Source organism: Parasutterella secunda, assembly GCF_023336895.1.
Taxonomy (GTDB): Bacteria; Pseudomonadota; Gammaproteobacteria; order Burkholderiales; family Burkholderiaceae_F; genus Aphodousia; species Aphodousia faecalis.
On record NZ_JAMBLT010000010.1, the window covers coordinates 1 to 57,671 of the forward strand.

48 protein-coding genes and 1 pseudogene (1 of these 49 running past the window's edge) are annotated in these 57,671 nt (G+C 47.6%); 32 read left to right on the forward strand and 17 right to left on the reverse strand.

Annotation, left to right across the window (positions count from 1 at the left end):
* Positions 1-112 precede the first annotated feature (112 nt).
* The 3 genes from lptF to M3080_RS07540 all read left to right on the forward strand — a co-directional run bounded on the left by lptF (position 113) and on the right by M3080_RS07540 (position 3,912).
* Positions 113-1,228, forward strand: coding sequence for an LPS export ABC transporter permease LptF (gene lptF / locus M3080_RS07530; protein WP_249092553.1), 1,116 nt, complete (start codon positions 113-115; stop codon positions 1,226-1,228).
* Between the two features lie 3 nt (positions 1,229-1,231).
* Entirely contained in the window at positions 1,232-2,359 is a 1,128-nt protein-coding gene (gene lptG / locus M3080_RS07535; RefSeq protein ID WP_249092554.1) for an LPS export ABC transporter permease LptG, read from the forward strand.
* A gap of 92 nt (positions 2,360-2,451) precedes the next feature.
* On the forward strand, positions 2,452-3,912 hold the full coding sequence (locus M3080_RS07540) for an autotransporter outer membrane beta-barrel domain-containing protein (protein WP_249092555.1): 1,461 nt from the start codon (positions 2,452-2,454) through the stop codon (positions 3,910-3,912).
* A 100-nt stretch (positions 3,913-4,012) separates the two neighbouring features.
* Here M3080_RS07540 and M3080_RS07545 read toward each other — a convergent pair whose 3' ends face one another.
* From M3080_RS07545 to uvrA, 7 genes are all read right to left on the reverse strand, one after another.
* Entirely contained in the window at positions 4,013-5,458 is a 1,446-nt protein-coding gene (locus tag M3080_RS07545; protein ID WP_249092556.1) for a purine-cytosine permease family protein, read from the reverse strand.
* Between the two features lie 14 nt (positions 5,459-5,472).
* On the reverse strand, positions 5,473-6,429 hold the full coding sequence (locus M3080_RS07550; protein ID WP_249092557.1) for a PfkB family carbohydrate kinase: 957 nt from the start codon (positions 6,427-6,429) through the stop codon (positions 5,473-5,475).
* A gap of 2 nt (positions 6,430-6,431) precedes the next feature.
* Positions 6,432-7,442 carry an ADP-ribosylglycohydrolase family protein gene (locus tag M3080_RS07555; protein ID WP_022473445.1) on the reverse strand — a complete coding sequence of 337 codons (1,011 nt, stop codon included), beginning with the start codon at positions 7,440-7,442 and terminating at the stop codon, positions 6,432-6,434.
* Positions 7,443-7,716: 274 nt separating this feature from the next.
* Complete coding sequence (locus M3080_RS07560; protein WP_022473446.1) at positions 7,717-8,808, reverse strand: ABC transporter ATP-binding protein; 1,092 nt, start codon at positions 8,806-8,808, stop codon at positions 7,717-7,719.
* Positions 8,809-8,814: 6 nt separating this feature from the next.
* On the reverse strand, positions 8,815-10,482 hold the full coding sequence (locus M3080_RS07565; protein WP_249092558.1) for an ABC transporter permease: 1,668 nt from the start codon (positions 10,480-10,482) through the stop codon (positions 8,815-8,817).
* A 96-nt stretch (positions 10,483-10,578) separates the two neighbouring features.
* The gene (locus M3080_RS07570; protein WP_249092559.1) at positions 10,579-11,568 is read right to left on the reverse strand and encodes an ABC transporter substrate-binding protein; all 990 of its coding nucleotides are present in this window, start codon (positions 11,566-11,568) and stop codon (positions 10,579-10,581) included.
* A gap of 241 nt (positions 11,569-11,809) precedes the next feature.
* The gene (gene uvrA / locus M3080_RS07575; protein WP_249092560.1) at positions 11,810-17,353 is read right to left on the reverse strand and encodes an excinuclease ABC subunit UvrA; all 5,544 of its coding nucleotides are present in this window, start codon (positions 17,351-17,353) and stop codon (positions 11,810-11,812) included.
* Positions 17,354-17,678: 325 nt separating this feature from the next.
* Between uvrA and M3080_RS07580 the strand changes: the two genes are divergently transcribed.
* From M3080_RS07580 to M3080_RS07590, 4 genes and pseudogenes are all read left to right on the forward strand, one after another.
* Positions 17,679-18,386 (forward strand): hypothetical protein, encoded by a 708-nt coding sequence (locus tag M3080_RS07580; protein ID WP_022473450.1) that lies wholly within the window; start codon positions 17,679-17,681, stop codon positions 18,384-18,386.
* 31 nt (positions 18,387-18,417) lie between these two features.
* Complete coding sequence (locus tag M3080_RS07585; RefSeq protein WP_249092561.1) at positions 18,418-18,978, forward strand: nitroreductase family protein; 561 nt, start codon at positions 18,418-18,420, stop codon at positions 18,976-18,978.
* A 437-nt stretch (positions 18,979-19,415) separates the two neighbouring features.
* Positions 19,416-19,538: pseudogene (locus tag M3080_RS09415) on the forward strand (ESPR domain-containing protein); the annotation flags it as partial.
* A 9-nt stretch (positions 19,539-19,547) separates the two neighbouring features.
* Complete coding sequence (locus M3080_RS07590; protein WP_249092562.1) at positions 19,548-23,807, forward strand: autotransporter family protein; 4,260 nt, start codon at positions 19,548-19,550, stop codon at positions 23,805-23,807.
* Between the two features lie 392 nt (positions 23,808-24,199).
* On the opposite strand, the gene arcC is transcribed toward M3080_RS07590, so the two are convergent.
* The 4 genes from arcC to M3080_RS07610 form a co-directional block, all read right to left on the reverse strand.
* Complete coding sequence (gene arcC, locus M3080_RS07595) at positions 24,200-25,105, reverse strand: carbamate kinase (RefSeq protein ID WP_249092563.1); 906 nt, start codon at positions 25,103-25,105, stop codon at positions 24,200-24,202.
* An 18-nt stretch (positions 25,106-25,123) separates the two neighbouring features.
* Positions 25,124-26,152, reverse strand: coding sequence for an aspartate/ornithine carbamoyltransferase family protein (locus M3080_RS07600; protein WP_249092564.1), 1,029 nt, complete (start codon positions 26,150-26,152; stop codon positions 25,124-25,126).
* Positions 26,153-26,282: 130 nt separating this feature from the next.
* Positions 26,283-27,467 (reverse strand): M20 metallopeptidase family protein, encoded by a 1,185-nt coding sequence (locus M3080_RS07605; RefSeq protein WP_249092565.1) that lies wholly within the window; start codon positions 27,465-27,467, stop codon positions 26,283-26,285.
* 94 nt (positions 27,468-27,561) lie between these two features.
* Positions 27,562-27,867, reverse strand: coding sequence for an HPF/RaiA family ribosome-associated protein (locus M3080_RS07610; protein WP_249092566.1), 306 nt, complete (start codon positions 27,865-27,867; stop codon positions 27,562-27,564).
* A 253-nt stretch (positions 27,868-28,120) separates the two neighbouring features.
* Here M3080_RS07610 and M3080_RS07615 point away from each other — a divergent pair, with 253 nt between their 5' ends.
* Both M3080_RS07615 and M3080_RS07620 read left to right on the forward strand, forming a co-directional pair.
* Entirely contained in the window at positions 28,121-28,726 is a 606-nt protein-coding gene (locus M3080_RS07615; protein ID WP_249092567.1) for a hypothetical protein, read from the forward strand.
* A gap of 34 nt (positions 28,727-28,760) precedes the next feature.
* Positions 28,761-30,515: a M61 family metallopeptidase gene (locus M3080_RS07620; RefSeq protein WP_249092568.1), complete on the forward strand. Its 1,755-nt coding sequence runs from the start codon at positions 28,761-28,763 to the stop codon at positions 30,513-30,515.
* Here the strand turns inward: M3080_RS07620 and M3080_RS07625 are convergent.
* Together M3080_RS07625 and M3080_RS07630 are read right to left on the reverse strand one after the other, a co-directional pair.
* Complete coding sequence (locus M3080_RS07625; protein WP_249092569.1) at positions 30,512-31,369, reverse strand: patatin-like phospholipase family protein; 858 nt, start codon at positions 31,367-31,369, stop codon at positions 30,512-30,514. The two genes, M3080_RS07620 and M3080_RS07625, sit on opposite strands and share 4 nt — an antisense overlap.
* Before the next feature lie 113 nt (positions 31,370-31,482).
* A complete protein-coding gene (locus M3080_RS07630) occupies positions 31,483-33,714 on the reverse strand; it encodes an inorganic phosphate transporter (RefSeq protein ID WP_249092570.1) in 2,232 nt (743 codons plus the stop codon).
* Positions 33,715-34,038: 324 nt separating this feature from the next.
* On the opposite strand from M3080_RS07630, the gene pyrG reads away from it, so the two are divergent.
* The 5 genes from pyrG to erpA all read left to right on the forward strand — a co-directional run bounded on the left by pyrG (position 34,039) and on the right by erpA (position 38,250).
* Positions 34,039-35,670: a CTP synthase gene (gene pyrG / locus M3080_RS07635; RefSeq protein ID WP_249092571.1), complete on the forward strand. Its 1,632-nt coding sequence runs from the start codon at positions 34,039-34,041 to the stop codon at positions 35,668-35,670.
* A 301-nt stretch (positions 35,671-35,971) separates the two neighbouring features.
* Positions 35,972-36,400, forward strand: coding sequence for a 50S ribosomal protein L13 (gene rplM / locus M3080_RS07640; protein WP_022472466.1), 429 nt, complete (start codon positions 35,972-35,974; stop codon positions 36,398-36,400).
* A gap of 12 nt (positions 36,401-36,412) precedes the next feature.
* Complete coding sequence (rpsI, locus tag M3080_RS07645; RefSeq protein ID WP_249092572.1) at positions 36,413-36,805, forward strand: 30S ribosomal protein S9; 393 nt, start codon at positions 36,413-36,415, stop codon at positions 36,803-36,805.
* A 126-nt stretch (positions 36,806-36,931) separates the two neighbouring features.
* On the forward strand, positions 36,932-37,822 hold the full coding sequence (locus M3080_RS07650) for an EamA family transporter (RefSeq protein WP_249092573.1): 891 nt from the start codon (positions 36,932-36,934) through the stop codon (positions 37,820-37,822).
* 53 nt (positions 37,823-37,875) lie between these two features.
* On the forward strand, positions 37,876-38,250 hold the full coding sequence (gene erpA / locus M3080_RS07655) for an iron-sulfur cluster insertion protein ErpA (RefSeq protein ID WP_022472469.1): 375 nt from the start codon (positions 37,876-37,878) through the stop codon (positions 38,248-38,250).
* Here erpA and M3080_RS07660 read toward each other — a convergent pair.
* On the reverse strand, positions 38,247-39,344 hold the full coding sequence (locus M3080_RS07660) for an anhydro-N-acetylmuramic acid kinase (protein WP_249092574.1): 1,098 nt from the start codon (positions 39,342-39,344) through the stop codon (positions 38,247-38,249). The two genes, erpA and M3080_RS07660, sit on opposite strands and share 4 nt — an antisense overlap.
* 11 nt (positions 39,345-39,355) lie before the next feature.
* Positions 39,356-40,822, reverse strand: coding sequence for a peptidoglycan DD-metalloendopeptidase family protein (locus M3080_RS07665; RefSeq protein ID WP_249092575.1), 1,467 nt, complete (start codon positions 40,820-40,822; stop codon positions 39,356-39,358).
* Positions 40,823-40,946: 124 nt separating this feature from the next.
* On the opposite strand from M3080_RS07665, the gene tyrS reads away from it, so the two are divergent.
* From tyrS to M3080_RS07730, 14 genes are all read left to right on the forward strand, one after another.
* Entirely contained in the window at positions 40,947-42,185 is a 1,239-nt protein-coding gene (gene tyrS / locus M3080_RS07670; protein WP_249092576.1) for a tyrosine--tRNA ligase, read from the forward strand.
* Positions 42,186-42,256: 71 nt separating this feature from the next.
* On the forward strand, positions 42,257-42,694 hold the full coding sequence (gene dtd / locus M3080_RS07675; protein WP_249092577.1) for a D-aminoacyl-tRNA deacylase: 438 nt from the start codon (positions 42,257-42,259) through the stop codon (positions 42,692-42,694).
* Positions 42,695-42,756: 62 nt separating this feature from the next.
* Complete coding sequence (locus tag M3080_RS07680; protein WP_249092578.1) at positions 42,757-43,356, forward strand: YbhB/YbcL family Raf kinase inhibitor-like protein; 600 nt, start codon at positions 42,757-42,759, stop codon at positions 43,354-43,356.
* Positions 43,357-43,780: 424 nt separating this feature from the next.
* A complete protein-coding gene (locus tag M3080_RS09315) occupies positions 43,781-43,903 on the forward strand; it encodes a hypothetical protein (protein WP_258333492.1) in 123 nt (40 codons plus the stop codon).
* A 412-nt stretch (positions 43,904-44,315) separates the two neighbouring features.
* On the forward strand, positions 44,316-44,759 hold the full coding sequence (nrdR, locus tag M3080_RS07685; RefSeq protein WP_022473149.1) for a transcriptional regulator NrdR: 444 nt from the start codon (positions 44,316-44,318) through the stop codon (positions 44,757-44,759).
* 6 nt (positions 44,760-44,765) lie between these two features.
* Positions 44,766-45,863, forward strand: a complete 1,098-nt coding sequence (gene ribD / locus M3080_RS07690; protein ID WP_283162571.1) for a bifunctional diaminohydroxyphosphoribosylaminopyrimidine deaminase/5-amino-6-(5-phosphoribosylamino)uracil reductase RibD — start codon at positions 44,766-44,768, stop codon at positions 45,861-45,863.
* 4 nt (positions 45,864-45,867) lie between these two features.
* The gene (locus M3080_RS07695) at positions 45,868-46,485 is read left to right on the forward strand and encodes a riboflavin synthase (RefSeq protein WP_249092580.1); all 618 of its coding nucleotides are present in this window, start codon (positions 45,868-45,870) and stop codon (positions 46,483-46,485) included.
* A gap of 18 nt (positions 46,486-46,503) precedes the next feature.
* Positions 46,504-47,574, forward strand: coding sequence for an NADH:flavin oxidoreductase/NADH oxidase (locus M3080_RS07700; protein WP_249092581.1), 1,071 nt, complete (start codon positions 46,504-46,506; stop codon positions 47,572-47,574).
* Positions 47,575-47,694: 120 nt separating this feature from the next.
* The gene (gene ribH, locus M3080_RS07705; protein WP_022473153.1) at positions 47,695-48,174 is read left to right on the forward strand and encodes a 6,7-dimethyl-8-ribityllumazine synthase; all 480 of its coding nucleotides are present in this window, start codon (positions 47,695-47,697) and stop codon (positions 48,172-48,174) included.
* A gap of 3 nt (positions 48,175-48,177) precedes the next feature.
* Complete coding sequence (gene nusB / locus M3080_RS07710) at positions 48,178-48,678, forward strand: transcription antitermination factor NusB (RefSeq protein WP_249092582.1); 501 nt, start codon at positions 48,178-48,180, stop codon at positions 48,676-48,678.
* 4 nt (positions 48,679-48,682) lie between these two features.
* Positions 48,683-49,684: a thiamine-phosphate kinase gene (gene thiL / locus M3080_RS07715; RefSeq protein ID WP_249092583.1), complete on the forward strand. Its 1,002-nt coding sequence runs from the start codon at positions 48,683-48,685 to the stop codon at positions 49,682-49,684.
* 37 nt (positions 49,685-49,721) lie between these two features.
* Positions 49,722-50,195: a phosphatidylglycerophosphatase A family protein gene (locus M3080_RS07720; protein ID WP_249092584.1), complete on the forward strand. Its 474-nt coding sequence runs from the start codon at positions 49,722-49,724 to the stop codon at positions 50,193-50,195.
* Position 50,196: 1 nt separating this feature from the next.
* Positions 50,197-50,685 (forward strand): CinA family protein, encoded by a 489-nt coding sequence (locus tag M3080_RS07725; RefSeq protein WP_249092585.1) that lies wholly within the window; start codon positions 50,197-50,199, stop codon positions 50,683-50,685.
* 33 nt (positions 50,686-50,718) lie between these two features.
* Complete coding sequence (locus M3080_RS07730; protein WP_249092586.1) at positions 50,719-52,053, forward strand: hemolysin family protein; 1,335 nt, start codon at positions 50,719-50,721, stop codon at positions 52,051-52,053.
* Between the two features lie 57 nt (positions 52,054-52,110).
* On the opposite strand, the gene M3080_RS07735 is transcribed toward M3080_RS07730, so the two are convergent.
* Complete coding sequence (locus M3080_RS07735) at positions 52,111-52,515, reverse strand: cupin domain-containing protein (RefSeq protein ID WP_249092587.1); 405 nt, start codon at positions 52,513-52,515, stop codon at positions 52,111-52,113.
* A gap of 275 nt (positions 52,516-52,790) precedes the next feature.
* On the opposite strand from M3080_RS07735, the gene M3080_RS07740 reads away from it, so the two are divergent.
* A complete protein-coding gene (locus M3080_RS07740) occupies positions 52,791-53,669 on the forward strand; it encodes a LysR family transcriptional regulator (protein ID WP_249092588.1) in 879 nt (292 codons plus the stop codon).
* Positions 53,670-53,894: 225 nt separating this feature from the next.
* Positions 53,895-55,196 (forward strand): anaerobic C4-dicarboxylate transporter, encoded by a 1,302-nt coding sequence (locus M3080_RS07745; protein ID WP_249092589.1) that lies wholly within the window; start codon positions 53,895-53,897, stop codon positions 55,194-55,196.
* A 126-nt stretch (positions 55,197-55,322) separates the two neighbouring features.
* Here M3080_RS07745 and pyrF read toward each other — a convergent pair whose 3' ends face one another.
* On the reverse strand, positions 55,323-56,141 hold the full coding sequence (gene pyrF / locus M3080_RS07750) for an orotidine-5'-phosphate decarboxylase (protein WP_249092590.1): 819 nt from the start codon (positions 56,139-56,141) through the stop codon (positions 55,323-55,325).
* A gap of 219 nt (positions 56,142-56,360) precedes the next feature.
* On the opposite strand from pyrF, the gene M3080_RS07755 reads away from it, so the two are divergent.
* Positions 56,361-57,026: an amino acid ABC transporter permease gene (locus tag M3080_RS07755; RefSeq protein WP_249092591.1), complete on the forward strand. Its 666-nt coding sequence runs from the start codon at positions 56,361-56,363 to the stop codon at positions 57,024-57,026.
* 15 nt (positions 57,027-57,041) lie between these two features.
* Positions 57,042-57,671, forward strand: partial view of an amino acid ABC transporter ATP-binding protein gene (locus M3080_RS07760; protein ID WP_249092592.1) — the 5' portion only. 120 nt of this gene lie beyond the right edge of the window; only the first 630 of its 750 coding nucleotides appear in the window; its start codon is at positions 57,042-57,044; its stop codon lies off the right edge, out of view.

Sequence of the window (57,671 nt, forward strand, 5' to 3'; positions counted from 1 at the left end):
CCCCGAGTCTTTATGATTTCGGGGTTTTTTATTGCATATTGCGACTAAAACTGCGATAAAATTCACGGATTGGAGCTTTGTTTGCTCCTCGCTGTTGTTATAAAGGATCCGCATGATATTCAGACGTTCGCTCGTCTCTGAACTCGCTAACACAGCCGGTGCTGTGTTTACGGTTATCTTCTCGATTGTGCTTACGATCGGGCTGGTCCGTATTTTGGGTTTGGCTGCCGGTGGCCGTATTGACAGTGGGACCGTGATGGAAATGGTAGTTTATGAGGCGCTCGTCAATTTAGCCCCTCTGTTAGCGGTTTCCCTTTTCATTGCCGTTTTAATCACGCTTACCCGAAGCTGGCTTGATAGCGAAATGGTGGTCTGGTTTTCTTCGGGTGGCATCAGTTTAGTCTCCTGGATTCGTCCGGTTCTGCGCTTTAGCATTCCTATTATTCTTCTCATTACTGCCTTGTCGCTGGTTATTTCACCATGGGCAAAAGGACAAAGTGAGATGAACCGAGAAGTCTGGTCTCAGCGTGATGATGTCGATAGACTCTCGCCCGGTCGATTCATTGAAATTTCTGGTGGCAAACAAGTTTTCTTTATCGAAGAAGTTTCCGCTGATGGTCTGTCTGTAAAAAATGTTTTTCTCACAGAGACTGATCCTAAATCCGAAATGGTTTTAATGGCAGAGACGGGGGAAGTGACAACGAATGAACAGGGTGACCGTTATGTGATTTTGCATGATGGTCGTCGCTATGAGGGTAAGGCCGGGACGCCCGAGTATCGTGTGACGGAATTTAAAACCTACGGTATTCGCTTGGATGTAAAACCGGAAAGTGCTATCCAGATGAAGGATGTAGATACGCAGCCCTTACCGCTGCTTGTCATGCAAAAGGATAATTTGGAAGCTCAAGGCGAGTTGCTGTGGCGAATTTCTTGGCCCTTGGCAGCACTTAATTTAATAATGATTGCTATTCCGCTCTCTTTTACAAATCCTCGAGCCGGTCGCAGTCTGAATATGGTTGTGGCGCTTTTGCTTTTTGTTTTGTACCTGAACGGAATTAGTGTGGGCAGAACTTGGGTGGAACACGGAACTTTCCACTTGATTCCTGCCATTATCCTTTTAAATGGTGCATTCACCGTTTTAGCAGTTGTACTCTTTTTGCGTCGTACCATTATGCAGCGTTGGGTGCCTGAGTGGTTGACACTGAGTTATTGGCGTGCAAGGAAATAAGTGATGAAAGTTATTACCAAGCACCTGACTAAAGAAATCTTGCAGGCTACGGGCTTTGTGCTCTTAGCTCTGGTGGCTTTGTTTGCCTTTTTTGACTTAGTCGGTCAGCTTGGTCGTATCGGTAGCCGCTATGGTCTTTTAGATGCCTTTGTCATCACCGGTTTAAGTTTGCCCATGCGAATTTATGAGGTGATGCCAATTGCGGCATTACTGGGTACGGTCTTTGTAATGAGTCAGTGGGCCTCTCGCTCTGAATTTACGATTTTGCGTGTGGCGGGATTGTCACCTGTGCGTTTGGCAGCCATCTTAATGGTACCAGGTATCATTCTGGTGGCCTTTACCTACGCTTTCGGTGAATTCATTGCCCCGTCTTCGGATTCTTATTCGCGTGAGTATCGCGCGACTGTTCAGCATAAAACAATGGATATCCGAGGATCGGATACTGGGGCTTGGGTTCGTGAAACGATGGACTCTCCCAATGGTCCCCAGGTTCGTTATATCAATATTCAAAAAATGACGCCGACAGAGGAGGCTCTTGATTGGCGTATTTATGACTTTGACGAAAAGCAGCGCCTGACGAGAGTGATTGCCGCTGAATCCGGTAATTATGTGGATGACCAGGGATGGATTTTACAAGGGGCCATTAATACTGCACTGCCTCTTCTGGAAAATCTTACTCAAACCCCGATTATGGATCGCGTCATGGTGAGCAGTCCCACTCGAATGATGTTCAGGTCTGCGATTGACCCGAGCATTTTCGGAGTGATGATGCTTAAACCTGAAAATATGTCGATGCGGTCGCTCTATCGCTACGTCAATCACTTGGAACAAAGTCGTCAAGAATCGGATCGTTATGAGATTGCTTTATGGAATAAGGCTTTCTATCCGATTGCTATTTTGGTCATGATCGCTTTAGCGATGCCCTTTGCTTACATGAACCGTCGCTCGGGTGGTGTGAGTATTAAGATTTTTGCGGGCGTTATGATCGGTTTGGCTTTCTACACGATCAATAATCTTTTCTCCTATATCGGTATGCTCAATACTTGGCCACCATTGGTGGTGGCGATGGTTCCGACCGCCTGTATGCTGGTCTTAGCCATGATCGGCATGTGGTTTGTCGAAAGACGCTAACATCTGGAGCTCGAGAAATCGGGCTCTTTTTCTATTGATTCCAGACAAAAGTCGCCAAAGCCTCAATTGAGGAGCTGAATGTTAATGGGGAATTGTTTATTCAGGCCTACGGTAAAGAAGCTTCGGATTTAGAAATTGGCAAATTAACTACAGAAGAAAACTCGAATATTCGAATCAACGATACTGAAGGTTGGGGGTCTGCCATTCATATCACTGATGCGGAATTTAAATCAGGGACAACTTTTTCCAATATCAATAGAGATGAAGGCTTAGAGCCGGTATTTAAGACTGTTGATTTTAAAAATATTAATGCCGCAGATTCCACGATTGTTAACCAAGCTAATGGGAAAATCAATATTGGTAAACCGACTGGTTCAAATATTTTGTCTGTTGAGGATACCGCAGAAAATCAAATAAGCATTGGGAAAAACATGAGTACCAACTTTACCTTGGTAAGTTCTGACAGCTCTCATGGTAATTCCATGTCAAGTGTTGATCAAGGCGTCGCTGATTTAGCTGCAACCGTTGATCTGAATACCAATGGAGCAGAAGATGCCGAAGGTATGAAGGTTGTGATCGGCGCCAATGACATGACCGGTCGCATTGAAGCGGTTTACGACGCCAAGGGCAATAAGATCCGCCAGACAGAAGATGTCAATGAAACCAACCGTACGCTAACCGCCATTGCTAATCTTCCTGTTGTTGCCTGGCGCGCCGAATTAAATGATCTCTACAAACGTATGGGTGATCTTCGTGCAACGCCTTATAAGAGCGGTGCATGGGTGCGCTATAACGGCGGTAAACTCAAGTGGTCCGATGGTGATTTGGAAAACGATTTCCACATGATCCAAGTCGGTATCGATACGATGCCCACCGAAAACAATATCCGCTTTGGTACCGCTTTCAGCTACACCAAGGGTGATGCCGATTTCGATGGCGGCATCGCTGATTTGGACACTTACAGCTTAGCGTTGTACGGCACTTGGTTAGGTGACAAAGGACAATACGTTGATGTGATCGGCCGCGTGGCGTCCATTAAGAATGACGCCAATGCCAGAAGCTTGACCGGACAAGGAAAGGCTTATGACGGTAAGATGGATAACACGGGCTTGTCTTTGTCGGCAGAAGCCGGCTGGCGCTTTGCTCTGCCTTATAACCTCTTCATTGAACCGCAAGTCGAAGCCACTTACAGCTACATTGATTCGGATAGCTTCCGTTATGGTGATCGTAAGTACGAGCTGCAATCAACGGATTCTTTCATTGCTCGAGCTGGCTTCATGGCGGGTATCCAATGTCCGGATAACAAGGGCAATGTCTATGTGAGAGCTTCTGTGGTGCATGACTTCTTGGGTGAAACAGACGTTAAGGTCAGCAACGCCCATATGTCTCGAACGGTTAGCAGTGACTTTGGCGGCACCTGGGGAGAATTCGGTATTGGTGCCAATGTCAGTGTGTCTGACAACACGTATGTGTACGCGGATGTGGAACACACCACCGGCGGAGAAATTGAAGAGCCGTGGCGCGTGAATTTCGGTGTCCGCTATAACTTCTAACCTAATAAAAAGAGCCCCGAGAGAGGCTCCCATCAATCAAGTCGCAGGCGGTTGGCAGGTGTCAAGAAATCTGCCAACCGTTCGCATCCAAGTGCGTCCTTTAACGCTCGGCTTTAACAACGTAGGTGAGGATTGCGTAAAGCATCGCGCCGATAATCATTGCGGCAACCACGCCGATATTGGCTTGAGCAAAAACGCTTGCCTTAGCCTCTTCACTTAATAAGAAGCTTGTAATCTTGCCAATGTAGGGGTCACTTGAGGTGATCGTTCCTAATCCGACAAGCGTTGCGACCAACAGCGACAGACAAGCGCTCCAGCGTAAATTTTTTCCACCCTGTGAAGGCGGCAAAGCCAAGTTAACATTCCAAGACAGGCGCTTTTGGCGCAAAAGGTCCACGATTTCGATCGCGCCCCAAGATCCCATAATGACGGAGATGGCCGCTAAGAACGATGTGAATGTGGATAAGAACGAGTCGGAAATAAAGGTTAAGTAGAACGCTCCCAAGGCAATGATGACGGCATTCATGATTGTTGTGGCGGCACGGCTCATGGGGACGCCCATTGCCATTAAGGCAAGCCCTGAACTATAAACCCCTGTCATGCCGGCAGACATTAAGGAGGTCACGATCACAATGGAGAACGGTACAAAGAACCAGAAAGGCAAAATTCCCGTTAAGGCCGCAAGCGGTTCACGAGAAGCACGAGCTAAAAGTTCTGGATTGCCGGCACTTAACATGACTCCCAAAATCAAAAGAACGGAAACAGGCAAGGCAATACCGACCGTGGTCCAGAAAATGACTCCGCGGCCGGGCGTGTGTCGTGGCAGATAGCGAGAGTAGTCACCGCCGTAATTTAAGAATCCCAAGCCAACCATGGTCATGGCGAGCACGATTCCACCCAAGAACGTGGCAAAAGAGCCAGAGGGCGCATCGCCCAAGGTTGCAAAGTTGATTTGCGGTATGAAGAAAAAGAGATAAACCAAAGTCATCAGGCCCGTGATCCAAGCGATGATTTTCTCAATCTTCATAATGAAAGCGTGACCGTAAACGGCGCCGATCATCGTGAAAAAGAGCACAAATGCAAAACTCACGAGCAAACACGTTGTTGTGGCTGTTCCTTGCGGCGTTGCCATCACGGGAATCAATTTAGCCACTAAGTCGGCAAAAGTGGTTGAAGCCATGGAAAGCATCGTCACTTTCCAGCCCATGTTTGCGACATAACCGAAGAAGGTGGGGACTTTGTTGCCGTGGTAGCCGAAAGCCAAGCGCGATTGCACTAATGTCGGAAGCCCGGTACGGACGCTGCCGACCGCCAAGATTCCCACCAATGAACAAGATAAGAAATAACCGATAACGCCTGCTGCCATCGCTTGGGCGACAGAAAGTCCCAAGCCGAAGACGTACATCCCGCAGGTGATGCCGAAAATAGAAATATTCCAAGAAAACCAAATCGGGAACAGATCAGCTGGTTTGCCGTAGCGCTCACTATCCGGCACGGGATTAACGCCGTTGGTTTCAATTTGTGAAATGTTATTGTCGTTAGCCATGATAAATGAAGAGATTAAAGAGAATATTGTTCAAGCTCTGAGCGAGTGGGAGCGGTTGCGGCGCCTTCGCTTGCCGTGACATGAGCTGCAACGGCGTTGGCGATAAGCGTGGCTTCGGCCATTGTTAAACCGCACATGAGGCCAGCCAAAAGGCCGCCCGTGTGAGCGTCGCCTGAGCCGATTGTGTCAACGAGATTAACTTTGAAGCTGGGGATGCGTTTAGCCGTCCATCCAGACGGTTTTTTCTCTGTATAAACCGCGCCGTTCCTGCCATCGGTGACAACAGACGGATTGCCCGAGCGAACCGAAAGGGCGATGGCGGCATCGGTCGCATTGTGCGTATTGGTCATCCACATCGCTTCACTGCAGTTAACGGTATAAAGACAGCCTAAGTCTTCGAAAGCTTTAAGCCGTTCCTTTCCCATTTCCGTAACACGAGGACCCGGATCAAAAACAATTAAAGCGTTATCAGCTTTTCGGTTAAGAACGGAGAGCAGCACTTCACCGTTTTTCCCTTCGGCTTGGTAACCCGAGACGTAGATATAGTCGTATTGGGAAAGGTTGAATCGGTCAAACCATTGAGCCTTCATTTGCCGTTCCAGGCCAAACATCGAAATGAAGGTCCGCTCTCCTGTGTGGTCTGCAATCGAGAGGCACCAACCGTTGTCGCCTGCTCCTTGCTCACGATAGACGGGAAGGTTGCGCCGAGTGAGTGTCTGCTCAACGAGATCGGCAAATTGTCCTTCACCCACAGGCATATAGGAGTCAAACGGAAGGCCTAATTTCCAGAGCACGTCGGCCACATTAAAGGAGCAACCGCCTACGACTGTTTTTTTAAATTTCCCTTCGATATCAGCGCCTGCGTGCGGCATTTCGTGGACACTTAAAATCATGTCCACAAAGGCTGAGCCTAAAATGAAGACTTTTTTCTGAGGGTTAAGGGCATTAACCAACTCTTTTACGGCTCGCATAGTCAATCCTTGTTAAACGCAGGGCGCGTTTCGATGATTTGATCAGCCAACTCCAAGAAATTAAGGTTATTGGTCTCTTCGAGTGTCTTTAACCAATCAGCAGGAATACTCTCAATGCCATTCATGGCTCCGCATATCGCTACGGCCATTGCCCCCATCGTATCGGTGTCTCCACCCATGTTGGCGCACATGATGGCGGCTTTTTTGGCGTCTCGGCAGAACCAAGCCACAGCAAGCGCAGCCGACACAGACTCGCTTGTCATAGTCCCCGTTCCGAGGACCTCATAAATCCAGCGTGAATATTCTTCGGGATCATGAATATTGCAGGCGGCGTCCAGCGCTAATTCAAAACGACGTTTAACCGAAGCTGCCCAGGTGGGTTCACCGTAAGTTTTAGCGATATCAAAAATCGCTAAAACATCATCGGCAGCCTCATCCCAAGAGCGTCCGGCAACGCCACTTGCAACGGCTTGAGCAACCATGGCAGCACCGGCGATGGCCACATCAGTTCCATGGGTGACTTTAGAGATATCGGCGACAGTTTTTGCCAGCAATTCAGGTTTATCTGCATCAATTAAGCAGCCGACAGGCGCAATACGCATGGCCGCTCCATTGGTGAGCGCCGTTTTGAGATATTGACTCGGATCGCGGCCTTCGCTGTGAGCCAAAAGACTAGCTTTGGAGCTGGGTCCCAAGAGATTAATTTCAAAGCCATTCATCGAGATGACCCAGTCGATTAAGCGCTTTGCTAATTCCTTAACAGGCGGTACGGCCTTGTATTCCAAAAGAGCTTTCAAGACAACAAAGGCTTGAGCAGAATCATCCGTGTAGTGAGCCGCCTTGAAGTAGCATGCAACGATGTTATCTTCAGGACCATCTAAAAATGTATCAATCCAGCCGAAACGTTCACGTACTTTCTCACGAGGCCAGAGTTCTCCGGGCACGCCCAGTGCGTCGCCCAACACCATGCCGGCGATAGCGCCGGCTATTTTGCTGCGAGTGCAATTTTGCATGGCAAATTTTTATCAAGAAAAAAGAAAGATTCGATGACTGCGACAGTCAGCGGTATTACAAAAACGGATTGATTTTAACGAAAACAACTCTGTACGCAATAGTCAGAGCCATTAAATGCCCATAGTTATCGCTAGCAGTTTGCTTAATTCAAGTGGGTTGATGGTTGAGTCAATGAGAACCCAATAAGATGGACTGAAAGATAACTTGAGAGTGCGAAAAAGATAACAAGAAGCGACAAGACGTTGGAAATCTTGTCGCTTCACATCAAAAGCATTAACCCTTGATAATCACACCGGCTTGCGGATTAAAGGAAACATTGACGGTCGAGCCCTCGTCAATAATTTGAGTGCCGGGCAGGAAGGGCACGGACATGCTAAAGGGCTTTTCTTGTCCGGAGCCTTCAATGACGACGTGATAATCAATGCGGTCGCCCTCGAAAAGTCGATTGACAATGCGCATCGCAATAGCGTTGTCGGATTCATTCATCGTCAGATTTTCCGGTCGGACAACAAGCAAGGCGTTTTCACCGATAGCAGGCGGATTTTGCTTTCCCATGCGGGCGAGCAATTCTTTGCCGGCCACTGCAAAATGTCCCCAACCGTTTTCGTCAACGCTCGCCAGTTTCCCTTGCAGGAGGTTGGCTTGGCCGATAAAGTCTGCCACGAAAGGCGTCGCCGGATCTTCGTAGAGGTTCATAGGCGTACCCAACTGGTCAATGTGCCCGCGGTTCATCACCATAATGCGGTCTGACATTGTCAGGGCTTCTTTTTGATCATGCGTCACATATAGACAAGTGATTTCCAACTCTTGCTGAATTCGGCGAATTTCACTTCTCATGTGAAGACGAAGCTTGGCGTCAAGGTTGGAAAGCGGTTCATCCATGAGTAAAAGCTTGGGACGCAGAACCAATACACGGGCCAAGGCAACGCGTTGCTGCTGGCCACCCGAGAGTTGATTCGGGTAACGTTTTTCTTCTTTGGTCAACCCCACCATGGCAAGCGCTTCACGCACTTTCTTAGCAGCCGCCTCTCCGGTTTCTCCACGAATTTTCAAACCGTAGGCAACATTGTCGAAAATCTTCATGTGCGGGAAAAGGGCATAGTTTTGGAACACAAAGCCCAAGCCGCGTTCATTGGCTGGAACATGGGTGATGTCAACGCCATCCATCAAAATTTGACCGCTTGTCGGTGTTTCAAAGCCGGCGATCATGCGAAGGGTCGTCGTTTTACCGCATCCGGACGGTCCAAGAAACGTTAAAAACTCACCGGGCTTGACCTCGAGGTTAACGTTATTGACCGCCATGAACTCTTCATTGTCTTTGACGTAGCGGCGAGAAATATTTTTCAAAGTAAGAGATACGGACATGATTTATCAGGCTCCAATATGGTCGCCGGTACGGCAGAGTACTTTAGCAAGCAGTGTCATCGTGGCAGAAGCCGCGAAGACGAGCAAAATCAAGATAACAGAGAAGGCGCAGGCTTGTGCGAACTGAAGTTCGGTCATGCATTCCAAAATACGCGTTGTGATCAGCGTCCAGTTTACGGAAATGAGGAAAATCGTTGCGCTGATTGCCGTCATGGAGTGAATGAAAAGGTACTTCATACCGGCAAGGATTGCCGGCAGCACAAGCGGGATCGTAATCGATATGAAGGTACGAGTCGATCCAGCACCAAGACTGCGGCTAGCCTCTTCAATGGAAGGATCAATCTGCGTTAACGCGGCGATCACATTACGGATACCGGCTGAAGAGTATCGGAAGAGGTAAGCGGCAATCAAAATATAAACCGTACCGGTGAGCACAATCGGCTTATCGTTAAAGGCAATGATGTAGGCGATACCGACAACCGTACCCGGCAGCGTGTAGTTCAATAGCGAAACCGTCTCAAGCGTCTTGTGTCCGCGAATCTTCAGACGAGTCGTGACGTAGCCGACAAGAACCGCCAAAAGGCCGCCCAACGGTGTGCCGATACAGGCGATGATGAGCGTGTCTTTGATCGCCTTCATGCCGTGTGTGAACACGTAGTTGTAGTTATCAAACGTGATGGTATTGTTGACGCCCCAAACCTTAACGAGCGAACCAACCAAAATGACGGCGTAAATGGCAATGATGAAAGCCACGACAACCGCGACAATTGAAGCCATCAAAGAGGTAAGCGCAATGCCTGGTCCCTTGATGCTACTCTTGCCGCCCGCTTTACCGCTTACGGTGACGTAACTCTTTTTGCTGACCCAGTAGTGCTGCAACGCATAGACAACCAAGGCCGGGATTAAGAGCATGAAGGATAAAGCCGCGCCACCCTTAAAGTCGTACATGCCGGTGATTTGCAAATAAGCTTGCGTCGGCAGAACAGGGAAAGAGTGACCGCCCAAAACCTGAGGTGTAGCGAAGTCCGCGAGCGAGCAGGAGAAAACCAACAAGAATGCGTTGGCAATACCGGGAGCGGCAAGCGGCAGCGTCACCGTTCTGAAGACTTCGGAGCTAGAGGCGCCCAACGAATAAGCGGCGTCTTCAAGATTGGGATCAATGCGAGCCAAAATCGTGGAGATCGTCATAAAGGCAACGGGGAAGAAAGTGAGCGTTTCTGAAATAAACGTTCCCCAGAAGCCATAGAAATTAAAGTTATCCAGCCCAAAAAACTGTAGCACCATGCCGTTGGGACCAAGCAAAAGAGTCAAGGCGATACTGCTTGTAAACGGAGGAGAAATAAGGGGCAGAATAGTAATGGCGCTTAACGCGAACTTGAGCCAGGTGGGCAGATTCAAGCGCGTTGTTACAAACGCGAAAACGAAACCTAATGCCGTACCGGCCACACCAACTGAGCAGCCCAGCAAAATACTGTTGACAGCAGAGCGTCTGTCATACCAGTTATCCAAGAAGGGGCGGAGGTTTTCAAAGGTGAAGTTGCCGTCAACCCAAAAGGTCATGGCAAACAAACGGCACAGCGGATAAAGAACAAAGACACCCAACAAGAGCCAAAGCATAACGACCGTTAGCTTGGTGGCCGTGTCTCTATTAGCAGATGATGCAGACGAACTCATGGAGAAATTAATCAGCAATGAAAAACGAACGCCAGAAACAGGATCTAGCCACGGCCGACCCTGTCTCTGGTGAGTTTAAGCGAAGACGCAGCGCACTTACTTGATCACTTCATTGATCCAGCGTTGCGTGAATTCTTTACGCTTTTCACCCTTCCACGTTACATCGACAGAAATCGTTTTGATCTTCGTGAGGTCCAAAATCGGATTACTAGTCTTCACGTCATTGCGTGTCGGCACATAGTTGATCTTGTTGGCCACAATGAATTCAGCGAACTTCTTAGAGGTTGCCCAGTCAACGAACTTCTTGGCTTCGGCGTTGTTCTTACCACCCTTGACAACACCCGTTGCTTCAATACCGAAGCTCACGCCGTCTTCAGGATAGGTAATCGTGACCGGATAACCTTGTTGTTGGATATCGAGAGCGTCCACAATGTAGAAAATGCCGGATGCGCATTGACCTGTGGCGATCGGCATGGCACCGCCCGCACCGCTCTTGGTGTACATTTGAACGTTGGCGTTCATGGCTTTTTGGAACTTGAACGCTTCATCTTCGCCCATCACCTTCACGAGCGAATAAATACGTTCGGTAGCCGTGCCGGACGTGCGGGCATCGGCCATTTGCAGATTGTTCTTATAGCGCGGATCAAGCAAATCAGCCCACTTGGTCGGGGCTTGCATCTTGTTCTTTTCCAAGAACTTGGTGTTGGTGAGGAAGCAAAGCGGAATCAAGCCGATGCCGGTCCAGTAGTTATTGGGATCACGATAGGCCGAAGAAATCGCGTCAGAGTTGGCAGGACGGTAGGCTTCCAAAATGCCTTCCGTGACACCTGCGGCATACATGTCAGCCGGGCCGCCTAACAAAACGTCAACTTGAGGATTGCCTTTTTCTGCTGTTAATCTTGCCAACGCTTCTCCCGTTGAGAAGCGAAGGAAGTTCACCTTAATACCCGTATCCTTTGTGAATTGCGCAAAGATTTGCGAGGCATACTTCTCAGGCATGATGGTATAGGCGTTGAGTTCAGCAGCGTTAGCCGAAGCGGTCAACACAACAAGCCCCGCCAAAAGTGCAGAGAGTTTCTTTGACATATCGATTTCCTCGAAGTAAGTGGTGTTTTATTTTTAGAGCAAGGCGCAGTCCTTTGGAAGAGCTCAGACCAATGCACGGCGCAAAAAGGAAGATGCTCAAGGACTATGCTTAAACTTGCATTTTAGCAATGAAATCTAATCACGTTCAGGGGGAATTCCCCTGAAACAGAGGAATAAAAAATCGATAGTTCCCTATAGAAAAATTTGATAGTGAACTATGGGATTTTCCCATTCCGGTTGATTAAGGCCTCTTAATTTTGTCGTGCGCACGCTTAAAGTCAATCAGCGCACGGGCTGTGTGTGACTGCGTATTCATCACTTCAGCGGGCGTTCCACAGGCAACCACATTGCCGCCGTCCACACCGCCCTCTGGCCCCATATCGATGATCCAGTCCGCTTGAGCCATGATATCGAGATTGTGTTCAATCACAATAACGGTGTTGCCTGCATCGACCAGCCGATGCAACACGGCAATCAATTTTTCGACATCAGCCATATGAAGACCGACCGTTGGTTCATCCAACACGTAGACCGTTCTGGGCGCTTTGTAGCCGCGTCGCTTAATGTCATCGCGGGCCTTAATGAGTTCAGTGACCAGTTTTATGCGCTGAGCTTCGCCTCCTGACAAGGTGGGTGAGGGTTGCCCCAAGCTCAAGTACCCTAACCCGACATCCTGCATCAGTTTGAGCGCATGAGCGATGGACGACTGTGTGCTGAAAAAGTCGACAGCTTCATCAACGTCCATGGCAAGGATTTGACCGATGGATTTTCCCTTCCAAAGAACCTCAAGTGTTTGAGCGTTATAACGAAGTCCGTTGCAAGCTTCGCACGGAATCTTCACGTCCGGTAGGAAATTCATTTCAATGGTGCGAACGCCTTGCCCTTCGCAAAGCTCGCAGCGTCCGCCCTTCATGTTGAAAGAAAAACGCGATATGCCGTAGCCTCTGGCCTGAGCCTCATTGGTGCCTGCGAAAACACGGCGGATGGCGTCCAAAAAGCCAATGTAGGTGGCCGGACACGAACGAGGTGTTTTCCCAATCGGCGTTTGATCCACCTCTAAAACACGATCAACATGTTCAAAGCCTTCAATGCTCTTGCAAAGTTCACCCTCGTAGGGTTTCTTTTCCGATAGTGTTTCCGTTAAAACGGGCAGGAGCACCCCTCGGGCAAAACTGCTTTTACCAGAACCCGATACGCCGGTAAGAACAGTGAGCCTGCCAAGAGGGATTCGAACCTCGTTAGCTTTAAGGTTATTGAGTCGCGGCTCTTTAATCGTGAGCCATTGCGTGTCGCTGTCAACCGGTCTTTGCGGGATAAATGTGTGCTGAATCGGTTGGCGAAGATAGCGGCCCGTCAAAGAGCGTTTGTTTTTCACGATATCGGAGACTGTGCCCGTGGCGATAATTTCACCGCCTCGCACACCGGCCCCAGGCCCAACATCAATGACATAGTCTGCTTCACGGATCGTATCTTCATCGTGTTCGACCACTAAGAGCGTGTTGCCTTTATCGACAAGCGCTTTAAGAGAATCAAGCAATAGACGATTGTCGCGCGGATGTAAGCCAATCGTCGGTTCATCAAGGATGTAGCACACCCCTTGAAGACTGCTGCCAAGCTGCGAAGCCAAACGAATGCGCTGCGCTTCTCCTCCGGACAAACTGGGAGATGAACGGTCAAGCGTCAGATAGCCCAGTCCCACTTTTTCCAAAAATTGCAGCCTTAATACGATTTCTTTTAACGCATCTTCAGCGATATTGGCCTCACGCCCTGAGAGCTTAAGTTTCTTAAAGAAGTTTGAAGCATCGCTTACGGACATGTGTGCCATTTGCGAAATGTTTAAGCCTGCAAATTTCACCGCACGAGCCACTTCGTTGAGGCGCTCGCCGTGGCAGCTGGGACAGGGTTTCGCTTGGGCATCGGCCCAGATTCTTTCTTCTCCGGTCGCGTTTTCATCGAAGCCTTCAATCAAAAGACCGGTGCCGAAACAGGTCGGGCACCACCCCATCGATGAGTTATAAGAAAATAGTCTCGGATCCAATTCCGGAAAACTTCTGCCGCAGATAGGGCATGCCCGATGGGTGGAGAAAATCGTTTCCGAGCCTTTTTTATCAAGGACCGTTAAAACACCTTTGCCAATGGTGATCGCTTCCTGAAGGGCACGCTTGAGAGTCTTTTCATCTTCAGCTTTCACGGTCACTTCCGCAACCGGTAATTCAATTGTGTGATCCTTGTAGCGGGCTAGTTTCGGAAACTTTTCCGTGCTCACGAATTTACCGTCAACATAAAGTCGCGGATAGCCCTTTTTCTGCGCCCATTTAGCCAAATCGGTGTAAATGCCTTTGCGCTTACTGACCAATGGGGCCATGATGTGAATCGCTTCATTTTTATAGCGACTCATCACGGTTGAAACAATGGCCGGGAACGATTTGGGCTCAACTTCGACCCCGCAGTCAGGACAGTATTGATGTCCGAGCTTTACAAAAAGCAGTCGCATAAAGTGGTAGAGCTCGGTCATGGTGGCAACGGTGGATTTGCGTCCCCCACGTGATGTCCTCTGCTCAATGGCAACGGTCGGCGCGATGCCGGTGATGGAATCCACATCGGGTTTGCTGGCAGGCTGCACAATGGAGCGAGCATAGGCGTTGAGTGATTCCAAGTAGCGGCGCTGACCTTCCTTAAACACAATGTCAAAAGCCAGTGTCGACTTGCCCGAACCCGATGCCCCTGTCACCACCGTAAAACGATTGTGAAGAATATCGACAGAAATATTCTTTAAATTGTGTTCTTTGGCGCCTTTTATCGCAATAACGTCCGAAGCTGCGGTCGCTGTCGTCAAAGCAGCATTTTTAGCACTTTCTTCAATGAAATAAGCCGAAGTATTTTCTTGAGTGAGCGTTTTTCTGTATGTTTGAAGCGCCTGACCTGTGTAGGACTTCTTTTCAGCGATTAAGTCATCCAAGGTGCCCTGAACAACGATTTCACCACCCGCATTCCCACCTTCGGGACCTAAGTCAATGACCCAATCGGCACAGTTGATGACATCGAGATTGTGTTCGATGACAATGGCGGTGTTGCCTCGGTCGATAAGCTCTTGAAGAGAGCGCATAAGTTTGTCGATGTCATCGAAATGAAGTCCGGTCGTCGGTTCGTCAAAGATGAACAAATCATTTTTACTGGCTTGGGAATTTTTCTGAGCCAAAAAGCCCGCAATCTTTAAGCGCTGAGCCTCACCACCGGACAAGGTTGGAACCGGCTGCCCCAGTTTGATGTAATCCAGACCGACCTTACGGAGCGGTTCTAATTTTGAGACGATGGCCGGGTCATTCTTGAAATATTCACAAGCCTGAGAGACAGACAAATCGAGAACGTCGGCGATATTGAATGACTTACCTTCCCGTTCAATCGTGACTTCCAGTATTTCCGGACGGTAGCGGGTGCCGTTACAGGCTGAACAGCGCAGGTAAACATCCGAGAGAAATTGCATCTCGATATGCTCAAAGCCGTTGCCGCCGCACACCGGACAGCGGCCATCGCCCGAATTGAAGCTAAACGTTCCGGCTTTGTAATCTCTCGCTTTGGCCGTGTCGGTTTGTGCAAAGAGATTACGGATGGCATCAAAGGCGCCAACGTAGCTAGCCGGATTAGACCTTGTGGTTTTACCGATGGGTGATTGGTCCACGTAGTGAATATTTTCAATCAAATCGGCTCCGATCAATTCCTTAAATTGACCGGGGGATTCCGTTGGCATGCCTTTGGCTTTGTAAAGAGCCGGCACTAAGATGTTTTCAATAAGAGTGGACTTGCCTGAACCCGAAACGCCGGTCACAACGGTCAGAACACCAATCGGAAAGCGAGGAGAGATGTCTTTTAAGTTATGCTGTCGGGCGCCTTTCAAAATTAAACTGGGCGTTTTGGCGTTTATTTTTCTGAGAGTTGCCGTGGCGCTGATGCGTTCTCGTCCGCTTAAATAACGGGCGGTTAATGTATCGGCTTGAATAATGTCTTTCGGCGTTCCCTTGAAAATAATCGAGCCGCCTTTTTCTCCGGGGCCGGGACCCATGTCATAAATGGTGTCGGCGGCGAGCATAACTTGGGGATCGTGTTCAACTACAACCAAAGTGTTGCCGGATTTTTTGAGTCGTTGCATCACACGGTTGATTCGGTCCATGTCGCGCGGGTGCAGGCCGATTGAGGGTTCGTCAAGTACAAAAAGGGTATTAACGAGAGAAGTTCCCAAGGCCGTGGTGAGATTGACACGTTGCACTTCGCCGCCCGATAGTGTCCGGCTTTGCCGCTCAAGCGTGAGATAACCTACGCCCACATCGACAAGGTAGCGAAGGCGTGAGAGAATCTCGTCAACAACCATGCTGCCAGCTTCATCCGTTTGCCCTTCGTCTCGAATGACTTCAAAGAATTCCAATAGTCTCGATAGCGGCAGCCGCATCAAATCATAAAGATTAAGCCCCGGAAGATGGCTAAGAATTTCTTCGGAGTAGGTACTGCCTGCAGGGCGGTGACGTTTGAAATTTAATCCTTGGCAAGCACGCTCGGCCGCCTTTTCTGACCCGACACGCCATAAAAGAGCCTCCGGTTTCAGACGCGCGCCGTGGCAGTCCGGACACTCCTGATAGTTTCGATAGCGCGAAAGCAGTACCCGGACGTGCATCTTATAAGCTTTGGATTCAAGCCACTCAAAAAAGTGCTTGACACCGTACCATTGTCGAGTCCACTTGCCGCTCCAACCGGGTTCTCCGTTAATGACCCAGTCTTTTTCTTTTTGTGTGAGCTCCCGGTACGGAACATCCAAACGAATGCCGTCACGCTTGGCGTAACGCTTCATGTCTTTGAGACATTCGGCGTTTGTTTTGGTGTTCCACGGTTTGATCGCACCGCCTTCAAGCGTGAGCGATTCATCCGGAATGACCAGGGAGTAATCCACGCCGATGACTCGTCCAAAACCTCGGCAGGTTTCGCAGGCGCCAAGAGGTGAGTTGAAACTGAAAGTCGCATCGGTGGGCTTTTGATACTCAATGCCACAGTCGGCACAAGACAGTCGGTTAGAAAAGCGACGCCGCACTTCCTCATCGTTTCCCATTTGAGCAACGACGGTTAATTCGCCTTTTCCAAACTTAAACGCATTTTCCAGTGCTTCGATTACTCGCGGTTTATCGGCTTTACTGAATCGGAATCGATCGGCGACCACCTCTAAAATTCGCGTGCCGTTATGGTCTTTTTCTCCGTAAATCTTGGTAAATCCCTGAGCGGCCAGACCGGCAGTAACCTCTTCGATAGTCATTGTTGCCGGAACCGGAACATCAAAAAGGATGTAAAGACGCGGATCATCAAGCTCTGTTGTCCACAAAGTCAGAGCTTTGTAAACGGAGAGCGGAGTGTCAGTCTGGACGAGTTTGCCGCATTGAGAGCAGTAGAGTTTGGCCTCTCTGGCAAAAAAGAGTTTCAGGTGATCATTAATTTCCGTCATGGTGCCCACGGTTGAGCGAGACGTTCTGACGGGATTGGTTTGGTCAATGGCAATGGCAGGCGGCACCCCTTCGATACGGTCGACCTGCGGTCTATCCATGCGGTCTAAGAATTGCCGAGCATAGGGGCTGAATGTTTCAACGTATCGGCGCTGTCCCTCGGCGTAGAGCGTGTCAAAAACCAAAGAGCTTTTGCCCGAACCCGACACACCCGTGACAACCGTGATTTTCCCGGTTTCAAATTCAACATTGAGGTTTTTCAGATTGTTCTGCTTGGCACCGAAAATCTTAATGTTCTTATCCATTGCTCAGTCCAGAAAAAGAAATTATCCGTATCAAAAATTGCACATCAACATCGCCATCAGATTTTAATGGTCCGCCACTGATTCTATCCAATGGTTTTTTCCTCATGGCTCAATAGAAAAAAACAATTTAAACAATCAGCAAAGATGGTTGAAATGCTTGCAGCAAGTCATAAAAGAGAGTGTGTCAAAGAAATTTTGCACACAGAGAGAAACTGGAGGACTATTATCAAAAAGGTTAATGAAGATTTGTTTTGGAACGCTTTTTCAAGCACTAATTGCGCGTTGGAAAGGTGTTGTGTTTTCACTTGACAGACAAGGAGCCAAGATGGAACAAATGAAACCGCAGTTGGCCATTGTTGCTAGGGTTGATCGAAAAGCTTTGGAAGACTCGGACCGAGTCCTCGTCATGAAGGCGCTTTTATCAGAAGGCTTTGACGTAAAAAAGGAAGCGACGGAGGACAGAGTCAAGGATTTAACCGCATTGGCTGAAGAAATCCCAAATCTTCAAATTAAAAATTTTGAAAACGATGGTGTTGTTCGTTTCAGCCGCATGGTGACTTTTGGAAAGGCCTGTGTTTGGGTTCTTATAGATGTTTGTGAAGATCTCCAAGCGTTTACTCAGAAAGCGGATAAAAAGTTCATCACCTATGATCTTCCGGTTTTTGCTTTAGTCAGAAGTGATAGCGCCATGAAGAGGGACAAGGTGCATGTGGCGGTTCGTGCGCTGGGGGCATGGGACAATGCCATGTGTGCGTTATCCCTGGAGGATGCCGCCAAACTTTTTGATTTGGACTGTGACTTCTACGAGGATTCTCCGGTTCGGGTGGCAACGGATACGGCTAGCCGCTTCTATACCTCAGCCCTGGTGGCTCCAGGTAGCGCTGCTTTTGTCAGTACGTGCGGTGCCAGTGAATCCGATCGCATCAACGCATTGGTGAAGGTATTGCAAAAAGCGTCGGATATTTTGGTCAGACGCTGGGATATCGCGATGGCTAGTGTGGCTGAAGGCAAGACCAAAGAGCCTGTTGCATGAAAAATTTCTATCTGAATAAAGGAGTGTGAAAATGAAAACCATTGAATTGAAACCGCATCTTCAATTGGACATGGCATTGGGGCAGGCCCTTCAAAAACGTCGCTCTAATCGTGATTGCCAAACCGAACAATTAAACGAAGAGGCTCTGTCAACACTTCTTTGGGCTTGTGCGGGGATTACCGATGAAGACGGCCGTCGCACGGTTCCTTCAACATTGGATTTGCGTGCGGTCACGCCTTACGTGTTGCGCGCTGATGGTGCCTGGCGTTATGACGCGGCTAAAAATTGCCTGGAACAAACGACAGATAAGGATGTGCGTGAAGTCTCTACTGCTTATCAATTTGATTATGTCAAGACTGCTCCGGTAACGATCGTTTTTGTGGCTGATAAAGAGCGCTCAAAGACAGCTCGTCCGACGGGTGTTTATGTTGATGCAGGCACAATGGGGCAGAGTTGTTATTTGGCGGCCGCAGCCATGGGATTAGCCGGTTGCATTCGTGCTTCATTTGATCATGAAGAACTTCGCAAAGCCATGAACTTGGCAGAGCACCTTGAACCGATTGTGCTCTTTACGGTTGGGTATCCGAAATAATTTGGGGACACAGTTTCCAGTAGGGGAGGACAAAGGTATCAGGCCTTGCCTCTCCTGTAATCGCAATTGCTAATCCGATATTTATTTTTATATTTTGACAGTGTCATTAATAGAACTTAAAAAGTGAAGTCATATTTTGTCCATTATTTCCCTACAGGAGACGAACAGAGGTTGGTTGCCTTTTTAAGGTCAGATGAACAGTAGTGTGTTGAAATAGCAAAAAGTGTGGCTCGGTGGCAACATTTTGATTTAATGTCAAATTTTCTGAAAAATCAAAGAGATAACAAATCTTCATTGTGATCGTTTTATGAAATAAGAAACTCCGTTGATTTCAGTCAATACGTCGGGGGGGGGGCAGAGTAGCCTATCTAACATCTGGATATTTGTTATCTCGGATGCTTTTTTACACATTTTATTTCCAATAGATAGGCTCTACTATGAATAAAGCGTTTAAAGTACTTTGGAACGATGCCCGCAGATCGTTTGTGGTGTCTTCAGAAACACAGAGATCACATGGCAAACCAAAAAAAATTACGAAAACTCTTCTTGCAACAGCTTTAACAGGGTTGATGGCTGTTAGTACGGGAGCATTTGCCTCAATAACGGTTGACCGTGATTATGTCAACGGCATTGATTCAACGAAATTTATCCACGGTAACGGTGACGAGCTCGTTATTAAAACCAATGGTGATGTACGTAAGTTTGTCGCAGACATCAAAAAAGCCATTGAAGGCTATCAAGCGAGTGCAGCAGGTGGAAATCCAAACGAACTGGGTTTGATTAATGCAATCCGAGAAGCTCTTTCACAAACAAATTATGGGGATAATGCCATTCTGACAGGAACTGTCGGTGGTAATAATTTTATTGATCAATCTACGATCTCAGAGTTAGGAGAAGCCCTAGGTCTAATTTCAGATTTTAATCAGAATTATAAAGGGTTGTGTGATGCAATACTTGATGAATTGAATAAGCAGTTTAAAAAACAGCAAAAGGATGTGACCAGTACCAAGATCACAATTGGAGGAGAAGGCACGAATCCATTTATGATTGGAACTGTTGCAGGTGATAGGGTTATCAATGCAATTAGTGGCAATTCCGAAGTCTATGCAGAAAATAAGATGGAATCTGTGATTAGTGGAAATACAGTTATTGAAGCCAATTCAGGAAATCTGTTAGGTTTAACAGGGGGTAGCTCAGCTATTAATATTTCAGGAGTAGACATTTCTGTCATCTTCCCCCTTTATAGTTTTGATGGTGGAGATGCATCTACTATTGTTGAAGGCAATAGTTTGATTGATTTAAAAGGTACCACCAGTGCTATTGGTGTTGTTGGTTCAGGTTCAGCTATTGCTTTAGGTGGAAAAGCCTCAACATCAGTTCTTGGTAGTACAACTATTAATGTAAATACAGAGACTGACAGCGCGGGTTATGAGGGTGTTACTGCCGGTATTGTCGGCGGAGGGCTTGCGGGAGCCACTTGGGGTGGTGAAGCTACGGCAATTGTAACGGACAGCACCATTAATCTTAATTCAGGTGCATCTGTTGGAATTATTGGTTCTGGGGCTGCAGTCTCTGGGGATAGTTCAGCAATTGTTGATGCCGTCAAAGATTTTATTCCCATGGGTTCCTTGATTAATGTAAAGGGGGATAACGCAGGTGGAACCGCCACGTCAACGGTTCGAGGAACGACAGCAATCAATGTTTCAGGAAAAGCATCTTCCTTCGGCTTAGTGGGAGGCGGTTTGGCGGCAGCTCACCAACGTTATGATAGTGTGACTGATTCGACTTCTACAGTTGATACCACTAACGTTGAGATTACCATTGGCGATCTTAAATCGGACATAAGACTTACCAATACTCAAAAGAGAGAAATCTTTGAGGACGTCAAGTCGGTCTTGGACGATCTACAAAATCTTGACCAGGTCGGTGAGTACAAGTTGTTAACAGATATTGTTGACGCTATTGATCATGAAGGTGTAAACGTCGGAGTTATGGGTGGTGGTATGGCTCTTGCCTACCAACAAAATAACGGTTATGACGGTAAATATGAACATTCTGCATGGGCACAGAGTACCGTAGATAGCGTTGAAATTGCAGTTAACAGTGGCTATAACGTGGGTATTTTCGGCAGCGGACTGGCTGCGGCTTCAGCTGCCTCAGTAGGTGATAAGACCACTAATGCAATCTCAGACGTAAGTACCGTTTCTATTTATTTGAACGGTGGTGATACTGTTGGTGTCATGGGCGGTGGTATTTCTTACTTTACCGGTACAAATGAGCCGAATACGGGCATTGCTGCTCAGGCACACACCAATACCGTTACTATCCAAGTTGGTGGTACTGATCAAGAAGGAAATCAATTAAATCCTATTGTTGACGGCATCGTTGGTGGCGGTTTGGCCGTAGATGATTCTAATCCTGACTCAGTGGCCACAAAGAATGTGTCTTCTGAAGTAGATGAAGTGAATATCAAAGTTCACTCCGGATACGTAGGTTATCTGTCGTTTGAGTCTTTCTTCGGTAATAACACAGATCAACCCCACAAAAACACGGGTCTCTTAGGTTATTTGGATTCGCTGACATACGCAATGATGCATAACGATGTCGCAATCATTGGCGGTGGTATGGCTGCAGGCGGTCAAGGAGCTTCAACTGAAGAAACTGGTGCTTCTCACGTAGAAACGACCAATATTTATCTAGGTGGTACGGCCACCATTGGTGAAGAAGGCCGTGAAGGTAATGTGTTTGCCGGCGGCATCGCTTCCGATGGCGCGTGGTCAAGTGTTAAAAACGCCAATGTCATTGTTGATGGTGCGACTATCACCGGTGACGTATATGGTGGCGGTATTGCACTTGACGGTGAGTACACCGATGGTGATTACTACAATCCGTCGAAAGCAACTGTTGGCAATGTCACAATGACTTTCTTGAGCGGTAAGGTCAATGGCGATATCCACGCAGGCGGTGTTGTCCAAGATGATGACAATGTCAATAAAGGATCTTCGTCAACGGTTAAGAACGCAAAGATAATGTTGGCCAATGACCAAGTTTTGGGCGATACAACTGTTGTCGATGGAGCTGGCGCTGATACTTCAGATCTCACAATAGTCAGTGAATCTGGAACCTATACATTTGCTGATGGTCAATCCGTTACAAGCTTTGATACCTTAACCGCAGAAAGTCTGGTCAAAGGTATGAAGTATAAGTTTGGTGATAGGGGAACAACGACCGTTTTAGGTAACGGTACGATTGACTTTGCTGAACTTACTTTCGAAGCTGGTGATGTTCTTGCAATTGGTAATGACACTGGCAGAGGCGTTGCTTCCTATTCCGGAGATATCAGTAATCTGACTTTAGATGTCAACAATGGTCTTATGGTTTTGAACGCTGATAGCGAAACTGGTCTCTCAGGCTTGGCAAGTGTCTCTCATCAGTACAAGGGCGCTCTGTATGTGACCGGTACTGTTGACTTCTCTGATTCCAAGGCACTTGTTGGTAAGGTCACAAGTGAGACTAACGGTTTGTATTTAGGTTCAGATGGTTTGTTAATTGCCGATGCTGGTTCTCAAACTACGGTAACCGGTACGGTTGATTCAACTAATGGCACCATTCACTTTATTGATGTTGCCCAAGATGGCGCCAAGGTGACAATTGATGCAGAGGCCGACACCGCAACAAGCGTGGATAACGTGCTCTACAAAGCCATTCGCAATGAAGATGCCGGTGTTTACTATACGTTTAATTCCCGCACTGGCAGCGAACTTGATGAAGTTGGCTTAGGCGACGTGGATGATACCGGAGCTTTGGGTGACATCTCCAAGCAAGACGATGCTTCTTCTGATTACATCAACGACTTCCTGGATCAAACTACGGGTGGCGTTACGAACAGCAATCGCTCGCAACAACTCAACGCTGCTTTGAACTTGGCTGCTGCAGCCGGTGTTCAAACGGTTGCCATCGACAGCGCCACGATGGGCATTGATGCTGCATCTCAGCGCGCTTCGTTGATCCATGACTTCGCAGAAGGTGGTGTGCTCTTTGCAGAAGCCTCCGGCAAGCGCTTTGAAATGGGCGGTTCTTCTGACTTCGGTGCCATCAAGGCTGACTTGGGCGGTTTGGTTGTCGGCGGTGAGTACAGCGCTAATGACTGGACGTTCGGTGCTTTGGCAAACTTGGGTACCGGCACGGTCCGCGGTCAAGATGACAACAGCGGCATCCGCAACGAAGTGGACTACTATGGTGTTCAAGCTTATGCGGGTAAACGCTTTGGCATGATGAACGTGATTGGTCAAGTCGGTTATGTGACGACATCCAACGATGTTTCTCACACTACTGTGGCTAATGAAAAGGCCGATATCGATGCTGATGTTTTGAGCGTTGGTGTCCGTGGTGAAATGCGCTTTGACCTCACGCAAAATAGCCGCTTGGTCCCGTACATTGGCTTTAACTACTTGCGCGTTAACACGGACGGCTACAATACCGACCAAGGTTTACGTGTTAAGGAACAAGACCAAGACGTCTTCACGGTACCGGTTGGCGTGAAGTTCGCTGGCGATATGCAAACGGCTTCCGGCTGGGTGATGACGCCCTCGATGGATATCGGTTATGTCCATGCATTCGGCGATCGTGACACACAAGCTCGCACGCAAGTCGGAGCAACGACTGCTCACACAACGATGGACGTCTGGGCTGAAAGCGTGGTTCGCACAAGCTTCGGCTTGAAAGCACAAAAAGATAACTGGGGTGTCGGTGTCCAAGCCGGTACTGCCTTGGGATCGGATGATACGAAGGAACTCTTCGGTCAAGTGCGTGTGGATTATCGCTTCTAACGGATCATCCTCCGAAATCTCACTGAATAAGTGAGGCAACGCTTGAGCCGGCTTAAAAACCGGCTCAAGTTTTAAAAGATCTTTAAAAACTTATAGGTTGTCCTATGACTGTTTGTATCGAGCAAGTAGAAATCAAAAATTAGCGTTCAAATAAAAAGATATCTTTGAAATTAAAAGGATTTAATGCTCTTATTGGTTATAACAAAGCAGGGAAGTCAAACTTCTCTGTGTCATAACAGAGATTGCCAATTTGTTATTGTTTTTTATAATTTGATGCATCTATGCATCAATTTTTATATATTTTGATGCGCCGATGCATCATTTTTTATACATTTTGATGAATTGATGTTGTGGGAACACTCTTCATCATTCAGAAATAAGTTAAAACTTGTTTAGGGATGAACCAGTGTCCCGCTGTTCCCATCAATAATCTTTTCAATTTGATCTAATGCCCCAATAATTGCTGTCTTTCCTGTTTTTTCTACAAAACGGCAAGTGGCTTCAACTTTAGGGGCCATGGAGCCTCGAGCAAAAGTCAACTTTCGTAGAGAAATGGCGTCTATTTGTCGGATAAGTGATTGAGAAGGCTTTCCCCAGTCTGTGTAGACACCGTCAACATCTGTTGCAATGACAAACAGATCTGCATTAACCGAAATAGCCAAAAGTGAAGAAGCGAGATCTTTATCAATAACTGCTTCGGCGCCGATCAGTTGCCCTTTTTGATCAAAATAAACAGGTACACCGCCTCCGCCGCAGCAAACGACAAGGTGCCCGTTTTCAATCAGAGTCTTAAGTGCTGACAATCCCAATATCCTTTGAGGATTTGGACTAGCGACAACTCGGCGGAATTTGTCGTTGTCTGACGCCATTGTCCAGCCGTTTGTTTGGCTAAGCCTTTCAGCTTCTTCTTTGGTGTAAATAGGACCGATGGGTTTAGTCGGCTGTTTAAAAGCCGGATCATTCGGATCGATTTCTGTTTGCGTTAAAACATTAGTGACAGTGATGGATCGGGGAACGACATTCGTGAGCTCACGAGCAATCATGTAACCGATCATGCCGACAGATTCAGCGCCAATTGCATCAAGCGGGTACATGGGCACATCTGTGTAAGCATTTTGTTGCAGCGCAATGAGTCCGACTTGAGGACCGTTTCCGTGAGTGATGATGAGTTCATTGCCTGGCAAAACTTTCGCAATTTGCTGGCACGCCATGCGCACATTGGCTCGCTGCACTTCGTAGTGCATTGGTTCTCCTCGTTTTAAAAGGGCGTTCCCTCCGAGTGCGATCACGATGCGCATGCTTTAAATTCCTAAAAACTAACGAACGCCTACAACTGCTGCCAATAGTGCCATACGCAACGCAACAGAAAAGCCGATGGCTCTAAAGTAGAGTTGATGTTCGGTATTGTCGATGTTGAAATCGAATTCCCCCGGGTTGCGGGGTAAAGAATGATGAAGGCCGACCGTTTTACCGGTTTTTTCTTTAATGGTTTTCAGCATTTCCAAAGAGATGTAGAAGTTCGCCATTTTTCTTTCAAAGTCCGCTCGGTTGGGATCATCTTTTTTAACCGAGCAACCGGGCAGATAAATTAAGTCAACTTTTTTATCCATGTAGAGCATTTCATTTTCTTTCTTTGTCAGATCAAAATGCTCCTCAAAATGAGCGCCCATCGCCGTCAATTTTCGGCGAACAACTTCAGGCATCGGCAAGGCACTTGTTCCGCTGTAGATGATTTTGGCGCCCATGGCGGCAAGCGTTAGAGCAAAAGAGTGGCCGGAGCGGGCCCGAGACAAGTCCGGTGTCGCAATGGCGACGGTGACTTTGGATAGATCTCCGAACGCCCGCCAACAGGTATAGGCATCCAAAAGGCCTTGAGTGGGATGGGTTACATGGCCGTAGCCTCCGGAAATAACCGGAGCGCTGTGACCTTTAATGGCATTTAATGCTTGCAGCGCCTCCTTGTCATCGGGATGGCGCATAACGATCACATCCGCGTATTCAGAGGTCACTCGCAGGCTGTCGGCTAAGGATTCATTTTTGGCAAAGGAGGCACTATGCAAGGGATCGGTTTCCGTGATAACGGAGCCGCCCAAACGGAGCATGGCGTTTTCATGCGAGCAGCGTGTGCGGGTAGAGGGTTGGAAAAACAAAGTGTAGAGCACTTTCCCGTTTAAAAGGTTTAGCCCCGTTCGCATAAAAGGCTCGAACATTTCCGCTGCTTGAAACAGACTGATGATTTCTTCAGAAGAAAAGTCATCAATAAAGGTGATGTTCCTTCCTCTCATGTGAGTGGCATCAAGCACTTCACGAATGTCACGGGTTTTAAAGTTTGTATCTAGCGCCATATTGATCACTCCAATGGGAATGATTTTAGCGAGCCTGAGTGCTGGGATTAATCAAATATCAGCTATTCGAAAGGATAAAAAAATCCCCTTGTTGAAAAACTTCAGCAAGGGGGAAGAAGAAATCAGAGAACTAACGCAAGTAGTCTTCTGTCACGCGGGCAAAAACGCTTGCCGCAATCGGTAAGCAGGCGTCGTTGTAGTCATAAGACGAGTTATGCAATAAGCATGGACCGTCTCCGTGTCCTTCTAAGCGATGCGAACCGTCGCCGGAACCCACGAAGAAGAAGGCCCCGGGCGTGGTTTGCAGGTAGTCCGCGAAGTCTTCCGAGGGCATGACCGGTTCTTGTTCGTGTAAGCGCTCTTCGCCATACAGCTCTTTTACGGCGTTTTGAACTCGGTCAACGCATTCCGGCGTATTGATGACCGGAGCATATTGACGCGTGAAAGTAAGATGGGCTTTTGCACCGAAAGCTTGTGCGACGTTGCGGCTGATTTGATCAAGTTTTTCCTCGACCATGTCAGTGACCTTATCGTCAAACGTTCTGACGGTACCTAAAATGCTAGCATGATCGGGCACCACGTTATAGGCCGTACCGGCTTCAATCTTGCAAATACTTAAAACAGCCGGGTCAATCGGGCGTTTCATACGAGTGATAATGCCCTGAATAGATTCGCAGATTTGAATAGCCGTGAACACGGGATCAATGGACAAATTGGGCATGGCGCCGTGAGAGCCGCGGCCATCAACATCAATTTTGAAGACGTTGCCGCTTGCCATCATGGCCTTTTTGTTAATGCCAATTTTCATCGCCGGTGTTTCAGGCCAGTTGTGGCAGCCAAGGTAGAAGTCAGCCGGGAACTTCTCCATAAGCCCGTCGGCAATCATGTGTTGAGCGCCGAATCCGCCTTCTTCACCGGGTTGGAAGACAAAAATGACCGTACCGTTGAAGTTTTTCGTTTCGGAAAGATAACGGGCAGCCAGCAAAAGTCCCGTGATATGACCATCGTGGCCGCAGGCGTGCATGACTCCGGTATTTTTTGAAGCATGTTCAAAATGATTGGCTTCTGTAATGGGCAGTGCATCCATATCAGCACGCAAGGCAATGCGTTTAGTGCCGTTTCCGTTTTTCAGAACACCGACAACGCCCGTTCCGCCGATTCCGGTGTGAACTTCAATACCCCATTGAGTCAGGTATTGGGCGATTTTCTTAGAAGTTTCAAATTCTTGGTTGCTTAATTCCGGGTGGGCATGGAATTCACGGCGGATGCGGGTGAATTCCTGAGCCAAATCTTCAATACGAGCGATGGAAGGCATTTTTATTTCCTTTGTTAGAAAAGGTTGATTGGCTAAGTGTAGCTCAGAAAAAAGGGGATCTTTTTAGAGATCCCCTTGACTTAATCAGTAATGATTAATGACCGCGCAATTTTTCCGCAGCGTCTTTCACTGAGCGGCGTAGCGTATCAAAGGCTTCTCTGATGGCAAGCATCACGTCATTGTTGGTGCGGGAGACCACCAAGTCGCTGCCGGAGGCAACAATTGTGACACGCACAGTGTAGGCGCCCATCGTCTGATGGCCTTCTTGAGTGATGGTGGCGTGGCAGGGGCCCAAGTTACGGTCAAATTTGCTCAAATCGTTCAATTCTTTTTGTACAGCTTGTTCTACTGCTTCGGAACGACTGATACCATGGAATGTTACTTGTAATGCTTGTGCCATATAGATCCCTCTTTTTGTTTTGTTATTAGAAAGAGTGGGAAGATGGCTCTCTTCCCTTCCCACTTCATAGTGTACTGAAGTTATTCCGAGCAAATTGTGCTTTTAAGCAAAAGATTGCGCAAAGAAGAAAGAAAATGTTAATGCACGATTTCCAATGACTTGTTGTGTTTTCTGCTAAGATCGCGCCCATCTTACATAAACTATTCGCGCAACTGATTGATTACAAAGCGCGTTTATAAAAGGAAAACAAAAAATGCGTAAACCTTGGGAAGAAGCGGGCAGCCATCGTGATGATTTTGGTTTTGAGGATCGTCCGCGTCGCTCAGACCGCCGCTTTGACGATCGTGATGGTTTCAAGCGCCGTTCTGATCGTCGATTTGATCGTCGAGAAGACGGCTTTGGACGTCGTGACGATAATTTTGCTCGCCGTGATAAACGCAGAGATGACCGCAGGGGTGGTTTCTCTAAGCGTCGCGATGATTTCACCGATAACCTCTACGGAGTACGGTCCGGTCCCCGAGCCCGTGCCGCTATGGCAGGACGCGGCACGGTTGCCCGTCGCCAAACAGCTCCCAGCCGCAATGCGCTCATTACGCTTGATGCGGATGTGGCTCGCGTTTTCGCTACCAGCGAGGCTGTCAATGCCGCCTTGCGTCATTTGATTGCTTTGGCCGGCATCATGGGTGAAGATGCCATTAAGCAAGCAACCCGTGAAATTGAAAATACTCAGGCCGAGGAGGTAAAACAGTCGCCCGAAGAACCCGTGGCTGTCCAGGCTCAACCGGTAGCAGAATTCCAGACGACCGACGAGGATGAAGAATGGTTTGATTTGCCTGTAGAGGGTGAAAAGGCCGAGTGATAAGAAAAAGCGCTCAGCCAAGGAGTGTGTGGAAATGACATTGCGTTATACAGTTACTCCTGTTCCTTACTCAGGAACATTTCACGTTGAATTGGTACTGAGCGCTTGCGATGAATTATTATTGCGTCTGCCTGCCTGGCTTCCCGGCAGCTACATGATTCGGGATATGGCAGCAGAAATTCAGTCCTTGGATGTTTTATGCGGCGGCCAGTCTTTCGACTGCCGCAAAGTCGATAAAAGCACGTGGCGCGTACAGCTCGGTGATAAACAGCGGACAGTGACCGTCCGCTATGAAGTCTTTGCCCAGGACCCATCAGTTCGGCGGGCTTATTTAGATACTGACAGAGGTTTTTTAACCTTCTCAAGTTTGTGTCTGTACCCGATCGGAAGCGAAAAAGAGGCGATAGAAGTAGAGATTTGTGAACCCAAAGGGGTAGGCAGCTGGCAAGTGGCAACAGAGCTTTCACCTCTTGAAATCAAAGAAAATGGCTTCGGACGCTATCAGGCCGAAAACTATGATGAATTGGTTGATTCGCCGATGGAAATCGGTCCCTGGCAAGCTATTGAATTCAAGGCCTATGGCGTTTGCCACCGAATCATTTTAAGTGGGAAGGTGCCGCCGTTTGACCGGCAACGACTCAAAAGCGATGTTAAGCGTTGTGTGGAAACGGTTATTTCGTTTTTTGAGCCAAAGACACGCAAAGCTCCTTTTGCATCTTACTGTTTCTTCTTAAATTTAAGTGAGAATTTATACGGAGGACTCGAGCACCGCGCAAGCACTGCACTGGCGGCTTCCTTTTTTGATTTACCCATTGTGGGTGACAAAACCATCAGTGTCGGTTACGCCAAGCTTTTAGAGCTTTTTACTCACGAGTACTTTCACGCTTGGTGGGTTAAGCGGGTCAAGCCTTCCGTTTTTATTCCCTATGACTTAACGCAGGAAACTTACACGAACCTGTTGTGGGTTTTTGAAGGTTTCACAAGTTATTACGACGCACAGTTGACCGCGCGAAGCGGCGCAACGGATACGGAAAACTATCTGAAATCTTTGTCGGAAACCTTGAATCGTCATTATTTGGCCAGCGCGAAAAATCGACAAAGTTTGGCCGAATCTTCCTTTGACGCCTGGATTAAATACTATAAAGTCAGAACCAACCGAAGCCGTTCGGTCACGAGTTACTACGACAAAGGGGCGCTTGTTGCCATGGCCTTGGATGCTTTCATTCAGAAAGAAAGTGCAGGCAAGCACTCTTTAGATGATGTTTTGCGTTTTGCGTGGCAGCAATTTAAAGAGGTGGGCAAAGACTATGCCGGCCTAGATGAAGAGATGATGCCGGAGATCATTTTCGAGGCGACCGGAATTGACGTGAGTGAGGAAATCGACCGTTGGGTTTACGGTTGCGAGGAACCGGACTACAAGCGTGTACTCAAAACGATGGGCATTGACTTGACCGAAGAGAAACTTCCCATTGAACGGGAAGTGTTGCAGGCGACCTTGTCCGGAACAAACGCACTTAAAGTCAGTCAACTCGATGAAGCGGGAGTCGCCGAGCTTGCGGGGCTTTGTGTTGGTGATGAACTCCTTGCTATTGATTCCATCCGCGTTACCAAGAGCAATTTAGAGAAGCTTCTTAAGCGCTACGGCCAAGCAAAATCTTTCTCCCTGCACGTATTTAGAAGCGGTCTTTTGAAGGAACTTTCCGTGAAGCCCCGAAAGGCAGATGTACGCAAAATAAAGCTAAGCGTCAATTCAAACGGCAAAGCATTTTGCCGTTGGTTAAACCGTTAAAGAGCTTGTTGAATCCAGTTTTTCAGAGCAGGGACTAGGGCCAGAGCATCTCGTTGTCCCGCATCGTAGCCGCGCTGCACATCTTGAGGATCATGAGTCAGACGTTTAATACCCAAAGACGTCTGTGGCCGAATGACAAATGCATTGCCTTTTTGAGACGCTTCGTCAATATCTTTTTGTGTTTGTTCATAGGTCAAAGGGGAATGGGCAAATGTTTCACAGAACTGGGGGTATTTTCTGTAAAAGAGTTTTGCCAGGTACGCATCCCGATCTTTGACCTTGTGTTCACGCGGTTGAGTGGAAATAACGATATTGCGGTCAAATCCTAATTTTTCGAATGCTTTTAAAGGAATACGGTCAGAGCAGCCGCCATCGAGCAGCTTTTTACCTCGAAATTCCACGATTTGAGAAACGTAGGGCAGAGACGCTGAAGCTCTCAAACCGTCAATTTCTTTTTCCATATCCGTTAAATGCAGATATTCTGGCTCTCCGGTTTCAACATTGGTACAGGTGACATAGTAAGCAATGCCGGAATTTTTAAAGGTATCGTTATCGAACGGATCGTAGATGTAGGGGATATCGTGGTAGCAAAACTGGGTGTCTACGATATTGCCAGTTTTGATTAACGTTTTAAAGCTGAAAAAACGGTCATCGCCGCAAAAGCGTTTGTAGAAACGAAGACTTCTGCCTTTTTGGCCGGAAACAAATGAACAGCCGTGAACAGCGCCTGCTGATACGCCAATGACGCCTTTGACAGGAAGATTAAGGTCTGACAGAACATCTAAAACACCGGCGGCATAAATTCCACGAATGCCACCTCCCTCAACAACAATCCCTAAACGATGATCCGACATAAAAATCAAACTTCAGTTAAAGAGGTATTGAATTATAGAGAGGCCCAACAAAAGAAAAAAAAACTCCACGTCAGTTGCCCGACGTGGAGAAAGAAGCAAGAACACACTAGCTCTTACTTCGAGGACGGTTGGGCAACAATTGTTGCCAGTCGGTTTTCAAGCGCGGCCGCAATCGCACAACGATTAACAAGCTCACGGGCGAAAACCAGGAAATTTAGATAAAGCTCACTGCCACGAACGGATAAGCCGGCATTGGGTATTTTGCGCAAAAGCTCAGCCTGCATATGGTCAATCAACTCAATGGCTTCATGAGAGTGGGTAAGAATGGCGTGGATATCCAACTTTTTGTCGGAACCTGTTGCAATTTTGTCGAGATAACCTACGAGGCTTAAAAGGTCATTTTTCAAGTCACCTTGGAAAATACGATGGCGATTGGCTACGTGATCAGTGGCCTGTTTGCTCAAAGATTGCAGCGAACGGCCGATTTCTCGAATATTGGTGAAAATTCGGTAGTAGCAATAGCGGGCGTCAAAGTCATCCTTGGTAGGCTTAAAGCTTGAGTTAGCCATGCGGTAATACAGTCCCCGATCAGCACTCATTTCATCGAACAAATCAGAACTACTGGTTTTGACACGACGCAGAGCGCTTTCGTTGTCATTGAGAAATTCATGGACCAATTGATTGAAAACGGTAAGCGTTTTTTCAAAACTGGCGTCAGCCTTTTGATCGACCAATTCTTGAACCTTTTTCGCGTCATAACGCGTGTCAAGATCGGCCCGCATATTGACGGTGTCAAGTTTTGCACGAAGGTTGGATCGGATTAAGAGAACTGTTGATCCCACGGCCAAAATTAGTGCCGCAATCGGTCCGCCCCAGAGCGTAAAACCGCAAACGATGGCAGCCATGGTTGAGGCGCTCAAAGCAGTCAGGAACCAACCGCTGATCACCGTCAGCACGCCGGAAATACGGTAAACCGCTGTTTCACGATCCCAGGCGCCATCTGCAAAGGATGAACCCATGGCAACCATGAAGGTGACATACGTGGTCGATAGCGGCAACTGAAGGCTCGTGGCCGAGGCGATCAATGCCGCGCTGACGACAAGATTAATCGAGGCGCGAACGTAGTCAAAAGGCAGAGGTGTTTCACCGCGTTGAAGTTTCTTGGGCTCAAAGCGGCGATCAATACCTTTTTGTACGGAAATCGGAATGATCTGGTGAATGACTTGCCCCAGTCCCATACTGGCACGAACAATCATGCGGCCGGGCAAGGAACTTCCGAATTGTTCCTGTTCACCGGAATTGCTGGAAGAAAGGTTAATGGATGTTTGAATGACGATTTGAGCTTTCTTTGAGAACCAAAGCGTGAGCACCATGACAAGGCCTGAGAAAAGCAGAAAGCCGGTGGCAGCCACAGTCGGTTTTAAAAGGCCTTCCATGGTAAAGGCTTCGGCGGCAGCGCCTGAAGCTACCCATTCCTGATAGGAGTCCCAAGCCGCAAGGGGAACACCGACAAAGTTCACGAGGTCATTGCCGGCAAAGGCGAAAGCCAAAGAGAATGTGCCGGCCAAAATCACAATTTTGAAGATATTGACGTTGAAGACAATGATGAGAAGGTGAAAAACAACTGAAAGAACCACAAATAAGGTTCCAACAATTGGCCAAGTATTTTCATTCATGAACTGGATCCATTCGGGCTGCATGAAGCTTGCCCCCTTGGCTCCTTTCATCACGAGAAAATAGAAAATGGCCGTCAAAGCGATGCCGGCGAAAACGCCGCCCACGCGGCGGTACATCTTTTCAAAATTGAAAGTAAATATCAGGCGGGTAATGTATTGAACAACTGCGCCCGTTACGAAGGCGACGGCAACGGAAATCAAAATGCCAGAGACAATCGTCAGGGATTTGGAGCTATTGATGTAATCGATAACATTCGCAAGCGACGCTCCATCCATTAAGAGTGTATAAGCCGCGGCAGCCAAGGCACTTCCCAATAATTCAAAAACAATGGATACCGTGGTTGATGTCGGCAGGCCAAGTGAATTAAAAAGGTCCAACAAAATGATGTCCGTGACCATTACCGCAAAGAAGATCACCATGATTTCGGAAAAGGTGAACATCTGCGGATTAAAAACACCAGAGCGGGCAATTTCCATCATTCCTGATGAGAATGTCGCGCCCAACATGACACCGATGCTCGCCACGAGCATGATGGTTTTAAAAGAAGCGATTCGGCAGCCCAACGCCGAATTTAAAAAATTGACGGCGTCATTGCTGACCCCGACAAAAATATCGAAAACAGCTATCAGAGCGAGAAAGGCAAGTAGAGCGAGAAAGTAGTATTCCATGATAAAAACGTCGTTATCTGAACAAAATAAGAGTGAACACACAAGTGCAGTTGGCGGCAGTATGCGCTTACAAAATGACAGAACTGTTTGAAAAAGATGTCAGAAGGATTACAAATCTGTGAAAAAAGAAGGATTGCTTGAGAGTATTTGATGGTTGAGATAACCGATTTTCTTATTGCATAACACGGTTGTTTTAAATGGGATGAAGTGCTTAAAACAAAATAGTTAGGGAACTCAAAAATAGTCAGTGGCGATGTGGCGTTTTACTTTTTTCGGTTACTAAAATCGACGGTTGGTTTGATACTTTTCCGAAAGGATTGACAAATGACCAGATACGTATTTGTCACAGGCGGCGTTGTGTCTTCTTTAGGCAAAGGTGTGGCCGCCGCATCTCTAGCTGCCATTTTGGAATCGCGCGGTTATCGCGTCACCATGATCAAAATGGATCCTTACTTAAATGTAGATCCGGGCACCATGAGTCCCTTTCAGCACGGAGAGGTGTTTGTAACCGAGGACGGAGCGGAAACCGATTTGGATTTGGGGCATTATGAGCGCTTTATTTCAGCCAAAATGCACAAGGCCAATAATTTCACGAGCGGTCAGATCTATGAGAGCGTTTTGCGCAAAGAACGCCGCGGGGAATATTTGGGTAAGACCGTGCAAGTTATCCCGCATGTAACTAACGAAATCCAGGAATTTGTGAAGCGAGGAGCGGGCAGTGCCGATATTGCTGTTGTCGAAATCGGCGGAACGGTAGGGGATATTGAATCACTTCCCTTTGTTGAAGCGGTTCGCCAGTTGAGTTTACAGGTAGGGCGTGAAAACAGCTGCTTTGTTCATTTAACGCTTTGCCCCTGGATTGCGGCCGCAGGTGAGCTAAAGACCAAACCGACCCAGCACTCAGTGCAAAAGCTTCGGGAAGAGGGCGTTTATCCTGATGTCCTTTTGTGTCGCGCGGATCGCCCTATTCCCGAGAATGAAAGAGCCAAAATTGCCCTCTTTGCCAATTTGCCGGTTGATCACGTTATCAGCGTTTGGGATGCTAAAACAATTTATGAAGTGCCGCTGATGTTGCATGAGCAGCATCTCGATGAGATTATTTGCAAACGGCTCGGATTAGATCAATCCAAATCAGCAGACCTTTCTGCTTGGGTGAAAATTTGCGAAGAATTACAAAATCCTCAACACGAAGTCAATATCGCGCTGGTAGGAAAATATGTTGACTATGCCGATAGCTACAAGAGTTTGAACGAAGCGCTTTTGCATGCAGGAATCCATACTCACACACGGGTGAATCGCATTTTTGTGGATGCAACGGAAATTGAAGAAAAAGGCACAGATAAGCTCAAAGGCATGGACGCTATTTTGGTGCCGGGTGGATTTGGAAAGCGTGGCACTGAAGGTATGATTCGAGCTATTGAATATGCGCGTGTGAATAAGATTCCCTATCTGGGTATTTGTCTTGGAATGCAATTGGCCGTGATTGAATTTGCCCGGCATGTTTGCGGATTGAATCAAGCCAACTCAACAGAACTGAACCCCGATACGCCGCATCCGGTTGTTTCCTTGATTACAGAGTGGACAGATCGGGAAGGCGCCGTGCAAAAACGCAGTGAGGAAAGCAATTTAGGTGGAACGATGCGTTTAGGCAAGCAGGAAGTGCCGGTAAAAAAGGGAACGCTCGCCTACGAAATCTATGGCGGTACGGTAGCAGAGCGTCATCGCCATCGCTATGAGGTCAACAATACCTATGTTCCCCAGTTTGAAGCTTCAGGAATGGTCATTTCTGCCTGCACGCAGGAGGAACATTTGCCAGAAATGATGGAGTTGCCTAATCATCCGTTCTTTTTTGGCGTGCAATTTCATCCGGAATTTACCTCAACTCCGCGTTTTGGGCATCCGCTTTTTAAAGCGTTTGTTAGGGCCGCTCTTAATTACCGTGAGACTGCCAAATAAAAATGTCCGTTTACGAAGTCTACAAACTGTTTTGTAGGCTTCGTTTAAGGGCTGTGTCAGTGCTCTTTTCAGCGCAAAAAGATTTTGGCTGGCGGACCTCTAACAGGTTTGTTTTTCTTCAATTTTTTAGGTAAAATCCCAACTCTTGTTATTTCAATAGGTGTTTCTCTGTCGCCTTTTTGAATTAACGGGAAACGAATTTTTGGACTCTGTCGCTGGTGCTTGCGGCCTTAAGCGACAATCCGTTTGCGCGCGACTTGAATGAAAATGTCGTGCGTTTTCATTGATAGGTGAATGAATAATGAAGACCTTCTCGGCTAAGCCGCTCGAAGTGACTCGCGAATGGTACGTGGTTGACGCTACCGATAAGATCGTCGGTCACCTCGCTGCTGAAATTGCTGCCCGTTTGCGTGGCAAGCACAAGCCTGAATACACGCCGCACGTTGATACGGGCGATTTCATCGTTGTGATCAACGCTTCCAAGATGAAGATGAGTGGCGACAAGGCTAAGAACAAGCGTTACTATCGCCACACGGGTTATCCTGGCGGCATCATCGAAACGACTTTCGAAAAGATGCAACAACGCCACCCGGGCCGCGCCCTTGAAATTGCTGTTAAGGGCATGCTCCCGAAGGGACCCTTGGGCTATGCCATGATTAAGAAGTTGAAGATCTATGCTGGTGAAGAACATCCGCATACGGCTCAACAACCTAAGAACCTCGACATCTAATAAGGATTCGGCATGATCGGCAATTACAATTACGGCACCGGCCGTCGCAAGAGCTCCGTGGCCCGCGTCTTTATTAAGCGTGGTTCCGGCAAGATCGTGATCAACGGTCGTCCTTTGAATGAATACTTCCACCGTGAAACCGGCCGTATGGTCGTGATGCAACCGTTGGAACTCACCGAAAACGTTGAAACGTTTGACGTGATGGTCAACGTGCGTGGCGGTGGTGAAACGGGTCAAGCCGGCGCTGTGCGTCACGGCATTACCCGCGCTTTGATTGACTACGACGAAGGCTTGAAGGCCCAGTTGTCCGCCGCGGGCTTTGTGACCCGTGACGCTCGCGAAGTCGAACGTAAGAAGGTCGGTCTTCGCAAGGCCCGTCGCCGTAAGCAATTCTCCAAGCGCTAATCGCTTTACGATTGCAAATTGCCCAAATCCCGTCTCAAGCGGGATTGGCAACAGGGAGGCTCTCCAAAATTGGAGAGCCTTTTTCGTAGGCGTACAATAGCGGGATTGCTTTTTATTTGTCTAAAAATGTCTTTAACGGCACTGACACTGGTGTTGACAGCGGCACTGGTGCACGCAACTTGGAATTATTTCCTTAAGAAAGCCAACGCCACCCGACCTTTTTGGTGGTTGGTTTATATCATCACGGCGGTCATTACCGTCCCGGCGCTTTTTATTTATGATCCCCAAGCGCTCTCTAATATCACCCCGATCGGGTGGCTGGTTATCGCACTTTCTGCGCCGATTCACGTTATTTACGGACAGGTTTTGCAGATAGGATACAAAAAGTCGGACTACTCCATTGTTTACCCAACAGCACGTGGAACCGGCCCGTTGATTACCGTTTTATGCGCGGTGTTGATTTTGGGTGACAGACCTTCTTTTTGGGGCTGGATTGGCATTGTTTTGATTTTGGCCTCCATTGTGCTTTTAGCGATGCCGCACAAGCGAGACAAACAAACGCAGGATCTTCGTATTCGCGCGGGGATATTTTGGGGGTTCTTAACGGGGTGCTTTATTGCCGGGTATTCATTTTGTGATGCTTGGGCCGTGCAGCAAGAAACGGGGCTTACGCCTTTGAGTTTTTATTTCCCATCGATTGCGGTGCGGGCGATCGTCTTTGCCCCTTTTATTATGATGCATGCCAATTGGAAGGCAGAATCAAAAGAGATTCTCACCACACCGCGTTTGCAAAAGGCTTTAGCAGTGGTCACCGTGTGCTCTCCCTTAGCCTATATTCTGGTACTTTATGCCATGACCATTGCTCCGCTTGCTTATGTGGCCCCGAGCCGAGAAGTCGGCATGATGATTGGGGTAGTCCTGGGCGGTTTACTTTTGCGAGAGCGCTTGTCAGTGACACGTCTGGCCGGGGTGATCGGGATGACTTTAGGTGTGATACTGGTTGGACTGGAAGGATAACGTTTCGCAACAAAAATGACGTGTTAAAAAACGTATAATCAACAGGTTTTCTGATGGACGAAATCACTATGCAAGACAACACACAAACAAATTTGGCTCCGGATCCCATCCACTTTACCGATGCGGCGGTAGCAAAGGTTAAAAGCCTGATTGAAGAAGAAGGCAATGACAATCTGAAACTGCGTGTATTCGTGCAAGGCGGCGGTTGCGCAGGTTTCCAGTATGGCTTTCAATTCGATGAAAAAGAAAACGAAGATGACGCCAAAATGGTTAAGGATGGAGTGACGCTCTTAATTGACTCCTTGAGTTATCAATACCTTGTCGGTGCAGAAATTGATTTCAAGGAAGATTTGACGGGAGCGCAGTTTGTTATCCGCAATCCTAATGCCGTGACAACCTGCGGCTGCGGTTCATCTTTTTCTGTTTAGTAAGCCGGGTAGAGCGCGCCTAAGATGCGCTCGCCTCGAGCTCGCGTAACAGCCGGGAGATTCCCGGCTTTTTTATTGGCGAAACGATAGGCAAGCCAGGCAAAAGCCATGGATTCAACATACATGGGGTCAACGCCTAAAACAGAGGAGCTGAAGACGCCATAAGGTCCTTTTTGCAACTCCTGCATCAGCAAAGGATTAAGCGCTCCGCCTCCGCAGACAAAAAGTTCTTTCGTATCAGGCTGCGTTTGCGCGATAGCAGAGAGAATACCTTGAGCGGTCAGGGCAATCAGGGTGCGCTGAACATCTTCAGGATTAAGCGACGGGAGCAAAGGAAAGCGCTCCAGAAGCCAGTTTTCGTTGAAATATTCTCGACCGGTACTCTTGGGCGGTTTGCGTTTGAAGTAAGGATCTGTCAGACACGCTTCAAGTAACGCGCCAACAATCTTGCCCTTCGAAGCCCAACGTCCGTTTTCATCGAAAAGCAGTCCGCAGTGCTTTTGTACCCACACATCCATCAATGTGTTGCCTGGGCCACAGTCAAAACCTAAGACAGTCTTTCCTTTTAATAAGGTCACATTGGCAATGCCGCCGATGTTGACAATGGCTCGAGGTGAGTCGCCGGAGAATATACAGGCGTGAAAGGCGGGGACAAGCGGCGCACCTTCGCCCCCTGCGGCCATATCCCGACTTCTGAAGTCAGCGATGACATCAATGTTGCTGAGTTCTGCTAGTAAGGCCGGATTATTCAGCTGCACAGTAAACCCTAATTGCGGGCAATGGCGAATGGTTTGTCCGTGAACCCCTATGGCGGCGATATCCTGAGGAGTGAGATTAAGTTTGGCTAACAAGCGCTTGACCACTTGTGCGTAAAAGTGAGCCAATTGAATGGCCGTTTGGCCGCACCGATTAATTTCATCGGGCCCGGATGTTAAAAGCGATAAAAGAGCTTTTCGCAGTGAGAGGTTGTAAGACAAGTGTTCGTGCCCGAGAAATTGAACTCGGTCAGCCTTGAATTGGCAAGCCACCGCGTCGGCGCCGTCAAGGCTCGTTCCAGACATCAAACCAATGAAAATGTCCGATCGCCTGCTCATCTTATCTTATCTTATGACCTGGGTTGTTCGGGGGTACTTTCTTCTTTAGCAACCGCTTCCCTCGGCGTGAGCGGTTTTACAGATTGAATACGATTAAGCATAGCTAAGCGAGCCGTCAGGGGACGAGCAGAGGCTAAAAGCTTATGTTTTTCTTCGTTTGTCAGATGTTCTTTATCCGGAATACTTGTTTTCAACGGATTGACCTGACGGTTATTAACACGCAATTCATAGTGAAGGTGAGGACCGGTCGCCAAGCCTGTGGCTCCGACATAGCCGATAACCTGTCCGCGTTTAACGGGAACGCCGACCTTCATGCCATCGGCAATTCGGGACATATGGCCGTACAGCGTTGTGCGTGAATCATCATGTTTGATCATGAGGTAGTTGCCGAAACCGCGCTTATCAAAGGAGCGTCTGGAAATAACGCCGTCGGCAGCGGCAAAAATCTTATTACCTCGGGGAGCGCCGAAGTCAGTCCCTTGGTGAGGACGAAGCACGCCCGTCACGGGGTGACGTCTCATTGGCATAAAGCTTGAAGTCACCCGTGCGCCTTCAACGGGAACGCGGATAAAGGTTGTACGGTTGGAGGTCCCGTCTAGGCTATAGAACCCGCCGTTTCTTGTGCCATCATCGGCCCAGAAACTTTCGTATGTTTTGCCTTGATGGGTCACAGAAACAGCCAAAATTTTCCCGTTTCTGACAAAGTCTCCTTCAAGGAACTGCCGCTCATAGATAACGCGGAAGTCATCGCCTTTTGAAATATCCAGACCGTTGTTGATTGCACGCTCAAACGCCAGGGGCATTTTTTCTGCAATTTCACTAGGGACACCGACAGCTTTGGCAGATTCAATAAGTGACTTATCAACGAGTCCGGCACTCATCGCTTGTTGCGTTTCATAAACGAAGGGAGCTGAGTTGATAATAAAACGCTCGCCTCTGCGAGAGATTGTGACGACGGAATTCTTTTGATTGGCAGAACGGCTTTCTAAGAAAATCTTCAGAGTCTGAGCTTTCTTGTCGGCTGTCACCTTTGCCTGTACATAAACACCCTCACGCGGTGTCGAAAGCGGCTGAGCTAATGTCTGGCCGCGAATGAAGCGCTGCAGTGCCGCATCTTCAATATTTAATCTAGAGAAAATAGCTCCGAGCGTATCGTTGACTCGGATCATTGTCGTATGTGTTGTTACAGCACTATGCGTGGTTACAACGGTGATTTGGTCCGCAATTGAGGGAATGGGAAGCGGAGCGACAATTTCCGTTTGCAGGCTTCTTGCCATTTGTTCATCGTCGGACGGATAGGCCGAATAGGTAGCGATAGCGACAGAAGCGGGCAAAATACCGAAAGTGATACCTAAAACCAAGCGTCTGTATGGGCTTTTAGCAACCCGATCCCACGAGCGAGCGCAGCCGCGGGCAACAAGGCATAAGCCTTGGCCAACGGTACGTAAATTCTTAGCAAGGATACTGGGCGCAGACATTAGAGGATTGATTGGTTACAATAAGCCGATACGCAATCGGAAAACGGCACTAATTTTACCCGAATTACTCCATGAGACCGATTGAATATTCTGTTTTTTATGTAATTTTTTTTGTAAAAAATCTATGAGCGAAACTGAACAAAAATATCCTGTGACCGAGCAGGTCAAGGAGGCCATGGCAACCATTAAGCGCGGCGTTGACACGCTTTTGATTGAATCGGATCTAGAGCAAAAGTTGGCTCGCTCGCAGGCAACGGGAACGCCTTTGCGCTGCAAGCTCGGTTTGGACCCCACAGCTCCGGATATTCATATCGGTCACACGGTTGTGTTGAATAAATTGCGTCAATTGCAAGATTTGGGCCACACCGTCATTTTCTTGATCGGTGATTTCACGGCCGCTATCGGTGACCCTTCTGGTCGCAACGTGACCCGTCCGCCTCTTTCTCGCGAACAAATTGAAGTCAACGCTAAGACTTACTTGGATCAGGCAAGCCTTATTTTGGATCGCGAAAAAACGGAAATCCGTTACAACTCCGAATGGAGCGACAAGATGACGGCTACCGATATGATCAAACTGGCCTCTCGCTATACGTTGGCCCGTTTGCTTGAGCGCGATGATTTTGCCAAGCGCTATGCTGAACAAGCCCCGATTGCCATGCATGAACTATTGTATCCGCTCATGCAAGGTTACGATAGCGTGGCTTTGAAGGCTGATATGGAATTGGGCGGCTCGGATCAACGCTTCAATCTTCTTGTCGGCCGTGAATTACAACGCCAATACGATCAAGAGCCCCAGTGCATTTTGACCATGCCCCTGCTTGTCGGTTTGGACGGTGTTAACAAAATGAGTAAGTCCAAACACAACTACATCGGTATCACCGATACGCCGAATGATATGTTTGGCAAGGTGATGAGTATTTCTGACGACTTGATGTGGAATTGGTACGACCTCTTGAGCCTAAAGAGCAACAGCGAAATCGCAACGCTCAAGAATGAGTGTGCCAATGGTCGAAATCCTCGTGAAGCCAAGGTTCTTTTGGCTAAAGAAATTGTTGAACGTTTCCACACGAGCGCGGATGCTGATGCCGCGGAAGTGGAATTTAATAACCGATTCCGCGCAGGCGAAATGCCCTCGGAAATCCCGGAAGTTAATGTGGCCGCAGTGGATGGCGAAATCGGCATCGGTAAACTCATTAAGGAAGCCGGCATGGTGCCCAGCGTTGGTGAAGCTAACCGTAACGTTGACCAAGGTGGTGTCCGCGTCAATGGTGACCGCGTGACCGATCGCGGATTAAAACTTAAGGCCGGCACGTATACCATTCAAGTGGGTAAGCGTAAGTGGGCTAAAGTGACGGTTCACTAAGACCATTTTATGAAAAACAAAAGCCGCGACGAACGAAGTTTTGCCGCGGCTTTTTGATAAAGGATAGGATAATGATCGGATTACTGCAAAGGGTTAAAAACGCGTCCGTGACGGTCAATGACCAAGTCATTGGTGCCGTGGGAAAAGGTCTTTTGGTTTTAGTGTGTGCAGAAAAAGGCGACAGCGAAGAGCAATGTGAAAAGCTTGCCAAAAAAGTGTTGGCCTATCGGATTTTTGAAGATGAAAACGGCAAGATGAATAAGAGTGTGTCCGATATCGGTGGGGAAATATTAATTGTTTCCCAATTCACCCTGGCGGCTGACACTGCTAAAGGGCTTCGCCCGAGCTTTACGCCTGCAGCGGATCCTGAAACGGGAAAGCGTCTTTATGAGCACTTTATTGAAAAAGTTGGAGAAAGTGGTCTTAAAACACAAACAGGGCAGTTTGGCGCAAATATGCAGGTCGCCTTAATCAATGACGGTCCGGTGACGATTTGGTTAAAGTGTTAAAACATTGACAAAAGCGTCTGAAGCAACGAATAATCAAGTTAGTAATCTTGGGAGGATTGTCTATGAAAATAACCAGTCAAGATTTTGAGCACGGACAGTGGATTCCGAGCGAATGTGCCTACGGGCAATTAGTTGACGGCAAATTCGCGTTGGCTGAAAATTTAAACCCTCAACTTTCATGGAGCGGTTTGCCGCAAGGAACACAATCCATTGTTTTAGCTTGTATTGATCCGGATGTCCCGACAGATCGAAAGGCTTTAAATGAAGATGGCGAAATTCCTGCTGATCAGCCAAGGCGCGACTTTGTTCACTGGTTGGTGTGGGACATGGATCCCGCCGTTTGCGAAGTGAAAAAGGGCGAAGCTAGTGTCGGCGATGAAAAAAGTGGTAAGCGTTTTGCCAAACCGATGGGAATTGAGGCAATCAATGATTACTCATCAGAGACGGAAATCCATCGCGGCTACGACGGCCCCTGTCCTCCGGGATTCGACGCTCGCATGCACGGCTACGAATTCCGGGTGTATGCGCTTGATGTGAAAACACTAGACTTGCCTGATACGGCCCGTTGGGAAGAGGTTTGTGAGCGTATGGCTTCGCACGTTTTGGCAAGCGCCACGATTCAAGGAATTTATAGTTTGAATCCCAGGTTGCAACCGCTTTAAGCGATTCTCACTGGATAGACTAATGGGGGAGCGAGTTGCTCCCCCAAGTTGTTCTTAGGTTTATTGACAAGACGTTTTTTCATTTTTTGTACATTAAATGCAATAGGGCACGGATTTATGTACCGCAAAGTTATTGAACCGCTCAAAGGAATAGGAATCCATTTGTCATTTGTGGAGCAAGAGAAGTTGGCAGAACGAGGTTAATGAAAGAATTTGCAGCGCAGTGTTACAAAAGTACGGTATATGTCAATATTGAAAATTTAATTTTGGTGAAAGGTCACAGCTGAAGACAACCCATTGATTTGCTGGTTCAAAATGACTACCCACCTCCAAGTCGATCAGTTGCTTGTGGGATGCTGCCAGCTAGCCATAGCCAACAGGCGCCAATGATACGATCCAATTTGGCGTCGGTTACCAATATCCGTTGAGCAAGCGTACAAATGTTTACACGGCTGCTGGTTATACCAAGGTTAGCGGTGAAAGCGAAGACCGTGATGTCGAAGCTAAGGCGACAGAAGTCGTTGCCGGTATCGTTCACAACTTCTAATCTGAGAAGTCTTCTAATCTAAGTTAACGCCGGTTTTCTACTACCTTCCGGCCGACTTGATTGAAGTGGGGGTGATCTCAAAGACGTTTGGGATTGACCCTTTTTAGTATTTGAGCAGTGCTGATTTTAAATGCGAGATTTTGTAAGCCGATCGCTGGTTTCTCATGCAGTGTGCTTGTGAAATTGATTTTAGTTATTTACATAACCCCTCAAGATTTAGTTATTTAAAAAATTCTCTCTCAATTGTATTTCGTTTGAAATATCTTCGATAAAAACACAAATTCTCCATATTAATCGAAAAAATCTCCACAGATAGTGTGGCAACGAGTACAATCAAACCTAAATGCTTTAATACCATATATTGTGGTTAAAAAGTTTTTATCGTTAGTGGTCATACAAAGGAGATGGGGGTATGCATTGTCCTTTTTGTAAACATGAGCAAACCCAAGTGATTGACTCTCGCACAAGTGAGGATGGTACGACTATTCGTAGACGTCGTCGTTGCTTAAAGTGTGAAAAACGCTTTACCACCTATGAAAGAGTGGAACTTTCGATGCCTTCCATTATTAAGCGTGGAGGCGGACGTTGTGAGTATGACCAAAAGAAGCTTCGTGCTTCAATGATGCTCGCTTTGCGTAAGCGTCCGGTATCTCGCGAACGAGTGGATGAAGCGATTAACCGTATTGAACAAAAGATGCTTGCGTTGGGAGAACGTGAAGTCCGAAGCGATCGTTTGGGCGAATTGGTGATGGAAGAGCTTCGCGGTCTGGATAAGGTCGCCTATGTTCGCTTTGCCAGCGTTTATCGTAATTTTGAAGACGTTCAAAAATTTGCGGATATGGCTCGCGAGGTCTAGTCAGAGATGTCCTCTTCAGATCGAGACTATATGTTTAAGGCTTTAGCGCTAGCCGCTAAGGCCCGTCCGATTAGTCCGCCCAATCCTTCCGTCGGTTGCGTCATTGTTCGAGAAGGCTCTGTTTTGGGCGAGGGCTTTACTCAAAAGGTAGGCTCTGATCATGCCGAAATCCAAGCGATTAAAGATGCGGCTTCTAAAGGACATGATGTAAAGGGAGCGACTGTTTACGTGACGTTGGAGCCTTGCTCTCATTATGGGAGAACTCCTCCTTGTGCTCTGAGGTTAATTAAAGAACAAGTCGCCCGAGTGGTTGTTGCGTGTTTGGATCCCAATCCGCTTGTGGCCGGCCGTGGAGTTGAAATGCTTCGGCAAGCCGGAATCACAGTGGATGTCGGATTACTGCAAAAAGAAGCCTGGCAGATGAACGCGGGCTTTATGACGCGAATGACAGAAAATCGCCCTTGGGTGCGAGCCAAAGTCGCAATGAGCCTAGATGGATTTACGGCGCTGACAAACGGAGAAAGTCAGTGGATCACGGGGCCTGAAGCTAGAGAAGACGGCAGGCGCTACCGCTGCGAGGCCGGGGCAATTCTCACGGGTGTTGGAACGGTATTGGCTGATAATCCGTCGTTGACGGCTAGAGTGGATGGAAAGCTTCAATCAAGGCAACCATTGAAGGTTCTCGTCGATTCTCATTTGAGAGTTAATCCTGAAAATCATTTTTTTGATGAAGGACAGACACTTGTTGTTTGTGCCAAGGAAGATCTCGAAAAATCCCAGCGATTAAGAGAAAAAGGCGCAGAAATTCTGAGTCTTTCGGGCGAAAACGGTCGAGTTGATCTGCAAGCGCTTTTGAAGGAACTGGCACGACGTGAAGTCAATGAGGTGCATGTCGAAGCGGGAGCAACTTTAACCGGTGAAATGGTCCGATTAGGTTTAGTCGATGAGCTCTTATGCTACATTGCGCCGAAAATATTAGGACAGGGCAGAAGTGCTTTCGATCTTCCGCCCCTTCAATCGTTGTCTGATTGTGAAACATGGACAACGGTTCAGACGAGCCAAGTGGGCGAAGATGTTCGAATAATCTTACGAAAAAGGAAATAAAACGATGTTTACAGGCATTATTGAAGCAATTGGCAAAGTCCGCGAACCTGAAAAATTAGGTGACGGTGTTCGCCTGACGATTGACACACCGGCAGGCTGGCTTAAGGGGACCGAGATTGGCGAATCGATTGCGGTCAATGGCGCTTGCATGACCGTTGTTAATATTGAAGGAGATACATTTCAAATTGAGGTCTCCGCAGAAAGTTTGTCAAAAACATGTGGATTAGATACCTGGGGCGAAGTCAATTTGGAAAAAGCGCTCCGTGTTGGTGATCGATTGGACGGTCATATTGTTTCCGGTCATGTGGACGGTGTGGGCCAGGTGGAAGTGATGGAACCCAAGGCCGAAAGTTGGCATTTAGTGGTTCGTGCCCCCATGAAATTGTCTGCCTATTTGGCCTATAAGGGATCGGTGACAGTCAATGGAGTTTCTTTGACAATTAATGATGTTGAAGATACGCCGGTGGGCACTCGTATCTCCATTAATTTGATTCCGCACACCGTGGAAGTTACCACGTTAAAGCACTTAAAACCTCAGTCTTGGGTCAACCTTGAGATCGATACGATTGCTCGCTACGTGGAACGAATGATGAGCCTTAAAAACGATGATGGGCTCTTTTGATACAAAAGGAATCCAATCATGAAAACGCAGTTGTTTTCTCCTTACACAATTGGTCAGATGCAACTTCGCAATCGCATCAGTGTGCCGCCGATGTGTCAGTATCAAGCCATTGATGGAAAGGCTACAACTTGGCATAAAGTTCACTATGGCAAATTGGCTGGATCCGGTGCGGGACTTGTTTGTATAGAAGCCACGGCCGTGACGCCGGATGGTCGTATAACCGGTTCAGATTTGGGACTTTGGTCAGATGAGTTGGCGGGTTATTTTGCAGAAATCGTTCAGGCAATGAAAGCGATTGATCCGACAACGAAAGTTGCTGTGCAAATTAGTCACGCGGGACGTAAAGCTTCTGAACGTGCTCCTTGGTTAGGCGGCCATCTCTTAGCGGAAGAAGGCGGATGGGAGCCAGTTGCTCCGTCTGCGGTGAGCGCCGGGGGTGATGCGCCGACTCCGAGGGAAATGCTTCCGGGTGGCATAGAAGCCACTATTCAGGCTTTTGCGAACGCCGCCGAACGTGCTCAGCGCGCAGGAGTTGATGCCATTGAAATTCACATGGCTCACGGCTACCTTTTGCACCAATTCCTCTCACCGATTTCGAATCTTCGCACCGATGAGTGGGGTGGAAGTTTTGAAAATCGTACCCGTTTGCCGTTGGCTGTTTTTGATGCGATGAAAAAGGCGGCCCCCAATGTTGAAATCGGGGTAAGAGTTTCCGCTACAGATTGGATTGAGGGCGGCTGGAATCTGAAAGAAACCCTCGAGCTTGTCGAAAGCCTTAAAGAAAGGGGCTGCGCGTTTGTTGATGTCTCAACAGGGGGCTTGCACAGCAGTCAAAAGATCAACGTTTCCTATGGCTATCAATTACCGTTTGCTCGTGCTGTTCGATTGCAAACCGGGATTCCGACAATTGCTTGCGGCTTAATTAAAGACGCGCGTCAAGCCGAAAGCGTACTCGTGGAAGGAACGGCGGATTTAGTCGACGTTGGTCGGCAAATGTTGCTTAATCCCCATTGGGGTTGGCAGGCTGCGCTGGAGTTGGGAGAAAAAGTGGATTTCCCACCCTCTTACGTTCGGGGAATGCACCGTTAAAAAATCTCTAGCGAATTGATTTTTCGTTAATTTTTGTACCGTTTAGGCGTGTTGTCCGCGCCCAAACACGGTACAATATGCCAATTTACATAAAGAACAGAATTTCTTCGGAGAAACACAATGTCCATGGACATTATTGAGAATTCCTTAGACGGACGCGGTTTGAAAATCGGCATTGTTCAATCTCGATTCAATGAGTATGCCGGCGAAGGCCTGTTAAAGGCTTGTTTGGCAGAATTAGATCGATTGGGTGTGGTTGAGGAAGACATCACGCTCATGCGTGTGCCGGGCGCTCTAGAAATTCCGTTTGCCCTTCAACAATTGGCAGCAACGGAAGAGTATGACGCTTTAATCGCTATCGGTGCAGTAATTCGTGGCGAAACGTACCATTTTGAAATTGTTTCCAACGAGTCGGCCTCCGGCATCATGCAGGTTGGTTTGGATTTTGATATCCCGATTGCAAACGCCGTGCTTACCACTGAAAACGATGAGCAAGCTCAAGCCCGCTTACAACAAAAGGGCACGGATGCTGCGCAGGTTGCCGTTGAGATGGCCAATCTTCGTAAAGAATTTGAGTACGACATGGAAGACGGGGAGTAATCAATGACAGACGTTAAACCCCATCGCCCAAGCCGCGGCGCGCGTTCGCTTTCCAGAGAGTTTGCCCTTTTGGGCGTTTACGAATGGTTGGTAAGCGGCGCGGACGCTGTGACAATTGAACGTACACTTTTGAGTGTTTTAAGTGACGACGGCGAACCCATTGCCGGAGCGGCTATTGATGCCGCGGATTTTGAGCGCTGCGACAAGAAGCACTTCTCTGAATTATTAGCCGGGGTCATTGAATACGCAGAAGATTTGCAAGCGGTTTTCTCCAAGCACGTTGATCGCGACATTTCGCGCTTGTCTCTGGTTGAACGCTCGGTTCTTTTGTTGGGAACCTACGAGTTGAAATTTCATATTGAGATTCCGTACCGTGTGGTAATTAATGAAGCTGTGGAATTGGCTAAGCTCTTTGGCGGTTCCGATGGCTTCCGTTATGTCAACGGCGTGTTGGATAAAGTAGCCGCCGATGTGCGCGCAACAGAGGTGGGTGCTAAAAAGTAATTTTATGGGCCCATGCCTTAGTGAAACAGAGCTCATTTCTCGTTTCTTCAATTTCAACATCCCCGGTCGATGGCCAACCCAAGGGATCGGGGATGATTGCGCGATTATTCAAGTAGGAAATAAGCGTTTAGCGGTAACAACGGATACGGTTGCCTCTGGAACGCATTTTTTGCCCAATGCCGATCCCTACACGATTGGTAAGAAATCTTTAGCTGTCAATCTTTCTGATTTGGCTGCCGCAGGCGCTGATCCTCGTTGTTTTTTCTTGGCGTTGTCGTTGCCTGAAAGTGATTCATCTTGGCTTGAAGCCTTTAGCCGTGGTCTTTACGAATGTGCAAGGGAATTTAGTTGTCCTCTCATTGGGGGAGATACGACAAAGACGGCAAAAATTGGTCATTCTCAAGCGCCATTCAGTATCACAATCACGGCGATCGGAGAAGTTGAGCGAGGGCTTACCCGCCAAGGGGCGCGGATTGGTGACGATATTTGGGTGAGCGGAACGGTAGGGGACGCTTACTTAGCCCTGATGCTAAGAACGGGGCAGTGGGCAGGAGCTTGTGACAGCTATTTGGCTGCGGCGATGGATACGCCTGTGCCCAGAGTGGCGTTGGGGCAATTTTTGAGTCATTTTGCAACGGCTTGCGCGGATATCTCTGATGGCTTTTTGAAAGATCTTGGCAATATTCTTGTACGATCAAATGTTGGAGCCGAGGTTTATGTCGATCATCTAGCGGTCAGTCCACAGTTAGCCCAGCGAACACAAAAAGAGCGCCGACAGGCTCAGTTGGCAGGGGGCGATGATTATGAATTGGTCTGGACCGCTCCGGAAAGCGCCAGACAACGCATCATTGATTACGCACAAAAATGTCAGGAAAATGGACAGCCGCTACTACTGACCAGAGTAGGAAAGGTTGTTTCAAGCGGTTTGAAACTTTTAAATAATGATGGTGGCGAAATTCAAAATACTTTCTATGGATTTGATCATTTCGCTCAGGAAAATGTTTGAAAAATATAGCAGTAACAATCCGGTCAATAGGATCCGAATGACTTGTGCCTTTGCATTCAGTCACCCGGCGCACATCATTGCTTCATTTTTTGCCAGTGGAGTGATTCGTCCGGCCCCAGGCACTTGGGGAACATTGGCCGGTTGGATTGTGTTCGTTTTGTTAGATCCTTGGATTCCATATACGGCTTGGTTTTTTATTGTAGCCGCGACCTTTTTTATTGGAGCTTGGGCTTGTCAGAAGACCTCAGAGGACCTGGGGGTTCAGGATCACGGTTCCATTGTGATTGATGAGGTCTTTGCTATTTGGTTGCTTTTGGCGCTGATGCCGCCGACTCTTTTGTGGCAGATCGCCGCATTTGTGGCTTTCCGTTTCTTTGACATTGTCAAGTTGCCGCCCGCGGATTACTTCGATAAAAAAATGAAGAATGGTTTTGGCATTATGCTCGATGATGCCATCGCGGCTGTTTACGCTTGGCTGATTTTATTTGCCGTGCAGTGGGTGTTGTACTGATATGGAACTTTTTGTTGAATTGTCTGAGCGAGTAGGTCGGTGCGCGTCGGCGTACAAAGCAGTGCTGGCCACGGCGGAGTCCTGTACGGCCGGAGGCATCGCTTGTGCAATCACTCAAATTGCAGGATCAAGTGAATGGTTTGATCGTGGTTTTGTCACCTATACCAATCAATCCAAAGAGGATTTGCTGGGTGTGAAGCACGAAACTCTTTGTCGCTACGGAGCCGTCAGTGAGCAAACCGCCTCTGAAATGGTTCTCGGCGCTTTAAGCCGATCAACGGCAACGGTTGCGGTGGCAGTAACCGGAATTGCGGGGCCAGGCGGTGCTGTTCCCGGCAAGCCCGTTGGAACCGTTTATTTGGCCTGGTGCAAAAAAGGAGAAATCCCTGTTGTTAAACGACATCAGTTTTCCGGTGATCGCAACGCTGTGCGCGAGTCGACTATAAGGACGGCACTTGAAGGTCTTTGTCATTTGATTGAGAAAAATTGATAGGAATATTTTTGAATCGTTGGTGAATGAAAAATGGACAATTGGTTTAATGTTCTTTGCCTTTTAGCCCTGATTTTCTTAAACGGTATTTTTGCGATGAGTGAAATCGCATTGGTGACGAGCCGAAAAGCCCGTTTGCAGATGAAAATTGATGACGGAAATTCCGGAGCGAAAGTTGCTCTTAAACTCAACGAGGAACCCACACGAGCGCTCTCTGCCATTCAGGTTGGCATTACCTCAATCGGTATTTTGTCCGGTATTGTCGGTGAGGCTGCTTTAGCAACGCCAGTGGCGGCTTGGTTAAATGAAAGTTTCGGTGTAGAAGTCAATACGGCCCGTGCAGTGGGATTGCTTTTAGTGGTCGTTTTAGTGACTTATTTCTCCATCGTTTTGGGTGAATTGGTTCCGAAACGTTTAGGACAAATGAATCCGGAAGGTGTTGCTTGCCGCATCGCTCCGCCGATTAATTTCTTAGCTGTTTTAATGGCGCCCTTCGTGAAATTGTTGTCGGTTTCAACGGATCTGCTTTTGAAACTGACTGGAAAGCAAAATGTAGAGGAAGCGGCTGTAACTGAAGAAGAAATTCACCAAATGGTGGTCGAAGGCAGTGAGGCCGGAACCATTGAAGTGCAAGAGCGTGACATGGTGCGCAATATTTTCCGATTGGATGACCGCACGATCGGTACATTAATGACTCCGCGAAATGAAGTGGAATGGATTGATATTCAGGACGGAGCACAGGAAAACATTAAAAAATTGGTGACTTCGAAACATTCGAGATTGCCGGTTTGCGATGGTTCGCTTGACGATATCAAAGGTTTTTGCTCTACCCGTTACCTTTTGCAGCAGATTGTAGACACCGGGGAAGTGGATTTCACCACACACTTGATACCGGCTGTTTATGTGCCGGAATCCTTAACCGGTTTGGAACTTTTGGATAACTTTAAAGAAAATGACGTTCCGCTTGCCATTGTGGTTGATGAGTATGGTTCCGTGCAGGGTATTGTCAGTCCTCGCGATGTGCTCGAAGCTATTGCCGGTGAATTTAAAAACGTTCCGGGAGAGGAAGACTGGGCAATTAAACGTGAAGATGGGTCACTTTTGGTCGATGGCATGATGCCGGTGCCGGAGTTAAAAGACCAGTTGAACCTTAAACAGTTGCCCAATGAAGCTGACGGCCGTTACAACACATTGGCCGGAATGATTATTTGGATGACTGGTCATTTACCGAAGACCGGAGATGTCGTAACGTGGGACAACTGGCGCTTTGAGGTTGTTGATATGGATGGCCGACGTATCGATAAAGTGTTGGTCTCTTGCATTGAAGAAAAGGCTGAGTCTGAAGCAGGATCGGGGCAAGAAAACTAGCCTAGTGTCGGATAAGGCAATGGCCGCAAAATTTTCTTTCTGCGGCCATTAATATATTTAGGCTAATTTGCTGTATTCCTCATCACCGACTGGTTCGCACCATTCGTTTTTGGCCCCATCGGCAGGGACTTCAATGGCGATGTGAGCAAACCAACTGTCAGGTGCAGCTCCATGCCAGTGTTTAACTTCCGGAGCGATATTGACGACATCCCCCGGATGAAGTTCCTGCGGCTCTTTTCCCCATTCCTGGTAGTAGCCGCGTCCAGCGGTGACTAATAAGATTTGTCCGCCCTTGTGGTGAATATGCCAATTGTTGCGGCAACCGGGTTCAAAGGTGACGTTGGCTGTCACAACACCGCTCGTTGTGAGCATGTTGAGATAACTCTGTCCAATAAAATATTGGGCGTATGCATCATTTTTGGCTCCTCGGGCAAAAGGTCCGAATTTTTCTCCTGTCATCATCAGTCTCCAATAAAAAGCTTAAGACAAGCCAAAGCTTAGACTCGGAAACGGACAAAAACCTCCGCAGTAAAAGCATATTTTTGCTCATTTGTTTCATGCGGAGAAAAAAAAGTCCTGCGCATGGCAGGACCAAAAAAGTTCCCTAAGGAAGGAGCTATATTATTCGATGACATTCTATTGGGGGAATGCCATCGGGTTTGACCCTTTGGAAGTATAGGCGGGTTTAATATTCTGTGCAATGAAATTATCTTGATTATCTAATTCAATTTTCTTGAATGATTGACCTTGATGATTTACGGACGGTTTTGGCCGTTGTGGAGACGGGCGGAGTCATAAAAGCGGCTCAATCGCTGCATCGGGTGCCTTCTGCTGTCAGTATGAGATTGCAGAATTTAGAAAATCGTCTATCAGTAACTTTATTTGAAAAGCGCGGACGGCAATTATCTCCGACTTCTCACGCTTTAGCACTGGCGGAAGATGCCAGAAAAATTCTTTCACTTGTCCGGGAGACCGAAAGCAGAATCACCAATGAGGAACCTCACGGTGTACTGCGATTTGGAGCAACGGACCACTTAGTGGGGACACGGCTTAGTCGTCCGATTTCAAAGCTGCTTAAGCACTATCCAAAAATTGATTTGTCATTGAAAGTCGCTCCAAGCGAGCGCATTAAAGAAGCTATTTTGTGCAGAGAATTGGATGCCGGTGTTGTGCTTCACTCTAAGGGTAACGGACGGTTGACAAGTATTCCGCTTTTTAGAGAAAAACTGGTTGTAATCACCCCAAAAAATCGTTTTGTTTTAAAAGAAGAGCTCTCGACACAGACCGCTTTGGCGTTTCATACCACGGGTCAATATTACAGCCGTTGTTTGGAGTGGTTTGACTATATGGGAACAATGCCAGCTCGAATTATTGAACTTCAGTCATATTCAGCCATTGTCGGTTCTGTGGCTGACGGTTTGGGGTTGGCTATTGTGCCTTTTTATTGGTTGGAACAATTTAATTGTTTTGACATGGTTTCGGTTCATCCCTTGCCCAAGTCCCTAGCCTTTGTTCAAGTTGACTTAATGTATTTACGGGCAGAGAACTCTCCCAACATAAAAGCGCTTAAAGAAGTGTTATTACAAAAGAGTTTTAAACAAGAATGGTTGAGGTAGTGTTCTCCCTTAAGGGATAGCCAGAATAATAAGTAAAAGCTTGTAAATCAAGTTGATAGCAATCAAGTAGACCGATAACAAGAACAAAGCTCAATGGTACGTAGTAATAGAATCGAAATTGCAGATGATAGAAAGCGGACGTTGTCTATTGTCTGTGTGTTTGCGTTCTAAGTGGAGTAAACACAAAAAATATAAAAACTCTCCTGTTTTTTATGGAGCCATATTATGGTTTGGTTACATTTTATTTTCCTTTTTGCCATTATTATCTACGCGGCTAAATTAGGTGGAATCGGTGTAGGTATGGCTGGCGGCCTCGGTATGGCGGTCGCCGTTTTTATTTTCGGTATCCCGCCCGGACCGATGCCTCTTGACGTGATTTTGATCATCATGAGTGTGCTTTTTGCATGCTCTGTGATGCACGTCGCTGGCGGTATGGACTATATGATTCGTGTCGCTTCGCATATTTTGCGCAGTAATCCGAAGTACATCAATATCCTCGCTCCGGCAATCGCCTTTACGTTGACGATTTTCTCCGGTACGGGCTTTACCACGATGGCCATTTTGAACGTCGTTCAAGAAGTGGCTAAGCAAAATGGTGTTCGTCCCTCTCAACCGTTGACTTCGGCTGTGGTGGCTTCCCAAATTGCTATTTCCGCTTCTCCTATCTCTGCTGCTACGGCCGCCATGTATGTCGTGGTTGAAAAGATGGGCGTATCTTTCGGCGATGCCCTCATGGTGATTTTGCCTGCCGGTTTGTTCGGTGCCGCTGTTGCTTCTTTGATCTCTGCCTTCCAAGGCGTTGATCTCGCTAAGGATCCGATCTTCCAACAACGTATGAAGGAAGGTCTCGTTTCGATGACGAGTAAGGAAGAACTTGAAAAGCCGTTGCCGAAGGGAGCCAAGCTTTCTGTGGGCTTGTTCCTCTTGGGCGTGCTCTTCATCGTTTTGATGTTGCTCTTTAAGCAAGAGATCGGTCATACATTAGGCTCTCGCGACATCATCGTTATCACGATGCTCTTCATCTCGATGCTGATGTACTGGTTCTGTGATGTCAAGCTCACGAAGATTAAGGAATCCACGATCTTCCATGGCGGTTATGAATCCTTGGTTGTGATTCTCGGTATCTGCTGGTTTGCTTCTACCGTTATTGAAATTTATGTTCCCTCTATTAAGGAACAAGCTACGGTGTTGCTCGGCCAATACCCGGGTCTCTTGGCTTTGGCTTTCTTCTGCGTGTCTGCTTTGCTCTTCTCGCAAGGTGCGACCTCCGCATTGCTCGTCCCGGTGGCTGCCAGCCTCGGTTGCGACGCTCCCATGATTTTGGCTTGCTTCGTTGCCGTGTCCGGTATCTTCGTGACGAACGTTTACCCGACTTCCGCTTTCGCCGTTTCTTGCGACGATACGGGTTCTTACATGGGTAAATGGAGCGGCTCGTTTGTGATTAACCACCCCTTCTTCCTGCCGGGTTGCTTGGGTTTGGCTGCCGCTATCCCGTTCGGTTTCTTGCTTGCCAGTATCGTTTTCTAATTGGCAATTAAGAATTCAGTGAACTGAAAGCAAAAAAATCCCCGAAAGATCGAAATGGTTTTTCGGGGATTTTGAATGAAAAAGCCCAAGAAAAATCTTGGGCAAACTTGTTTTAGCGTTTAATTTTTAAAGGCCTCGAGCCTGATTGATTTTGTCTCGAGTTTCCTTAGCAACACGTGCGGCGGCTTCTTTGAAATCTTCGTTTTTAGAAGCATATAAAATCGCGCGGCTTGAATTAATCATCATGCCGCATTTATCAGTCGTTGCGCCGGCATTCACACAAGCTTGAATATCTCCGCCTTGAGCGCCGACTCCGGGTACGAGAAGGGGAAGGTCACCAACAATGGAACGAACCGCGGCAATTTCATTGGGATAGGTGGCGCCGACCACTAACCCTAACTGGCCGTTTAAGTTCCAAGGACCCGCGGCTAATTCCGCAACTCTTTGGTAAATCGGTTTACCGTCCACTTTCAGCATTTGAATGTCGTTGCCGCCTGGATTGGATGTTCGGCACAACAAGATGGCTCCCCGGTCTTCATACTCAAGATACGGTTGAACGGAGTCAAAACCCATGTAAGGGGAGAGCGTTACGGCATCTGCTGCATAACGCACAAACGCCTCTTTGGCATAGTGTTTTGCGGTAGAGCCAATGTCACCGCGCTTAGAATCCAAAACAACCGGAATGCTCGGGTAGTGTTGGTGGATGTATTCAATAATGGCTTTGAGTTCTGCCTCGGCTCCACAGGAGGCAAAGTAAGCAATCTGAGGCTTAAAAGCACAGGCAAAAGAGGCGGTTGCATCTACGATGGCTGTACAGAACTCGTAGTAACAATCTTTCTTTTCTTTGATGCTGTCGGGGAAGCGGTTTTTGTCCGGATCCAATCCAACACACAAAAGTGATTGACTTTCAATCCAACGGTTTTTAAGTTTTTCGATAAAGGTCATGATTTCTCCCACCAAACATATTCTGAAAATTGTACTGGAGTGTTGCAAAGTTGCCTACTTGAAGCAATTTTTTGCCAATAGAGAAAAAGTATTTGACGCCCAAAAGAATTGCTTTTTATACTCAGAAACACTTCTGATCCGTCGGTAAGAAATCTTGATCCGACGAATTCTTTTGTTTCCCATTTTGAGAAAATGTTTGGTTTTATTGAGGGTTGATTCGTGAACGCGGCGATGGAACTTTTTCTGGATTCATTTTGGGATATTTTATTGCCGGGACTGTTGGTAACGATTCCGCTTACAGCCCTATCGTTTACGTTTGCACTGATCATCGCGGTTATTGTGGCCTTGATTCAGTTTGCCAATGTCCCGATTCTTACCCAACTTGCCCGTTTTTATATTTGGATTATTCGCGGCACGCCGCTTCTGGTTCAACTCTTTATCGTTTTTTACGGCTTACCTCACGTTGGTATTTTGATTGATCCTTTTGTCGCGGCCGTTGTTGTTTTTTCAATTAATGAGGGAGCCTATTGTTCAGAGACGATGCGTGCGGCATTGGAATCGGTTCCTAAAGGTCAGCTTGAAGCAGGTCTTTGCGCCGGTATGAGTTGGGGGCAAACCATTCGCCGCATTGTTTTGCCACAAGCCTTTCGAACAGCATTCCCCACACTGGGTAATTCCCTTATTTCCATGGTGAAGGATACGTCTTTGGCAGCCAACATCACGGTGACAGAAATGTTTATGACCACGCAGCGTATTGTGGCCAGAACGTACGAACCTTTACTGCTTTATGTTGAAGTAGGTTTGATCTATCTAATTTTTTGCACGGTATTGACCAAACTGCAAACGAGTGGAGAAAAGCGTTTGCAAAAGTACGGTCGCCGTTAATGCGTGGGAGCTCAAATGATTGAAGTGAAAAATTTACGAAAATCGTTCGGCGACCTGGAAGTAATTAAAGGGGTGGATCTGAATATCAATAAAGGTGACGTCATCTCCATTATCGGTCCAAGCGGATCGGGAAAAACGACGCTTTTGCGTTGTATGAATTTTTTAGAAAAGGCCGATGCCGGAGTGATGACCTTTAATGAAAAAACATACGATATGAGTCGGATGCACCGCCAGGATATTTTGGCTATTCGCAAAAAGACGGCTTTTGTTTTTCAAAATTACAACCTGTTTTTCAATAAAACGGCATTGGAAAACGTAACCGAAGGACTCATTGTCGGACGAGGGGTTTCGAAAGCGAAAGCATTGGATATAGGACGAGCACTATTAAAACGAGTGGGTCTTGAAGACCGACAGGACTATTACCCTTCGGAATTGTCCGGTGGACAGCAACAGCGGGTAGCCATTGCTAGAGCCTTAGCGGCTGAACCAGAAATCATTTATTTCGATGAACCGACTTCAGCTCTCGATCCGGAATTAACGCAGGGTATTTTGACTCTGATGCGTGAAATGGCCGATGACGGAATGACAATGCTCGTGGTTACGCACGAAATGAGTTTTGCTCGCAACGTATCCAATAAAGTTTGG

Excerpts from the sequence above, each read along its gene's own strand:
- M3080_RS07725 (WP_249092585.1), top strand. The coding sequence starts at position 50,197 with ATGGAACTTTTTGTTGAATTGTCTGAGCGAGTAGGTCGGTGCGCGTCG.
- M3080_RS07700 (WP_249092581.1), top strand. The coding sequence starts at position 46,504 with ATGAAAACGCAGTTGTTTTCTCCTTACACAATTGGTCAGATGCAACTT.
- ribD (WP_283162571.1), top strand. The coding sequence starts at position 44,766 with ATGTCCTCTTCAGATCGAGACTATATGTTTAAGGCTTTAGCGCTAGCC.
- M3080_RS07650 (WP_249092573.1), top strand. The coding sequence starts at position 36,932 with ATGTCTTTAACGGCACTGACACTGGTGTTGACAGCGGCACTGGTGCAC.
- M3080_RS07615 (WP_249092567.1), top strand. The coding sequence starts at position 28,121 with ATGCGTAAACCTTGGGAAGAAGCGGGCAGCCATCGTGATGATTTTGGT.
- rpsI (WP_249092572.1), top strand. The coding sequence starts at position 36,413 with ATGATCGGCAATTACAATTACGGCACCGGCCGTCGCAAGAGCTCCGTG.
- M3080_RS07600 (WP_249092564.1), bottom strand. The coding sequence starts at position 26,152 with ATGGCGCTAGATACAAACTTTAAAACCCGTGACATTCGTGAAGTGCTT.
- ribH (WP_022473153.1), top strand. The coding sequence starts at position 47,695 with ATGTCCATGGACATTATTGAGAATTCCTTAGACGGACGCGGTTTGAAA.
- tyrS (WP_249092576.1), top strand. The coding sequence starts at position 40,947 with ATGAGCGAAACTGAACAAAAATATCCTGTGACCGAGCAGGTCAAGGAG.
- M3080_RS07610 (WP_249092566.1), bottom strand. The coding sequence starts at position 27,867 with ATGGCACAAGCATTACAAGTAACATTCCATGGTATCAGTCGTTCCGAA.
- M3080_RS07680 (WP_249092578.1), top strand. The coding sequence starts at position 42,757 with ATGAAAATAACCAGTCAAGATTTTGAGCACGGACAGTGGATTCCGAGC.
- lptG (WP_249092554.1), top strand. The coding sequence starts at position 1,232 with ATGAAAGTTATTACCAAGCACCTGACTAAAGAAATCTTGCAGGCTACG.
- M3080_RS07605 (WP_249092565.1), bottom strand. The coding sequence starts at position 27,467 with ATGCCTTCCATCGCTCGTATTGAAGATTTGGCTCAGGAATTCACCCGC.
- M3080_RS07695 (WP_249092580.1), top strand. The coding sequence starts at position 45,868 with ATGTTTACAGGCATTATTGAAGCAATTGGCAAAGTCCGCGAACCTGAA.
- nusB (WP_249092582.1), top strand. The coding sequence starts at position 48,178 with ATGACAGACGTTAAACCCCATCGCCCAAGCCGCGGCGCGCGTTCGCTT.
- rplM (WP_022472466.1), top strand. The coding sequence starts at position 35,972 with ATGAAGACCTTCTCGGCTAAGCCGCTCGAAGTGACTCGCGAATGGTAC.
- M3080_RS07625 (WP_249092569.1), bottom strand. The coding sequence starts at position 31,369 with ATGTCGGATCATCGTTTAGGGATTGTTGTTGAGGGAGGTGGCATTCGT.
- nrdR (WP_022473149.1), top strand. The coding sequence starts at position 44,316 with ATGCATTGTCCTTTTTGTAAACATGAGCAAACCCAAGTGATTGACTCT.
- M3080_RS07665 (WP_249092575.1), bottom strand. The coding sequence starts at position 40,822 with ATGTCTGCGCCCAGTATCCTTGCTAAGAATTTACGTACCGTTGGCCAA.
- M3080_RS07735 (WP_249092587.1), bottom strand. The coding sequence starts at position 52,515 with ATGATGACAGGAGAAAAATTCGGACCTTTTGCCCGAGGAGCCAAAAAT.
- uvrA (WP_249092560.1), bottom strand. The coding sequence starts at position 17,353 with ATGGATAAGAACATTAAGATTTTCGGTGCCAAGCAGAACAATCTGAAA.
- M3080_RS07745 (WP_249092589.1), top strand. The coding sequence starts at position 53,895 with ATGGTTTGGTTACATTTTATTTTCCTTTTTGCCATTATTATCTACGCG.
- M3080_RS07550 (WP_249092557.1), bottom strand. The coding sequence starts at position 6,429 with ATGCGAGCCGTAAAAGAGTTGGTTAATGCCCTTAACCCTCAGAAAAAA.
- pyrG (WP_249092571.1), top strand. The coding sequence starts at position 34,039 with ATGACCAGATACGTATTTGTCACAGGCGGCGTTGTGTCTTCTTTAGGC.
- M3080_RS07590 (WP_249092562.1), top strand. The coding sequence starts at position 19,548 with ATGGCTGTTAGTACGGGAGCATTTGCCTCAATAACGGTTGACCGTGAT.
- M3080_RS07555 (WP_022473445.1), bottom strand. The coding sequence starts at position 7,442 with ATGCAAAATTGCACTCGCAGCAAAATAGCCGGCGCTATCGCCGGCATG.
- M3080_RS07740 (WP_249092588.1), top strand. The coding sequence starts at position 52,791 with ATGATTGACCTTGATGATTTACGGACGGTTTTGGCCGTTGTGGAGACG.
- M3080_RS07560 (WP_022473446.1), bottom strand. The coding sequence starts at position 8,808 with ATGTCCGTATCTCTTACTTTGAAAAATATTTCTCGCCGCTACGTCAAA.
- pyrF (WP_249092590.1), bottom strand. The coding sequence starts at position 56,141 with ATGACCTTTATCGAAAAACTTAAAAACCGTTGGATTGAAAGTCAATCA.
- thiL (WP_249092583.1), top strand. The coding sequence starts at position 48,683 with ATGGGCCCATGCCTTAGTGAAACAGAGCTCATTTCTCGTTTCTTCAAT.
- M3080_RS07585 (WP_249092561.1), top strand. The coding sequence starts at position 18,418 with ATGAAAACCATTGAATTGAAACCGCATCTTCAATTGGACATGGCATTG.
- M3080_RS07580 (WP_022473450.1), top strand. The coding sequence starts at position 17,679 with ATGGAACAAATGAAACCGCAGTTGGCCATTGTTGCTAGGGTTGATCGA.
- lptF (WP_249092553.1), top strand. The coding sequence starts at position 113 with ATGATATTCAGACGTTCGCTCGTCTCTGAACTCGCTAACACAGCCGGT.
- M3080_RS07720 (WP_249092584.1), top strand. The coding sequence starts at position 49,722 with ATGACTTGTGCCTTTGCATTCAGTCACCCGGCGCACATCATTGCTTCA.
- arcC (WP_249092563.1), bottom strand. The coding sequence starts at position 25,105 with ATGCGCATCGTGATCGCACTCGGAGGGAACGCCCTTTTAAAACGAGGA.
- M3080_RS07570 (WP_249092559.1), bottom strand. The coding sequence starts at position 11,568 with ATGTCAAAGAAACTCTCTGCACTTTTGGCGGGGCTTGTTGTGTTGACC.
- M3080_RS07730 (WP_249092586.1), top strand. The coding sequence starts at position 50,719 with ATGGACAATTGGTTTAATGTTCTTTGCCTTTTAGCCCTGATTTTCTTA.
- dtd (WP_249092577.1), top strand. The coding sequence starts at position 42,257 with ATGATCGGATTACTGCAAAGGGTTAAAAACGCGTCCGTGACGGTCAAT.
- M3080_RS07660 (WP_249092574.1), bottom strand. The coding sequence starts at position 39,344 with ATGAGCAGGCGATCGGACATTTTCATTGGTTTGATGTCTGGAACGAGC.
- M3080_RS07620 (WP_249092568.1), top strand. The coding sequence starts at position 28,761 with ATGACATTGCGTTATACAGTTACTCCTGTTCCTTACTCAGGAACATTT.
- M3080_RS07565 (WP_249092558.1), bottom strand. The coding sequence starts at position 10,482 with ATGAGTTCGTCTGCATCATCTGCTAATAGAGACACGGCCACCAAGCTA.
- erpA (WP_022472469.1), top strand. The coding sequence starts at position 37,876 with ATGGACGAAATCACTATGCAAGACAACACACAAACAAATTTGGCTCCG.
- M3080_RS07545 (WP_249092556.1), bottom strand. The coding sequence starts at position 5,458 with ATGGCTAACGACAATAACATTTCACAAATTGAAACCAACGGCGTTAAT.
- M3080_RS07630 (WP_249092570.1), bottom strand. The coding sequence starts at position 33,714 with ATGGAATACTACTTTCTCGCTCTACTTGCCTTTCTCGCTCTGATAGCT.